We start from the raw sequence: 57,267 nt of genomic DNA on the forward strand, positions 1-57,267 counted from the left end.
GAACCGGCACAAGAATACGATCGCAGGCAGCCAGCGCATTGACCATCATCACCCCAAGCACAGGCGGGCAGTCGATCAGCACATAATCATATTGATCCTGAATGCGCAGCAGCGCCCGCTTCAGCACCAGCCCCATTCCCTCACGATTTCCCATTACCCGATCAAGAGTCGCCAGGGTAATAGATGCGGGTAGTAAATTGATATTCTCGAACTTGGTCTTGAGCGTCAGTTTATTGACAAGCTCGGCTGTCGGTTTGACAGCTTGAAACAACTCATAGAGGGTTCCATCCAGACGATCTGAATCAAAATCAAGATATGCAGTCAGCGAGGCGTGAGGGTCGGTGTCAATCAACAGCACTCGCTGACCACGCTGGGCCAGGATCCCGGCAAGCGAGACCACTGTGGTGGTTTTACCCACACCACCTTTCTGGTTGGCAACCGTCCAAACAATCACTGTATCAATCCTGCCTTGTTGTTATACGTATGCCGCCACCGGGCAAAGAGATAACCTTTATCTCTCCAGCATCCACCGCCTGCTGCACCGCAGGAACCGGCTCGGCAACCACCGGGGGCTTTACCGACACAGGAGCTGGCGGCACCCAGGCGAATTTGGAGATTGCGACCACGACCTTGCGATTTTGCAGCCGGCCTTGCTCGGTGCTGTTATCGGCAAAAGGGGAAAACTCGCCATATGCCTCAAATGCCAGACGCTGGGGTGCGATGCCATCAGCAATCAAGCCATTGAGCACCGCTTCGGCCCTCGCAGCAGAAAGCGCCCAATTAGAACGATAAATTTCATTATTTATCTGTTGGTTATCTGTATATCCCCGAACCCTTACATAGTTATCGACCGGTTTGAGAATACTTGAAAGAGTATTGATTACCGGTGCAGCATTCGGTCCCATAAAGGCGCTACCACTGCCAAACAGCAGACCTGAACTGAGTTCCACAGTCAGCCAGTTCTCGTCTTGCGTCATTTTGACTATCCCGGCATCCACCAGTGACCCCATGCTCTCTTGCAACTGCATATCAAGTTTGGCAAGTGTCGTGCCATCTTGCAGCACAGGGACACCAGAAATGGGGGCAAGTGAAGGAGAGGGGGACGTTGCGCTTTCCAGCAACGAGGGGGAGGCAGAAACAGCATTCTCCAACAGTGAATTGCCCTGCCCCTCCAGCAGACCATCACTGCGAGACTGCATGACACTGAACGCCTGACTCATGCCATCTATCACCGCACGATATTTGTCCTTGTTCACCAGCGCAACAGAGTAGAGCACCACAAACAGAGCAAATATCAGCGTCATGTAATCGGCATAGGAGACCAGCCAGCGGTCAAGGTGTTCACGCCCCTGCAAGTGCAAACGATAGCGCTTGCGCATGGCTACTCTCCTTTCAAATAGGCCCTGAGCCGACGTTCAACCTGTAAACCATTCTCACCATGGGCAATGGCTAACAGCCCTTCCAGGGTCATCTCCTGAAACAGTGCATAGTGATAGTGAAACGCTCGCAACCGGTTGGCTATCGGTAGATAGATCAGGTTGGCAAACCCGACACCATAGATGGTTGCCACAAATGCCACTGCGATGCCAGCCCCCAGAGCAGATGGCTCTTCAAGATGAAACATGGCCTGGATAAGGCCCAAGACAGCGCCGATAATCCCGATAGTCGGACTATATCCCCCCATGGCTTCGAACACCCGGGCCGCATGTTCATTACGCTCCTGCTCGATATCGATATCGGCTTCGAGCAACATGCGAATATCCTCCGTGGAGACACCATCGACAATCATGTTCAACCCTTGGCGGGTAAAATGGTCCTCCTCCTGCTCAGCCTGATTTTCGAGGGCCAGCAGCCCCTGCTGGCGTGCAAAGGCAGCCCAGGATTGTAGCCGTTCAGCCTGGGCAGAGAGATCCTGCCGTGGCGGATTGAAAATCCATAGACACTGGCGCAATGCCAGCAAAACAAACTTGGCAGGGGTCTGCAATGTAACGGCACCAACTGTACCGCCAAGAACAATGAGAAAAGCAGGCCCGTCCAACAACGTCAACAGGGAGCCACCATGCCACAGCTGGGCAATAGCAATAGCCCCCAGTGCGAGGAGCAGACCGAGCAAGCCCATGATTAGCGCCCCAACTCAACCAGAATACGCTGGGCCACCTTGTCCAGAGGAAGTGATTCACTGGCAATACCTGCCTTTGCAACCGCTTGAGGCATGCCATATACCACGCAGGAAGCCTCATCCTGAGCCCAGATTGTAGAGCCCTGCTCTTTCAGCAGTCTGGCACCATCACGGCCATCAGCCCCCATACCGGTTAGCACAATCGCCAATACCTTGTCGGCATAGGTCTTGGCCGCAGAGGCAAAGGTAATGTCCACGCAAGGCTTGTAATTTACCTTGTCGTTGCCATCAACGATGCGAATACGGGCGCCTGCACCACGACCCTCCAACAGCATCTGCTTGCCACCGGGAGCCAGGTAGGCATGGCCCGGTTTGAGGACGTCTCCATCCTCGGCCTCCTTGACACCTATCTGGCATAATCCGTTCAGACGGGCAGCAAAAGCTGCGGTGAAGGTGGCTGGCATATGCTGGATAAGCAAGATTGGGTGAGGAAAATCCCCCGGCAACTTGGTCAGCACATTTTGCAAGGCTACCGGGCCGCCGGTAGAAGTCCCGATCGCCACCAACTGATAACTCTTGCCACTTCGCTTGAATGAGGCACTTGGTACAGTGCGTTGCAGCTCAGACTGACGCTCAGGAGCTCTGGCGGCTGTGCTACCTAGCGGACGAACCGGTTCAGATGCTTTGGGGCGAGCAGCGGATGTCATCAGGAAGCGCTTGCGGGAAATCTCCTTCACCCGTTGTTGCAACAGTCTGACCGCCTCGTCCTTGTCTCTGGCAATGTCTTCAAATTTTTTGGGCAAGAAGTCAAGAGCACCGGCGTCCAGTGCATCCAGCGTTGCCTTGGCGCCTTCATGTGTCAGTGAGGAGAACATCAGAATGGGAGTTGGGCACTTGGCCATTATCTCCCGCACTGCACTGATACCATCCATCACGGGCATCTCGATGTCCATGGTGATCACATCAGGGCGCAGCGACATGGCCTTGTCCACCGCCTCACGTCCATTCTGGGCCGTATCAATCACCGTCAGCATGGGATCCTGATTGATGATCTCGCTCACCCGACGGCGAAAGAAGCTCGAATCGTCGACAACTAATACCTTGACTGCCATTGTTGTTTTTCTAACTCCTTGGGCCTGAGCGATTAATGTCTACGCGCATATGCTTTGAGCAGACTCGGCACATCCAGAATAAGGGCAATTCCACCATCACTGGTAATGGTCGCCCCGGCCATGCCAGGGGTGCCTTGCAGCAGATTATCGAGCGGCTTGATCACCACCTCTTCTTGACCAATCAAGCTGTCGACCACAAACCCGATTTGCTGAGTGCCAATCTGCACGATCACCACATGCCCGGTATCCTGACGTGAGCGCTTGTTGGTACCACGGATCAACCACTTGTGTAGATAAAAGAGGGGAATCGCCTTATCACGCACAATGATGGTGAGCTGACCATCGACCATATTGGCCTTCTTCAGATCCAGATGGAAAATCTCGTTCACACAACCAAGGGGAAGCGCGAAGGTCTGCTCACCCACTTCAACCATCAGGGTCGGCAGAATGGCTAGCGTCAACGGAACCTTGATTTCGAGACGGGTGCCTTTACCCCAGGTAGAATCGATGTGCACTGACCCATTGAGGCTGACAATACTGGTTTTGACCACATCCATTCCGACACCACGGCCAGAGATATCGGAGATCTCGGACTTGGTCGAAAATCCGGGGGCAAAGATCAGGTTATAGGCATCGTTATCACTCATGCGCGCGGCAGTATCTGCATCCAGCACACCGCGGCTGATCGCAATAGACTTGAGTTTTTCCGGGTCCATCCCGGCGCCATCATCCTCAATGCAAAGCAGGATATGATCGCCTTGCTGGGAGGCGCTAAGGGTGATCGTCCCTTGCCGCGGCTTGCCCGCTTTCTCTCGCACATCCGGCATTTCGACCCCGTGATCGCAGGAGTTGCGAACAAGGTGAACAAGAGGATCGGCGAGCGCCTCCACCAGGTTTTTGTCGAGGTCGGTCTCTTCCCCAACCATCACCAGCTCAATCTCTTTTTTGAGGGTTCTGGCCAGATCACGCACCACGCGCGGGAAACGACCAAATACCTTCTTGATTGGCTGCATGCGGGTTTTCATCACCGCACCTTGCAGGTCAGCCGTTACCACATCCAGATTGGCAACCGCCTTTGACATCTCTTCATCATTACTGGCAATACCCAGACTCACCAGCCGGTTACGAACCAGTACCAACTCACCTACCATGTTCATAATGACATCAAGGGTCTTGGTATCCACCCGCACCGTCGTATCGCTTTGCACTGCACTGTTTTCGGCAGGAGCTGGCGTAGCCTTGGCGGCAGGCGCTGATGCCTTGGCTGCTTCGGCAGGTTTTGCGGGGTCAGCCTGTACAGGTTTGGCTACAGGTGTTGTCGGTTTGGGCGCAGTCACCGCGGCAGGCGCGGCAGGTGCGGCAGGTGCGGCAGGTGCGGCAGGTGCGGCAGGTGCCATACTACTCTGAGGACCTTGGCCACGACCATGCAATTCATCAAGCAGGCGTTCAAACTCATCATCATCGATAAGCTCGTCCACCTCTTTTTGCACCGACTTCAGAGGATTCACCTCTGGCGCCCCCATGTGCTGTCCCTGACCATGGAGTTGATCCAGCAAGGCCTCAAACTCATCATCGGTTATATCGCCAGATTCGCCAGCAACAGTCGCTCCTGCCGCACTCTTGGTTGGTGTGCCCCCCACGCCATGCAGCTCATCCAGCAGACGCTCGAATTCATCAGCTGAAATCTCGTCTATGGATCCGCCCCCGTTAACAGGAGCAGGATCGCTGGCCTGGTTTATCGGTTCAACAACCTCGGGGTCGGAGACAACCTCAACAACAGGAGTGACAGCCTCCTGCTCCATGGCAATAGCGCCACTTGTCGCGGTTCGGAGTTGCTCTTCTCCTTCAGGCTTGCACAACTCGTGGAGGTCATGGAGCAGATCATCAGACGCAGGACTTGGCGCTTCACGGTTTTGTACTTGGGCGAACATGACGTTTATGGCGTCCAGCGCTTGCAGGATCACGTCCATCAGTTCGGCAGTCACGGTTCGCTTGCCATTACGCAAGATATCAAATACGTTTTCAGCGCCGTGGCATACGTCAACCAACTCCCCCAAAGACAGGAAACCGGCACCACCTTTTACTGTATGGAAACCGCGAAAGATGGCATTTAACAGATTCTTGTCATCAGGCCGCTTTTCCAAGTCGACCAGTTGCTCAGACAACTGTTCCAATATTTCGGATGCTTCGACCAGAAAGTCTTGCAGTATGTCTTCATCAACTTCGAAGGCCATGCGTCACTCCATTAGAATCCCAAGCTAGACAGCAGATCGTCCACATCATCCTGACCATTGACTACATCGGCACGCGCCTCTGGATTCATGATTGGGCCTTCGGCTTCAATCCCATTCACAGGGAGAGTACGAGTTGAATGCTCAGCTGCAGCCTCACCAAACATAGTCAGCATTTCTATTAATTTTGTTTCAACTTCCTGAACCAGTTTTATGACCTTGCGGATCATCTGGCCTGTCAAATCCTGAAAGTCTTGTGCCATCAGAATTTCTGTCAGCAGTTGTCGTAACTTATCGGCATCTGACTCAGAAGCCTTAATGAAATCATCAAGTTGATGGCATAAGGACTTAAACTGCCCCACGCTCATATCTCTGGACATCAGTGCATTCCAGTTGGGCATCACCAGCTGGATATTATCATTCAGGCGATCCGCTATTGGCAGACTGGCCTCTACCGCATCCATGGTGCGATTAGCAGCCTTGTCGGTCATATCTATGACGTAATTGAGGCGCTCCCTCGCATCGGGAATGTCATGGGTGGCCAAATCGGGAATTCGGGGGTCGAGACGAAATTCTTGAAGTGAGTTATGCAGTTGTCGGGTCAGCTGACCAACTTTTTCAAACAGATCGGCTGCGTTGGGGGCACATACATTGGCAAGCAGTTCATCGGCCAGCTCGAATTCACCTTGCTCCAGATGAGCAACAAGCATCCTTGCCTGGTCGAGCGAAATCATTGCTTTCGTTTTGGCCATCATCCCTGCTGCTCCTTAGCCAAGGCGTTCAAAAATTTTGTCGAGTTTTTCTTTGAGCGTTGCTGCAGTGAAAGGCTTGACGATATAACCGTTAACGCCGGCTTGCGCGGCTTCGATGATCTGCTCGCGTTTGGCTTCTGCCGTCACCATCAGTACCGGCAGATGCTTGAGCTTTTCATCGACACGAATGGCTTTCAGCAGGTCGATACCTTGCATGCCTGGCATGTTCCAGTCGGTAACCACAAACTGGAAATCACCATTTTTCAGCATCGGCAATGCTGTGTTGCCGTCATCCGCTTCATGGGTATTGTTGAACCCAAGGTCGCGAAGCAAGTTCTTGATAATCCGGCGCATCGTTGAAAAATCGTCAACAATGAGGATTTTCATGTTCTTGTCCAAAATTCCCTCCTCAATAGCCACCTCAGTGGCTCACTTACATGATGCTAAAAACGGGTTGTGTCATGCGGATTATGCCTTAGAGTTTCATCTCAGTGTAGCCAGTACAAACACTTATAGATGCCAATCTCTCAAACGAGCTCGTAGTCTGTGCATTGCCTGACTATGTATCTGACTCACGCGCGACTCACTCACATTCAAAACCTCGCCAATTTCACGTAAATTCAGCTCTTCATCGTAGTAAAGAGAGAGAACCAGGGCTTCTCTCTCCGGTAAGCGACCAATTTGCTCCGACAGTTGAATTTGAAATCGTTCTGTGGCCAGTTCATCAAACCCCGAGCCTGACGGAGCTTCATCAGGGTTACCGATCACATCCTCACTGACCCCCAGATCCTCGATACCGATGATCTTGCCACAGGAGACATCCTGCAGCATGACATGATAATCAGCGAGAGAGACCCCCATTTGCGCTGCGACTTCCGCGTCGCGAGCATCCCGTCCATTGGCTTGCTCCACATTTTCGATCGCTTCGGCAATCGCTCTGCTGTTTCGATGCACGGAACGGGGCACCCAATCACCACGCCGGATCTCATCCAGCATGGCACCACGGATACGGATCCCGGCATAGGTCTCGAAACTGGCTCCCTTGCTACCATCAAAGTTCCGTGACGCTTCGAGCAGCCCAATCATACCTGCCTGTATCAGGTCATCCAGCAAGACACTGCTTGGCAGGCGAGCCAGCAAATGCTGGGCTATCCGCTTGACCAGTGGAGCATGGCGCTCTACCAGCAGATAGGAATCCTGATGACGCAAGTACGCTTGGGCTTTATTCACGGGAACCTTCCTGTGTGGTGGCCTGAGTCTGCAACAGATTCTCCAGGAAAAACTCCAGATGACCGCCAGGCTGGTTTGGTACCGGCCAGCTAGCTGCTTTGTTGGCCAATGCGCGGAAAGCCAAAGCCGCCGGCGACTTGGGAAACGCCTCGACAATCAGTTTCTGCTTGCGCACGGCGGCACGCAGATTGGTGTCATAAGGCACGCAGGCAACCAGTTCCAGTGACGTATCGAGGAAACGATCGGTTACCCGGGTCAGCTTGGCAAAAAGCTCCTGCCCTTCACGCAGGCTGCGCACCATATTTGCCACTACCTTGAAGCGAAATACACCGTGCTCTTTGGAGAGGATCTTGATGAGGGCATAGGCATCGGTAATGGAAGTCGGCTCGTCACACACCACCACCATGATGTCCTGCGCAGCACGGGTGAAACTCAACACCATGTCCGAGATCCCCGCCGCCGTATCCACCATCAGAATATCGACCTGGGTCTTCATCTCGCTGAAGGCGCGGATCAGTCCGGCATGTTGTACCGGTGAAAGCTCGACCATGGACTGGGTCCCCGAGGTTGCAGGCACAATCATCATGCCATACGGTCCCTCAACGATAATGTCGTCGATAGTGCACTCACCTGCCAGCACGTGAGAGAGATTGCGATGAACCCGCAGCCCCAGCATGACGTCGACGTTGGCCAGACCAAGGTCAGCATCCAGCACCATTACCCGTTTGCCTTGGGCCGCCATGGCTCCGGCCACGTTCAGGGTCACGTTGGTCTTGCCCACGCCACCTTTACCACCGGAAACGGCGATCACTTTTACTCGATTGTTTTGACGCATTTTGCGCAGACCACTCGCCTGATCCATATACATGTTACTCATAAAACTCCGAATCTTCGGCCTCGCCAAAGCCTGTGCCCCAGAAATAGGGCTCTTCTGTTTCTCGCTCCAGCGAGCCCATGGCCGCGCCGACAAGCTGCGCCGCATTGGCAACCTGAATATCTTCCGGAACCCGCTGCCCATCCGTGATGTAACTGATAGGCAAGGCATTCTGGATACACACGTTAATTACTTCGCCCAGATTCAGACTCTCATCCAACTTTGTAAGTATGCAGCCGCTCAAGGGAATGCGCCGGAAATGGTCAACCGCTTCCTGCATTACCCGACGCTGGGAGGTTGCCGACATCACCAGATAGCTGCGGATCCTCACCTTGGCATTCTTGACCAGGGTATCGAGCTGCTCGGTCAGCCGGATATCCCGCTGCCCCACGCCTGCCGTATCGATCAATACCAGCCGACGGTGGCGGAACTGATAGAGGGCATTGGCCAGCTCTTCGGCATCACGCACCTGACGTACCGGACAGCCCATGATCCGGCCATAAGTCTGTAATTGCTCATGAGCACCGATCCGGTAGTTGTCAGTGGTGATAAGGGCCACCTGCTCGGCACCATACTTCATGGCAAAACGGGCGGCTAATTTGGCGATGGTGGTGGTCTTGCCCACCCCGGTCGGCCCCAGCAGGGCAACGGCGCCCCCCTGACGTAAAATCTCGTCCTCGCTGATCTTGAGCTGAGCCGTCAACACTTCCGCCAACTGGGCCATCGCCTGATGGATGGGCATGTCTTCAGGGATCAGCCCCGCCAGTTGATCGGCAAACGCATCGTCAAAGCCCATCTTTTTGAGCTCCTTGATCAGCAGAGCCCGCATCGGCTCACGTCGCTCAACTTCCTGCCACATCAGACCGGAGATCTGGTGCTCCAGCAATTTGCGGATACTGGCCATCTCCTTGCGCATCCCCTCCATCTCCTGATCCCGCTGAGCAGGTTGAGAAGAACGCTGGGCGGAGGCAACCCGGGCTTTGGGCTTGACAGGTTCCGGGGCGGCGCCCCATTGCCCCTGCTCGGCCAATGTTCTGGGCGCTGCATTGGCAGCGGCCAGACCGGCCGATTGGGTATTGCCCATTGGCGCCCCATTGCCCGGCTTGAGCTTCTGCTGGCGCGCCAGCAAGGCTGCCAGGGTATCGGCATAATGTTCGTTCTGTTCCTGAACCTTTGTGGGCTCGGGGCGGGTCATCTGCCGAGCAGCAGACGAAATATTGACACTCTCATCGTTCAGCTGACGGCGAACCGGCGCATCTTTGGGCCCCGGAACCTGGGATTGATAATCGACTGCGGCGACTATCTCTACCCCTCCGGTGACCTTCTTGTTGGACATGATGACAGCGTCAGGCCCGAGCGTCTCCTTGACCTCGGCCAGAGCCGTTCGCATGTCCTTGGCAAAAAACCGCTTAATCTTCACCCATCGTCTCCGCTAACTAGTTCTGCCCTACCGCACTGACGATGCGGATCTGCTTGTCGTCGGGCACTTCCTGATAAGACAGAACACGCAACCCAGGAATGGCATTCTTGACAAATTTTGCCAGGGTATTGCGCAAGATCCCCGATGTCAGAAGCACGGCCGGTTGGCCTTCCAATTCTTGTCGTTGAGTGGCTTCCACCAGCGAGCGCTGCATTCGCTCCGCCAGACCCGGCTCAATACCGGCACCATCACCTCCACCCGCCTGCAGGGATTGATGCAATATACGTTCCAATTCAGGTGCCAATGTTATCACCGGTAGCTCTGGGTCTGGGCCGGCAATCTCCTGCACAATCAGACGACGCAGGGCAATCCGGCAAGCCGCGGTTAGCACTTCCGGATCCGGACTGCGCGGCGCGTATTCAACCAGGGTCTGCAGGATAGTGCGCATATCGCGGATTGGCACCCCTTCATTGAGCAAATTCTGCAATACCTTCACAAGGTTACCCATGCTGATCACTTCCGGTACCAACCCTTCGACCAACTTGCTCTGGTGTTTGCCAATCATGTCGAGCAGTTGTTGTACCTCGTCATGGCCGAGCAACAGTGAGGCATGGTTGGTCAAGATCTGACTCAAATGGGTGGCAACTACGGTCGCAGTATCCACCACTGTATACCCCAGGGTCTGCGCCTGTGACACCTGCTCCTTGGCTACCCACACTGCTTCAAGTCCAAACGCGGGATCCCGGGTAGCAATCCCCTGAATTTGGCCGAATACCTGCCCCGGGTTGATGGCCATCTCTTTATCATGGTAGACGCTGGCCTCGCCGGTACTGACTCCCATCAAGGTAATGCGATATTGATTTGGTGCCAGATCCAAGTTGTCGCGGATGTGGACGGCAGGCACCAGAAAGCCCAGTTCTTGCGAGAGTTTCTTGCGCACCCCTTTGATCCGGTTGAGCAGTTCGCCCCCCTGATTGCGATCCACCAGCGGGATTAGCTGGTAACCCACTTCCAGCCCGATGATGTCTACCGGCATCACATCGTCCCAGCTCAACTCTTTCTGTTCATGCGATGGCTGGTCAGTACTGGTCGGCATCAACTCGCCGCTGGCTGCTTTGGCTACCGCCAGCTTCTCGCGGCGCAGCAGCCACCAGGCTCCAGCGGCAGCGATCGCCCCCAGACTCAGGAAGGCGAAGTGCGGCATCCCCGGCACCAGTCCCATCATCAGCAGGATACCGGCAGAGATGATCAAGGCCTTGGGATTGTCGAACAGTTGGCCCAATACCGCCGTGCCCATATCCTGATCGGTATTCTGACGGGTCACTATGATGGCGGCGGCGATAGAGAGCAACAGGGAGGGGATCTGCGCCACCAGACCGTCACCTATCGCCAGCAGGGTATAGATCTCGGCAGACTCCCTGAAGGTAAGATGATGCTGCATCATCCCGATGATAAAGCCGCCGATGATGTTGATGAAGAGGATCATGATGCCCGCAATGGCATCCCCTTTGACGAACTTGGAAGCACCATCCATAGAGCCATAGAAGTCCGCTTCCTGGGTCACATCCTGGCGACGCTTCTTCGCCTCTTCCTGGTTGATGAGGCCGGCATTCAAATCGGCATCGATGGCCATCTGTTTGCCCGGCATCGCATCCAGAGTAAAACGGGCGCTCACTTCCGCGATCCGCCCGGCCCCCTTGGTGATAACCACAAAGTTGATGATCATCAGGATAGTAAAGACGATGATGCCGACTGCATAGTTACCGCCGATCACCACATTACCGAATGCCTCGATCACATGGCCTGCCGCTGCACTGCCATTGTGACCTTCCAGCAACACCACCCGGGTCGAGGCTACGTTCAATGCCAGCCGCAGCAAGGTGGCCAGCAGCAATACGGTCGGGAATGCAGCAAATTCGAGGGGGCGCCGGGTATAGACGGATACCAGCAGCACCACGATAGAGAGCGCAATGTTGAAGGAGAAGAGCACATCCAGCATCAGTGGCGGGATGGGCAACACCACCATGCCGAGCGCGGCCAATACCAGCAGAGGGGTACCAAGGCCTTTGCTCAATACTCCCCGAGACTGTTTTAACTGGCCCAATACTGCCTTGAATTCCATCGCTCTTCTCAATGTCAACCTGCTGGTGCCAGATTAAAGCAAACATTAAGCCAACAATGCAACACATTGAAATGCAATGAATTTATTTTGACAACGTCAGAACTTTGTCATTTGCGATATTCAGTCGGAATGGGCAGATCTTTAGCCAGCGGCTGAGGACGGCGCCCCTGGCCACGGCGGAATTTCTTGAGCTGGAAGACATAGGCCAGAACCTGGGCAACCGCCGCAAACAACCCTTCCGGGATCTCGTGGCCCAACTCGGTAGAGTGGTAGATAGCCCGGGTCAAGGCCGGTGACGGCATGATGGGTATCTCGTATTCTCTAGCTATCTCCCTGATCTTCATTGCAATTTCATCAGTTCCCTTGGCCAAGACCTTGGGCGCAGCACCGGGTTTGCCCGCATCATACTTGAGCGCTACCGAGTAGTGAGTCGGGTTGGTGATCACCACATCAGCCTTGGGTACATCCCCCATCATCCGGCGCATCGCCATCTGCATCTGCAACTGGCGGATCTTGCCCTTTACCTCGGGTTTACCCTCGCTATCCTTGAACTCGTCCTTCACCTCCTGCTTGGTCATCTTGAGCTGACGCATATGGTTCCATTTTTGGAACGGCACATCGATGGCCACAATAGGCAACAGGGCACAGCAAAGAATGATCAGCATCCACAAAAAAAGGTCGAGGGCATCTATAATCCCACCGGGGAATCCCTCCATGGAGAGGTTGAGCAGATGATCAAACTGGCTGGAGAGCATCCACCAGGCAAACAGGGTGATGAACACCACCTTGGCGATGGACTTGACCAGCTCAATCAGCGACTGCACCCCAAACATCCGCTTGAACCCGCTGATGGGGCTCATCTTGCTGAATTTCGGCATCATTGCTTCAGTGGAGAAGTTCATCCCCCCCATCAGGATATTGCCGATAAAAGCTGCAATAGCGACCAGAGCGAATAGCAATCCGAGCGGAAACACCAGTTCCCCCAGCAGCGCCGGCACCATGGCAACCATGGCATTGGGATCGAAAGCCTGCTCTCTGTTCAGCGTGAAGCCCATGGTCACCACCTTGAGCATGGCGTTCGCCAGGTAACCCTTGATAAACAGCAGGCCAAATACGGCTGACAACAGCACACTGGCTGTTCCCAGCTCCTTTGAACGTGCAATCTGCCCTTTTTCACGGGCCTGTTGCAGTCGTTTGCCCGTGGGTTGTTCGGTACGTTCCTGGTCGGTATCAGCCATTGACACCTCCGAAACATTGGGTGTCAATCAGCTCGCAACTGACCTCCTGCACCCGCTCCCACAAGGTGTCGAAATGGCCGAGGAACCCGCCGATCGTAAGCCAGAGGATAAGCAAACCCGACATCATGCTGACGGCAAAACCGATACTGAAAATATTGAGCTGGGGGGCTGCCCGGGTCATCACGCCAAAAGCGAAGTTGATGAGCAACAGCGCCACGATGGCAGAGAGGGCCATCACCAGCGAGGCCTGATACATGACCCCCAGGAACGCGCTCAGGGTTTGCATAGAAGAGAGTGACAGACCGCTATCGGAGATGGGTAGCGTCTCAAAACTGAGGATAACCAGGCGTAGCATCACCAGATGACCATCAAGCGCCAGAAATACCAGAGTCGCCAGCATCAGATAAAACTGACCGACCACAGGGGCCGACTGGCCATTCATCGGATCCACCAGGGTGGCAAAACCCAGACTGGTTTGCATGGCTATCACCTGCCCCGCCATCACGAAGCTTTCCATCAGAAACTGGGTCATCAACCCCAGCGCAATACCGATCAACAGCTGCTGGCCCAAGACCAGAAAACTGCCGGCAGAGAAGAGCTCCACTGGGGGCATGGGAGGGAGCAGAGGAGCAACCAGAAACGTCACGGCTACCGCCAGCCCCAACCTGATCCGAGCGGCGACCAGCCGGCTGCCAAATACCGCCATCACCATGAAAAGGCTGCTTATTCTAGCCAGTGGCCAGAGAATGGACGACAACCACTCCATGATCAGAGCGGTGGTATAGGTCACCCCACCACCTCGGGAATTTGATTGACCATCAGGATGAAGAAGTCCATCAGACTCTGCATTCCCCAGTGAGCACCAATCCCTAGGGCCAAAAGGGTCACGATGAGACGGGGCAGAAAGCTCAAGGTCTGTTCGTTGATGGAGGTGGCGGCCTGAAAGATGGCTACCACCAACCCGATAGCAAGGCTGGGCAGGATCACGGCGCTGACCATGATATTGACCAGCCAGAGCGCCTCACGAAATACATCGACAAAGGTTTCTGGACTCATGTTCGGGCTCCTTGCATGGGACCGGTTAACCGGCACCCAGTCCGAAACTGTTGGCCAGCGAACCCAGGATCAGGTTCCAGCCATCCACCATCACAAACAGCATCAGTTTGAAGGGCAGCGAGACGATCATCGGCGAGAGCATCATCATCCCCATCGCCATCAAGATACTGGCGACCACCAGATCGATGACCAGAAACGGCAAGAACAGCATAAAGCCAATCTGGAAGGCTGTTTTCAGTTCGCTGGTGACAAAGGCCGGGATCAGCACCCGCAGCGGCACATCGGCAGGCTTCTCCACCTGCACGTTGGCGATCTCCATAAAAGTATTGAGATCCTTGATCCGGGTCTGGGCCAGCATGAACTGGTGGATGGGCAATTCAGCCCGTTCCAGCGCCTCCTTGGCCTCAATGGTTTCGGCCAGATAGGGCTGCAGTGCCTCGTCATTGATGCGATCCAGCACAGGCGACATGATGAAGAACGACATGAACAGGGCGATGCCGATCAACACCTGATTGGAGGGGCTCTGTTGCAGACCGATCGCCTGACGCAAGATACCCAACACTATGATGATACGGGTAAACGAGGTCATCATGATGACCATTGCCGGCAGGAATGAAAGTGCCGTCATCAACGCCAGCACCTGCAGGGTCAGGCTGTACTCCTGAGAGCCATCCCCCATGGTCTTGACGGTCACTGCCGACATGCCGTCCTGCGCCAACGCAGGCCAGGCGCAAAACAGCGAAATCAACAGGCTGGCCAGCAATCCGCTTTGCCACAACAAGCCGTTAGTTTTTTTCATGTTTGCCCATCAACTTACCCAGCTGCTGGGAAAATGCCTGCGGCGGCTGTTCGTCCAGCGGCTCCTCCAGCCGATAGAGAAAGTTGACCTGCTGCGGCGTTACGCCGACCAGCAGCTGCTGCTCACCCACCTTGACCACCAGCAACTTCTCCTTGTAGCCCACAGGCAGCGTAGCAATCACTCTCATCTGCCCGCCCCCCATGGCGGTGGCAATTTTGCTCTTCTTGAGCAAGAAACCCAGCACCAGAATAAGCCCGATCACCATCAGGCTGGAGAGCAGCCAGGAACTCAGGCTGGGAGGGTTGGCGGCCCCCCCCACCTCGGCAAACACCGGCAATGGCAGCCACAACAGCAGCAGACGCATCATTTGAGTTTCTTAATCCGTTCAATCTGGCTGATGACGTCGGTCAGGCGAATACCGAACTTGTCGTTCACCACCACCACCTCGCCGTGAGCGATCAGGGTACCGTTAACCAGCACGTCGAGGGGCTCGCCCGCCACCCTATCCAGCTCCACGACCGAGCCCTGGTTGAGCTGCAGCAGGTTACGAATGCTAATCTGGCTGCGACCTACCTCCATCGAGATGGTGACCGGAATATCCAGAATGGTGTCAAGCTTACGCCGCTCCTCGGCACTGATAGGGGCATCGTCCTTGAGCTCTTCCAGCGGGGCCGGTTTGGCTTCCGCCGTCACCTGCTCCTCCAGTGCTGCCGCCCAGGCATCAGCCATCAGATCCTCTTCCTCTGTTCCGCTCATCTTGTTTCCTTATACCACTTCGTGACGCTCAATAACTGCAAACCGTCGATTAACGCTGTTGTTCTTCGATGCTGCGCTCAAGCTCTTCAAGCTCGGCCTCACCATCGATACGTACACCACCCCGGGTCACCAGATGCATCTCGGTCTTGACCCCTTCCGGGCGCTTGAGCTTGTCGGTGATCTTGAGTGCCACATTCTCCTTGGTCCGCCCCATCTTGGCATGGAAGGTGGGCAAATCTTCCACGTAGACCAGCAAATGTTCGGGCATGTCGACCGGAATAATATCTCCCGGCTGCAGCTCCATCAGTTCACGCAGAGTGAGTTCGGTCTCCAGCAGTTTGGCCCTCAACTCGACCTTTACATCCATGATCTCGTCACGAAGTGCCTTGCTCCAGCGCACGTCTGTGTCACCCTTGTCACTCTGTACACCGGCATCGAGCAGTTCACGGATCGGCTCCAGCATGGAGTAGGGCATGGCCACGTGGAAATCGCCGCCGCCACCATCGAGTTCGATGTGAAACGAGCTCACCACAATCACTTCGGTCGGGCTGACGATGTTGGCCATCGCCGGGTTCACTTCAGAGTCGAGATACTCGAACCCTACGTCCATCACCGGCGCCCAGGCATCCTTGTAATCCTCAAACACCAGTTTGAGCAGCATCTGGATGATCCGTCGCTCGGTCGGCGTGAACTCGCGCCCCTCAATCTTGGCGTGGTAGCGCCCGTCACCACCGAAGAAGTTCTCCACCAGGATGAAAACCAGTCGTGCCTCCATGGTGATGAGTGCGGTTCCTTTCAATGGCCGGAAACGCACCATATTGAGGCTGGTCGGCACGAACAGGGTGTGAACATACTCACCAAACTTCAGCATCTGCACTCCGTTGATGGAGACCTCGGCGGTACGACGCATCATGTTGAACAGGCTGATCCGCATGTGGCGAGCAAAACGTTCGTTCACCAGCTCCAGGGTCGGCATCCGGCCACGGACGATGCGGTCCTGGGAGGAGAAGTCAAACTGGGCAACGCCGGGGTCTCCGGCGCCGCCTATCTCTTCCTCTTCGACATCATCGACACCGTGCAAGAGGGCATCAATTTCGTCCTGACTTAACAGATCGCTCACGCTTCACCTACTGCATTACAAAGCCGGTAAACAGCACTTGTTCGATAACGGGGGAAGAGACCAGGTCCTTAAGCACCCGACGGCACTCTTCCAGTGAATCCTTGCGCAGCTTCTCCTTGCCTTCAAAGGTCATCAGCTGTTCGGCACTGGCTGCACTGAACACCCGCAGCAAGGTGCCTTCAATCAGGGGTATATTCTGTTTGGCCAGCGTCTCGTCGGCGGTGCCGCGCACCATCAGCTGGATCTTGATCTGCACCAGTCGATCCCGCTGGGCTCCCGCGACGTTGAAGACAAAGGGACGCGGCATCCCGACATAAAGGGATGGCTGGGGTGCTTCCACCTTGGGTTTGGCCTCAGCACCCTCCGCCGCTTCGGCAGGGGGGGTATCCGAGCCGGACAGCATAAGCCAGGCGCCAGCTCCACCACCGCCCAGCAAAATGACCGCCAGGGCAATGATAATAATCAGCTTCTTTTTCTTGCCCGCAGCCGGGTCTTTTAGCGTCAATTCGTTATCGTCAGCCATCCCTTGTCCACCCTAGTCTCAAACTTGTTCAATATCATAAACTTACTCGGGATTGCATCAAGCATAGAAATCTATTCCTGAACCGTTTGTCGATTCCACCGACAAATTGGGGTTGGTCGTAGTGACCTCCCCGTCAAGATGGCTATGACCGGAGTGTCCCTCTCCTGATTGTCCCTGCCCGGCAAACGCCGACTGACCCTGCTGTTGTTGCTGCGGTGACTGTTGTGACTGCTGCTGCACCTGGGTCTGGCCAAGCTGGATCCCCTGCCCCGCCAGCATTTCACGCAGACGGGGCATCGCCTGCTCCAGCATCTCACGGGTCTGTCCGTGCTGGACTACAAAATGGACGCTCGCCTGGCTGGATGCGTCGATCTGGATCTTGATCTTCATCTTGCCAAGGCCGATGGGGTCTAGCTGAAGCTCGGCCTGCTGCAGCTTGTCGGCCAGCATCAGGTTGACCTTCTGGTGCAATTCGGCGGGTGCTTCCTGACTAGACAGTTTCAAATGGGGTAAATTCTGCGGTTCACGGCGCAACGTGCCCTCAGCGGCGGGCGCCCGGCTGTCGGCCACCTGGGGCTGAGGCTGGCTGTTCTGGCCATGCTGTACAGTCTGGCTCTGGCTGCTCTCGCTGCTCGATGTCGTAGCGACAAGACTCTTCTCAGACTCACCGGCCTTCGGTTTTACCTCAAGCGAAACCGCTTTGCGCACCTCGTCGGTGCCCGTCACTTCCATCTGCCTGATCCCGGCTGAAATGCTCGACAGCGGTGCTTGCGGCCCCTGAGATTCGGCCTGCGCCAACACCTGCTGCGGCGCCACCATCACGGGTGCGGCAGCGCTATCGGTCTGAGTCGTCACATTTGGCGTCACGCTGCTCTGGGCTGTGGCACTTTGCACTGTCGTCACTTGCGCCGCACCTGGATTGGAGGATGTGGTTGTCGCTGCCTGCTGTCCCCCCTCGGCGCTACTCTTATCAGCTCCCTTGCCAGACCCATTAGCGGTGCTCTCTACGGCAGTAGAAGTGGTTGAGCTACCCGCATCTGGTTGTTTGCCCCCCTCACCGAATGCCTTGAGCACCGCCCCCTGAGTCGTGGCTTGAGCAGCTTGTCCCTTGCCGGTCACGACGCTGCTGGCAGCGGGGTCGGATTTGCTGTCATCTCCCTCTTTCACTGCGGGTGACTCACCACTATTTGCCGCATTGGCGGACGCCTCAACCGGCAACACCCTGGCCAGTTGGGCCATCCGCTCAGCCCCCGTAAGGGGCTTGGTGAGCTTGCCATCTGCCCCGAGAGTTTCACCCTTGGCAGAGACTTTCTCCCCGGGCTGACCATCTTGGGTGGCGGCGGCATCCTTCCCCTCAGAAGTGTTGGGAGCGGAGGACAGTACGGCGGTCGAGGCGTCGCCCTGCTCAATCACTCCTCCTGCAGAGAGTGAAACCGGAGTTTCAAGGGAAGATTTACCAGTCGTAGCCAGAAGCGACTGCGCCCCGGACTGATCGGCAAGTTGGCGTACAGTCCTGACAGTTGCAGGGGACTGCTCGCTTTCATCAAGCGCAATCCCCTCCAGCGCACCCTCTTGCGGCAACGGATTGCCGTCTGCCGCAGTGGCGCTCTGTTGGGCCGCCACCGCCAGTTGGGGTGTCACTAGCGAGGTATCGAGCTTGAGGGAGTCTTGCAGACGGAGCAGAAAGTCGGTGGCAGGGAGCTCCTCCGCCTTGTTGTCGGCGCCAGGCTCCTGCTCCTTGCTGGCCTCCTCTTTGGGAGAGGCGCCCTCGGTCGCCAAAGATTTGGCTGATCGGACATTTTTATCGCCCTGAGTAGCCTCGGCGGCGCCCTGTTCGCTGTTCCGGGCCTTGGCAATCAGAGTGGCGAAATCACCCTTGCTGTCGCGCCCCCCCAGATCGATGCCATTGCTCTCGACTGAGCTGCTCAGAGGCGCTTTGTCCAATCCGTTGGCCGCAGCCGAAGGCGTTTGTGTCAACACTGTCTGCATCATGATGGCATCCCTGAATTCTGGCGGCCCCCTACGAGATGGCCGCCGACAATGTCCAGATCAAAGCAAGTTACAGGCCAGATTGATGAAAACGCCGCAACATGGCGTACTCATCCAGCATCTTCTGCTCCTGACGCAGAGCTTTCTGCTGCTCGCGGCTCGCCTGCTTCTCCAGCAACAGCTCTACCGCCTTGCGTCGCTGCTGGGCAGCCAGCCACTCTCCACGACGTTGCTCCAGCGCCTGACGCACCTGCAGCACCCCTTCGTATTGCTGGGTCGCCGCCTGCTCAAGCTTGTTGATAAAGGCGTGATACTGGCTGTTTTGCTGGGGCGAAATCCCTTGTAAACCGCGATCGGTCCACTGCTGGTGGTAGATCTGGCGGTACTGGTTGAGGGCATTTTGCTGATCCATAAACAGCTTGAGATCCTGCTGCGCCTTCACCAGCGCCAGCGCACACTGCTGCTCTGCCTCAGCCAGCCGCTCTGCCAACAATAGCAACCCTTTACTCATAGTCGCACCCTCTCTTCCCAACCGTCATCAACGCATCAAGGGCATCGCCACCATCTGCAAGGCTTGCAGGCCATCATCGTAGTGAATGACCTCGCGCATCCCCTGCTGCAAGAACTGATCCAGGTAGGGTTTTTGAATGATGGCGCGGTCGATGCGGGGGTCGGAACCCTGACTGTAGGCACCGATGGTGATGAGATCCCGGTTCTGCTGATAGAGGGAGTAAAACTGCTTGAGGGTGCGCGCCAACTCCATGTGCTCAGGTGAAGTGACCATGGGCATGACCCGGCTGATGGATTTCTCGATGTCAATGGCCGGATAGTGGCCTGCATCGGCCAGATCGCGCGACAGAACTATGTGGCCATCGAGGATCGCCCGCGCCGCATCGGCAATGGGATCTTGCAGGTCATCCCCCTCGGTCAGTACGGTGAAGAAGGCGGTGATGGAGCCCTGGCCGTCGCTCCCGTTACCAGCCCGCTCTACCAGCGCCGGTAATTTGGCAAATACCGACGGTGGATAGCCCTTGGTCGCTGGCGGCTCGCCCACCGCCAGTGCGATTTCCCGCTGAGCCTGGGCGTAACGGGTCAGCGAATCCATCAAGAGCAGCACATTGAGCCCCTGATCGCGAAAATACTCGGCAATGGCCAGCGCCGTTTCACACCCCTTGAGCCGCATCAGCGGCGAAGCATCGGCGGGAGCGGCCACCACCACGGAGCGGGCACGCCCCTCCTCCCCCAGAATGTCCTCGATAAACTCTTTCACCTCCCGGCCCCGTTCACCGATGAGGCCGACCACCACCACATCCGCCACCGAGCCGCGAGTCATCATGCCAAGCAGCACCGATTTACCGACACCGGAACCGGCAAACAGCCCCATCCGCTGGCCCTGACCGACCGTCAGCACGGCGTTGATGGCGCGCACCCCGACATCCATCGGTTGATGGATCGGGCGGCGAGAGAGCGGGTTGATGCGGTGCTGGGCAAACTGCACCGTCCGGGACGAGATAATGGGGCCGAGGCCATCAAGCGGCTGGCCGATGCCGTCGATGACCCGACCAAGCAGGTTCATGCCAACAGGAATACCGTGCTCTTCGGTGATGGGCACCACACGGGCACCAGGGATAACCCCCTTGAGCTGTTCACTCGGCATAAGATAGAGGCGATCGCCCGAGAACCCCACCACTTCGGCCTCCAGCATCCCATCCAGGGTATCGATGCGACACAAGGCTCCGATGGCGGCACGGCAGCCGATGGCTTCGAGGGTCAGCCCCACCACCCGGGTCAATTTGCCGGCAACCGGCGGTTTGGGGGCGCTGTCGCGTACCTTGTACCCTTGCAACCGGTTCAGTAGCGAGCCGCTCATCTGGCCTCCTGGAAGCTAAAAAGTGCAGCCGGACGGTAACGTCCGGCATCGGTTATGGGCGTGGATCCTGCGAGGCCGGTTTCTGCGACGCATTGTCCCGCAAGAAGTTGCGCAGCAGCTGATCGATGCGCCCGGAGAGGGTCAGATCGATGCTGGAGAGCTCGGTGACCAGTTGCAGATCGCCGGGGGAGAGGGTGGGATCGCTCTGCAGTCGCCAGTGCCGCTTGGCGCACTCGTCGGCGCCAAATGCCTGCTCGATTCGCGTGATGTCATCGGGATGCAGCATCAGAGTCACCCCCTGCTCGGCGGCAGGCAGCAACGCCAGCCCCTCCTTGAGCGCCTCCAGCAGGATGCGGGGCGAGGTCTCTGCTTCATGGCGAATGAGCGCGCGGGCCAGTTGCATCACCAGCGAGACCAGTTGCTGCTCTACCGCCAGATCCAGCGCGCTCAGGGGATTGGCAAGGCGTGCGGCGAGACCCTGCCAGTGGGAGATCTCCTGCTCCACCAGATCGCGCCCCATGGCCAGCCCCTCCTCGCGCCCCTGTTCGAGACCTGCAGCATGACCCTGTTGCAATCCTTCCAGCTTGCCCTCTTCGAGCCCCTTGGCAAAACCGGCCTCGCGCCCTTCGGTCAGTCCCTCTTCCCAGGCGGCCTGACGGATCGCTTCGAGCTCTTCGGCGGTGATGCTGGGGGTCGGCTCCTGCTCGGGTTCCGGCTCCACCACCTCCTCTTCCTGCTGATACCAGTCAGGTGCAAGACCGAGCGCATTGGTCTCGGCCTCAGCCACCACGTCCATTTCGGGCCAGCCCCAGGCCTCTACCCGGGTCTCTTCCCCTTCAGGCCGCACATAACCACGCAGCTTGTTGTTCATCTATTCGCGCCGCTCCTTGCCAAGACAACATACTGGGCGGCAGACAGGTTACATGAGTTGGCCATGGTTTAGAGGAACTCCTCGCCACCGCCGGAACCCAGCATGATCTCGCCGGCATCCGCCAGACGGCGGGCGATGGAGAGGATCTCCTTCTGGGCAGCCTCCACCTCGGAGACCCGGATCGGCCCCATGGCCTCCAGATCGTCTGCCAGCATTTCTGCCGCCCGTTTCGACATGTTCTTGAAGATCTTCTCGCGCATCTGATCGTCGGACCCCTTGAGGGCGCGCTGCAACAGATCCCCAGGCACTTCCCGCAGCAGAGTCTGGATACCGCGATCGTCCACATCGATGAGGTTTTCGAACACGAACATCAAATCCTGGATCTGCTGGCTCATCTCTTCGTCCGACTCGCGGATGGAGTCCATCAACTGGCCTTCGATATTGGTATCCAGATAGTTCATGATGTTGGCGGCTGCCTTCAGGCCGCCCATCTTGGCTGCCTGGGCACCGGCCGCACCGGCGAACTGTTTCTCCATGATGTCGTTCAACTCTTGCAGTGCCGCCGGTTGTACCTCTTCGAGGTTGGCGATACGCATCACCAGATCGAGGCGCACCTGCTCCGGGAACTGGCTCAGGATCTCGGCGGACTGCTCCGGCTCCAGATAGGAGAGCACTATGGTCTGGATCTGCGGGTGTTCGTTCTGGATGATGCTGGCCACCTGACGGGCATCCATCCACTTGAGCGAATCGAGGCCACGGGCGCCGGAACCGAGAATGATCTGGTCCACCAGATTGCTCGCCTTGTCCTCGCCAAGGGCCGCCACCAACGCCTTGCGCACAAAGTCTTCACTACCGATACCTATGTTGGTGTACTTCTGGATATCGTCGATGAATTGACGGTGCACCGCCGCCACCCGATCGTGACTGAAATCGGACATGGAGGCCATCGACATACCGAGCCGCTGCACCTGCTTGGGTTCGAGATGGCGGAAGATCTGGGCGGCATCCTCTTCGTTGAGGCTCAACATCAATACAGCCGCCATCTCCATACCGGACATCTGATCCAGCAACTGGCGCTGGCTGTCGGTAATGTCGTTGCCGGTCACCTGGCTTTTAGTTTCTTCAGGCATCTTTGGTTACCCACTCTTTAATGACCTGAGCGGCCAGATCCGGTTCGTTCGCCACCAGCGCACGCACCGCCTTGAGCAAATCTTCATCACGGTGCAGATCCGGCAGTTTCAGCTGACCATCGCGCACCCCGAATACCTGCTCTCCCTCAACCTGGGCTGCCAGCAAGCTGAGCTCGTCGTCACCCCCCAATACGGTGTGGTTGTCAAAGTCCACTTCCCCTTCCGGCTTGGCATCCGGATAGAGCAGCCGCTTGAGCATGGGGCGAACCACGGTGACGATCAAGACAATAATCACCAGTACCGAAGCGGCAATCCGTACCGCACGCCAGAACCAGGGCTGATCGTAGAGCGGCACCTCGGCCACGGTATCAAGCTCGGGACGATTGAACGGAATGGCGACCACCTCGAGGGTATCACCACGGGTCACATCAAAGCCAAGGCCACCGCTCAGCAAACGGCGCAGGGTATCGAGTTCCGCCTGACTGCGCGCTTCGCGGGTCACAGCCCCGTCGGCACCGGGCACCGCCTTGTAATCCACCGCGACCGAGACGGTCATGCGGCGAATGCCCCCCATCTGGCGCCGGGTATGGCTGACGGTGGTATCCAGTTCGAAGTTGCGGGTCGCCTCTTTGCGAGAACGCCCCGAGGCAGCAACGCTGGCCCCATCACCGCCAGTGGCCTGTTCAGGAATATTGGACGCGGCAGGGGGCTGGTTGCTGAGAGCCCCCGGCACACCGCCATTGCTGCCGCCGGAGCTGTTCTCTTCCAACGTCATCTCGGAGCGCACTGCAGGCAGATCCGGGTTGTAGGTTTTGCGGGTCTGCTCCTGCTGGGAGAAGTCGAGGGAGAGATCCACTTCCGCCGTATAATTGTCGGCGCCAAGCACCGGGATCAGAATGGCGTCAATTTTTTGCTTGTACTCCAGCTCCTGCTTCTGCTGCATCGCAAATTCCTTGCGCGTCTGGGCAGAGACGGGATCCTGGGAGCCGGAATTAAGCAGGCGGCCATTCTGGTCGGTGACGGTGACACGAGTCGGCTCCAGGCCATGTACCGCAGAGGCCACCATATCGACGATGGAGTCCACCTCCCCCTGCCCCAGTGCCGCCCCTTTCAGGTTGAGTACCACGGTAGCACTGGGCTTGCGCTCGTTGCGGGCAAAGACGTTATCTTTGGGGATGGCCAGCAGCACCTGGGCCTTGGCCACATTCTGGAACTGTTCAATGGCGCTCGCCAACTGGCGCTCGCGACTCAACTTGAGGCGCTCGGCCTCCATCCGCTGGCTGACACCGAAACTGGAGTCCTTGAGCAGAATATCCTCTCCACCATTGGCTACATCGGCCGCATTGGTGAGGCCGGCCCGGGTCAGTGCCAACCGGATACTGGCAAAGTTCTCGGCACTGACCAGCACGCTCTTGCCATCGACCTCATAGGGGATCTTCTGCTGATCGAGGAAGTCGAGAGTCTTCACCAGCTCCTGAGTGGTATAGGTGCCAAGAGGGCGCATATCCGGCTCCTTGCCCCACAGCAGGATGAAGACGGCGATGGCGAGGCAGATGGCAAGCCCCAGGATCAGAGTGATCTGGCGCAGTACATCGGTATTGGACAAGAATCCCAGTGCCGAGCTCTTCTGCTCGTTGGCATCGAGGGCGGCGGTGCCCTCATCGTTTATCAGCAGATCGCCATTTTGGTCAGTAGCCACGATTTATGTCCTTATTGCTGACATGTCATGATGCACGGTCATCGCTCAGACCGGCATATTCATGATGGTTTTGTAGGCATCAACCATCTTGTTGCGCACTTGCACCGTCGCCTCAAAGGCGATGGAGGATTTTTGGCCCGCGATCATCACCTCGGCCAGATCCACCGACTTGTCGCCCATATCGAAACGGGTGCGCAGATCATTGGCTGCGCCCTGCAACTCGTTGACGTTACCGAGTGCCTGCTGCAACAGCAGGCCAAAATCGGAGGTCACCTGACGGCCAGGCTGTGACAGCGGGGTTGCACCGGCCTCTACCTTGAGAGCCTGCATCTCTTGCATCAGGCTGCTTGCACTAATTTCCATTTTCTGTCCCCAGACAAATCATTGACGCTGACGGACCAAAGCAATAAAAGTGCCAATTAGGTAAAAACGATCTCAAGCCGCAGAAATGGAGGGGAGAAAGAGATGATGAGGGGGATCGGGGAATAGGCCGCTTCACGCACGGCACGGCTCCGTAACCGGCCACACCGTAGAACCGTGATGTTTGTCGAGCCACTTGACCAGTGGTTTGTTGTAAAGATTAACCACTCGACGGGCTATCAGTCCGGGGGGATGGCGCGTGCAGAGCCGGCTATCGGGCTCTGCACGCTTGTGGGTGCGGACTGATGCGCTCCACGGCCCCAGTCAAAGCTGGCATCGGACACTGCCGTTATGGCTCAGAAGTGTCCCCCCTGGCGGCCAGCGCCTCATCTACCTGCTGATCCCGCTGCCCGGTCATGCCGGCGTGACGGGCGATCAGGTGGTAGGTGGCGGGCACCACCAGCAGGGTAACCAGGGTCGCCAGGGAGAGACCGAAGAAGACCACGGTCCCCACCGCCATCCGGCTCTCGTAGCCAGCCCCCATGGAGAGCATCAGCGGCACAGCGCCGATGATGGCGGTGAGCGAGGTCATCAGGATCGGCCGCAGACGGCGCACCGAACCCGCGATGATCGCCTCTTCGAATCCTTCACCGCGCTGACGCAACTGGTTGATGAACTCGACGATGAGAATACCGTTCTTGGTCACCATGCCGATCAGCATGATCATCCCGATCTGGCTGTAGATGCTCATCTCCTGCCCCGTCAGCCAGAGGCCAAGCAGACCGCCGAAGATGCCGAGCGGCACCGTCATCATCACCACTGTCGGGGTGAGGGTGCTCTCGAACTGGGCCACCAGCACCAGATAGACCACCAGCAGGGCGAGGCCGAAGACTATCGCCATCTCCCCCTGATTGTCGCGGTAATCCTTGGAGTCACCGGCGTAATCGACCGTCATGCCGCTCGGCAGATGCTCGTTGGCCCAGCCGTCGAGGAAGTCGAGCGCCTCGCCCAGGGTGTGATCCGGTGCCACATCGGCGGTCAGGGTCACCGCCTTCTGGCGCTGATAGTGGTTGAGGCGATTGGCGGTCGCCACCTGCTTGACGGTCGCCAGGGTCGAGAGGCTCACCATCTCGCCATTGGCCGCTTTCAGGTAGATGCGGCCGAGATCCGAGATGCCGTTGAACTCCTTCTGGTTGGCGCGCAGATAGACGTCATACTCCTCGCCCCTGTCCACATAGGTGGTCTTGCTCACCCCGCCCAACATCGCCTGCAGGGTGCTGGCAACGGTGGAGACCGGTATGCCGAGCTGGCTGGCGCTGTCGCGCGAGACGGTCACCTGCAGCTCAGGAGTCTTCTCGGCGTAGTCGAGATCCGGGCTTATCATCAGGCCACTGGCCTGCGCTGCTTTTTGCAGCTCTAGCCCCTGCTGGTAGAGCTCGGCATAGTCGTTGCCCTGCAGCACGAACTGCACCGCAGCGGTAGAGCCGCCACGGAAGCCTGGCTGGAAGGTGCGGATCATCACATCGGGAATAACCGACAGCTTGGCCCCGAGCGAGCGGGAAAACTCGGTGGCGGTCACATCACGCTCGGCCCAGTCGGTGAGCTGGATGATCACCATGCCGGTCTGATCGCCGCCACGGCCAAAGGCGGGGGTACTGAAGCTCATCGCCTTGACCACCCCCTGGCCCAGCATCGGCATGATGGTCGATTCCACCTGCTGCATGTTGCGCTTCATCCGCTCGATGCTGGTCCCCTCCGCCCCCTTGACGAAGACGAAGACCACACCGCGATCCTCGGTCGGGGTGAGACTGCTAGGCAGCTGGGTAAAGAGGGCACCGATACCGGCCAGACAGAGCAGCAGCGCCAGCGGCATCCAGCGGGAGCGACGAAGCAGCCCCTGCAGCAGGTGACGATAGTGCCCCTCCATCCGGCCCAAAGCGCGATCGAGGGCCGCCGTCAGCCGGTTCGGCTTGTCGAGCGGGCGCATCAGCCAGGAGCCCATGGCTGGCGTGAGGGTCAGCGCCACCAGCGAGGAGCAGAGCACCGCCAACGAAAGCAACATCGCAAACTCGGTAAAGAGCCTGCCCACCATACCATCCATAAAAGCGATGGGAATAAAGACCATTACCAGCACGGCGGTGGTAGCGATGACCGCAAAGCCCACCTCGCGGGTGCCGTGCCAGGCCGCCAGCAGGGGGGGCTCACCCCGCTGCAGATGGTGGTGAATGTTCTCCACCACCACGATGGCATCATCCACCACCAGACCGATGGCGAGAATAAGCGCCAGCAGGGTGATGAGGTTGATGGAAAAACCGAGATACCAGGCGCCGATAAAGGCGGAGATGAGCGACACCGGGACCGTGATGGCCGGAATGAGTGTGGTGCGCCCCTGCCCGAGGAACAGATAGAGCACTGCCACCACCAGCACGGCACAGATGGCCAGTGTTTCATATACCTCGTCGATGGCCTGCTTGATAAAGATGGTGGAGTCGTAGTCAACCTCAAGGGTGGCCCCCTCCGGCAGGAAGCGCTGCATCTCCACCAGCTTCTTCTCCACCCCCTGTGCCACCGCCAGCGGGTTGGCGGTGGACTGGGCGACGATGCCGATACCCAGACTCTCCTTACCATTGCGCTGGTAGGCACTGTCTTCGTTCTTGGCTCCCACCTCCACATCGGCAATATCGGCCAGATAGACACTCTGACCGTTGGTCGCGGTACGGACCTGCAACTGCTGGAAATCTTCGGCGGTGTGGTAGAGCCGGGCAATCTGCACCGACATGGTCATGGAGTTGTTGCGGATCTCGCCACCCGGCAGCTCGATGTTCTCGCGCTTGAGGGCATCCTGCACATCCGCCACCGTCACGCCGCGGGCCGCCATATCGGCCGGCCTCAACCGCACATACATCACCTGCGTCAGATCGCCGGAGAGCGCCACTTCACTCACCCCGTCCACCAGGCTCAAGGGGTCGACCAGCACCCGGGTGGCGTAGTCGGTCATGGCGGTACGATCCATCTGGCTGCTGCTGAAGTTGAGCCAGACCGCCACATCACCGCTGCCGCTATCCTTGGTCACCAGCGGTTCGTCGGCATCCTCCGGCAGCTTGCTCTTGGCGCGAGTCAGGGCGTCGCGCACATCGGAGACCCCCTCCACCATGTTCCAGCCAAGCTTGAACTCCACCGTGATCATCGAGCGCCCCTTGCGGGTCACCGAGTTGATATTCTTGATACCGCTGATGCCGGAGAGCTGATCCTCGATGGGCTTGGTGACCTGACTCTCCATCACTGCGGGAGCCGCGCCCTCATAGGTGGTGGTGATGGAGACCGACGGGATCTGCACATCCGGCATCTCCCGCACCGTCAATTTGCTAAAAGCGACCAGACCGAACACGCTGAGCAGGGCACTGAGCACCACCGCCACCAGCGGTCGGCGTACTGAGATATCGGAGAGCCACATCAGCCATTTACCTCCGCCAGATCGTGCACCTTGGCACCATCACGCAAGTTGACCAGCCCCTCGACCACGATGCGATCGCCGACTTTCAGCCCCTCGGTAACCCAGACAGTCTCACCCTCGGTCTCGCCGAGCACCACTGGCACCCGCTTGACCCGGCCATCGGCCTCAAGGCGATAGACGAAACGCTGCTCGCCGGCGTACTCCACCGACTGGGCAGGGATCAGAGTGAGCTGGCGGGAAGGGAGCAAGAGCTCCACGTTGAGCAGCATGCCCGGGCGCAACTGGCCGTTATTATTGGGTAACTCGACCCTCGCCTTGATGTTCTGGGTCTCGTTGGAGATACGGCTATCGAGGGTGGTGAGGGTGCCGTTAAAGCGCTGATCCGGCCAGGCTGCGCTGGTCGCTGTCACCGCCATGCCGGGGCGCAGCAGGGAAAGGTAGCGCTCCGGCACTGCCAGATCGAGGCGCAGGGTGTCGATATCGTCGAGGTGCAACAGGGTATCGCCGCTATTGACCAGGGCCCCTTCGCTCAAATCAATCAGGCTCACGGTACCGGCAAAGGGAGCGGTGAGAGTGCGCTGGGAGAGTTCGTAACGGGCGGCATCGACCCGCGCCTGCACCTGATCAACGGTGGCCTCCTGCCCCTCCAACACCGACTGGGTGACGGCTCCACGGGCGACCAGCTTGCGCATCTCGGTCAGCTTGCGATTCTCGTCGCGCAGACTGGCACTCTGCTCGGCCAGCTCCGCCTGTTGCTTGCCCGCATCCAGCGCGACCAGCGTATCGCCCTTGTTGACCTGCTGACCCGACTGCACCGCAATCTTGACCAGGCGCCCGGTCACCTCGGGAGTGATCACCACCGAGTGGTTGGCCGCCAGTTTACCTACCAGCTTGAGAGTCGGCTCGGCCAGACTCTGCTTGACGGTCTGGGTACGAATATTTATCTCGCGGGAAGGGGCTTTGGCTGCTGGTTGCAAGTGGCCAACCGCCCACCAGATGGCCGCTACCAGAGAGAGCAGGCCGAGGCCAATCCAGATACGCATTTTCATCAAACAATCCATGAAGTGTTAAGAAGGGGAAATCTGAGTGGGGGCCATTTTAGCCCCAGACTATGCCGTGACTATGTATAAATGTGACAAAACGTAACAGGTGCATGGTGAACTCACCCGGTTTCAGGTAGTTCAGTTTGTTTTCACACCACATCGCATACACTAACGACAATTTCCTTCGCAACCCGACTGACTGCCTATGCCCAACATGTCTGGCCACCGTTTTCTCACACGCCTGACCTGGCTCCTGTTCGCCGTGGTCATCCTGCTGATTGGTTTGACTTTGTGGCAAAGCCTGAAACAGATTGAACGCCTCTATCAAAGCGATACCCTCAACAGTGCCATCTACCTGCGGGATCGGTTCAAACGGACCGAAGTATTTCTGGAGGCGATGCGCGGGCAGGCTGAGGAGCGACTGCGCAGCGACCCCCAGTCGGTGCTCACCCGCCAGCTCTATCGCCATATCGAGGCGCTGCCAGAGGGGCTGGCTCTCGACAAGCTCCCCGGTGATTTGCCTGCCGGACTGGCAGGCAACCTCACCGGTGATGGCCCGCTGCCGCCCCCCGGCAGCGAGCGTGAGGCACGCATTCATCTGGCCCTGAGCCTCTCCCCCTTGCTTGCCACCGCCAGCCAGCGCCTTGGCAACGAGATCGCCTGGGTCTACTTCACCGGTGTGGACAACTTTATCTATCTCTACCCTTGGCAACCCTCCAGCCGGTTTCGCTTTTATCCCACCATCTACCAGAAGAGCTTCTGGCAAGATGCGCTGCACAGCACCAATCCGGACAAGAAGACCGTTCTCTCGCGCCCCTATGAGGACTTTATCGGGCGCGGCCCCATGGTCACCATGTCCCAGCCCCTCTACAAAGAGGGAACTCTGGTGGGAATGATCAACATGGATGTGCTGCTCGCCCGCCTGCAGCAGCAGCTCGATCAGATGACCCCGGCGCTGGGGGAATATCTGCTGCTCAATCAGTACCACCAGGTGCTGGCCAGCAGCGCGCGCCAACCCGTGGCGCCGCAAAACACCGAACCGACCGGCGAATATCAATGGCGGCAAGGCACATTGCAGCTGACCATGGCGATACCTGATACCCCGTTGCGGCTGGTGCACAGCGTGACCCTGCTACCGCTGGTGTGGGCCATGCTCTGCCAGTCCGCGCCGACCCTGCTCGCCATCCTCTTTATGCTGCTGGCCGTCCTCTCCAACCTGAGATCCCATCGCCTCAACGAGCGGCTCAACTACCTCTCCTGCCACGATGCCCTTACCGGCGCTTTCAACCGCCACTATGTGGTGCTACTGGAGCAGGCGGGAGAGCTGGCCCGGCTGCAAGCGGGGATCCTGATGTTCGATGCAGACCACTTCAAACGAGTCAATGACAACTTTGGCCATGCCGTGGGGGATATGGTGCTAATCCGGCTGGTGCAGATCTGCCAGCAGCAGCTTGGGCCCACAGACCGCCTGATCCGCTGGGGGGGCGAGGAGTTTCTGCTGCTGATTGGCCGCAGTGATGCAACACAGCTCGGCGAGCTGGCGGAGCGACTGAGAAAGGCGGTGGCAGATCACGACTGGGCCGCCATCGAACCCGAGCTAGAGGTCACCATCAGCCTCGGCTATCTCCCCCACCAGGAGAACCTTCCCCTGCACGAAGCGGTACGCCGCGCCGATGTGGCGCTCTATCAGGCCAAGGCCAACGGTCGCAACCGCAGCGAAAGATGGCAGGATGACGCCTCCTGACTCTCGGAGTAAGCTGAGCCCTCAACCCCTTTTTTGGAGGACTGTCGTGCCACGTAAACCCCGCGTTGGGCTCGCTCTCGGGAGCGGCGCCGCCAGAGGATGGGCCCATATCGGCGTCATCCGCGCCCTTGAACGTCTCGGCATCAAACCGGATTTGATCGCTGGCTGCTCCATCGGCAGCTTTGTCGGTGCCGCCTATGCCGCCGGAGAACTGGATCGGCTGGAAACCTGGGTGCGCGGCTTTACCCGCCTGCAGGTGGTCAGCCTGCTCGACCCGGCCCTCTCCGGCGGTCTGTTTCGCGGCGAAAAGGTGTTTGGTCTTGCCGCCAGCCATCTGGGGGATCCCGATCTCGAGAGCCTGCCCATCCCCTTCGCCTGCATCGCCACCGAGCTCGATACCGGCCGCGAGATCTGGCTGCAACAGGGCCCGCTGCGCCAGTCGGTGCGCGCCTCCTGTGGTATGCCGGGGATCCTAACCCCGACCCGGATCAACGACCGCTGGCTGGTCGATGGCGCCGTGGTCAATCCGGTGCCCATCTCGCTGGCCCGCGCCATGGGGGCCGAGGTGGTGATTGCGGTCAACCTCAACACCGATATGCACCAACCCTGGACCGACGAGCCGGATCAACCCGGCAGCGGCGGTCTGCTCAGCCAGTGGCTCAATCGCGGAGAATCCGCGCCAGCCACCCCGGGTCTGTGGAGCGTGATGAGTGGCTCCATCAACATCATGCAGGAGCGGATCACCCGCGCCCGGATGGCCGGTGACCCACCGGAGATCCAGCTCTGCCCGCGCCTTGGCAGCTTCTCCATCATGGATTTTCATCGCGCCAGCGATGCCATCAACGAGGGGGAAGCCTGTGTCGAGCGCAACCTCGATCAGCTCAAGGATGAACTGGGCCGCCTCGGGTTGCTGGGCAATTAATTGTCGACATGCTGCGGTTTACAAATGAAAAAAAAGCGCCATTCGGCGCTTTTTTTTCAACTCACTTACCCGGTCACTCCTTACGGTAGAAGAGCAACCCGAGCAGAATCACCCCCACAGAGACCAGCAGATAGAGTCCCAGACTGGGATTGGTGATACCGCCATACAGAATGATGAGTGCCCCCAAAGTGGCGCAGGTCGGGATCACAAACCGCTTTATCCAGCCCAACTCGGTAAAGGTGCGCATGTACCAGACATAGAGGAACAGATAGAGGCCATAAATCAGCACGATCGGCATCTCGTCCAGAGCGATGTAACGACCGAATGTCTCGTTGATGCTGCAGTACCACAGCACTGAGTAGATCACCGACAACAACGCTGCCGCGAGGGCCGAGTTGATTGGCATGTGGTGATGCGGTTCGATACGGCTCATCCACTTGGGGGCTGGCCCCTGATTGCGGATCGCCAGCGAGTAGGGAATGCGCATGGTCGCCAACACCAGACCATTGAGGGTGCCGAGGCAGGAGATAATCACGAACACGGTCAAAATGGTCGAGGCAGTCCCGCCAAACAGGCTGGTTGTCGCGAGATTTACCGCGTTATCCCCTTGCACCACTATCTCGTCCGTCGGCAAGACGCTGGCGATCCCCAGAAAATAGGTGACATAGACCACAAAGACTATCAGGGTGCCAATCACCAGTGCTCTGGGCAGATTCTTCTTGGAATCGCGAATTTCGCTGTTGATGGTCACAGCGGCAATCCATCCCTCATAAGCGAAGGCGGTGGCAACCACGGCCGTGGCCAGCGTGCCTCCGGTGCTTCCAATCCCATCCATTGCCTGCACAAAGTTGGTCACGGTGACACCATTGAGCAACCCTGAAATGGTGCCCACAATGGCAACCAGGATCAGCGGGATCAACTTGATCAGGGTAGAACCCACTTGCAGCTTGCCCGCCAGAACCGGGGTATAGAAGTTAATCAGGTAGGTGACCGTCATATAGACAGCCGCCAGTATCCAGGTCGCACCAGAGTTGGTCGGATTATCACTGCCGAGCAAGATCATGGTGTACAGAGCGGCGACCCAGGCAAGAATGGCGGAAAGAGGGGCGTAATAGAGTACGCCTTTGAACCACCCCACCAGATAACCAAACATTTTGCCGTATGCCGCTTCGGCATAATCGACGATACCGTTGGACTTTTCGATCCGCTGGGCAAACTCGGCAAACACCAGCGCGCCGAAGATCATCGAAAATGCCCCCAGCGCCCATGCCAGCAGCGCAATGGCCAGATTACCGCCAGTCAGACGCAGTACATCATCGGCCTTGAAGAAGACACCGGAGCCGATCACCACGCCGACCACCATCGCAATGGCAGTCATCAGGCCATAGCGTTTATCCAACTCATTACTGCTCATACCCATACTCCATACGATTGCTCATATCATCCTGAATGTAATAGTGTTCCGGTGGCCAGATACCACCAGGGCCCACTTTTCGGGGCCGCTTATTCTCGTTGGCCTGCATGGACAATTCAAAGCGTGTTAGATCAAAATATCGATCGGCAACCCAAAAAAATACCGCCCGAAGGCGGCATTTCTATTCACATCGATGATCACGCCTTGGCGAGGTCATCCGGGCCAATCTGGCCGATTTCGGCGACTTTCTTGTCTGCCAGCAGCCAGAGGGTGAACTTGTGCAGATCCGGGTGGTGCGCCAGGGCAACCAGGAAGGCGCCCCCAACTTCACGGTAACCCAGCTCGTAGTTTTTCAGCGTGGTGGGAGGAACACCCAGCAAATCTGCAAACTTCGGACGGCTCAAACCGACCGCTTCACGGATCTGACGGATCTTCTTGCCAACAGTGACGATATTTGAATTCATAATGTTCCATACTCCGTTTGGCGGATTTACTCCGCCTTTTATTTTTCGCGACGACTCGTAGTCAAGTGTATCAGTTTTGTTCGGACTCGTTATGGTCGAGCCTCTATCTTTATGAGCGCCTTTCGGCGACAACCCTTATCTTCAACGGGGGATGGTAATCGCTCAGCTGTCTCAGGTAAACAGTCTCGAAAAGAAACCTTTATTGTTGCCACCAGAATAACTCGTATAATCCGCCAGCTACCCATTAAGAGGAATAAGTATGGCGTTTCCCGGCATTATCTCTCGCCTGCACCCGGTTTCTGACCCGGCCCAATTGCAACAACAGCTCAGTCAAGGTGCACAATATCGTGCCGAAGCATTCTGGCTTCCGGCCTTGATGTCCAGCCACGCCAGCGAGCTGCTGGCCGCCCTGCCGGAGAGCTGCAGCCTGTTTCTTGAACAGGCATGCCCGGACCTGGCCTTGCGCAGCCACGACGGCACCCTGCATAACAATGAGCAGCTCGTCACGGTAAATGGTCAGGCGATTGCGCTGGCAACCACCCAAGGTGATGGTGGTCTGGTGCCCGAATCGGGCATGTGCGAGATGGCCGACTGGCTGGAGGCGGGACACCGTCATTTCATCTGTTCAGCTGCAGTTCAGCCTGTGGCTCGCGCCATCCTCAACATCTGGCCCCTTGACCCCTATCTGGCCCGACATTTCTTGATGACATTTACCCCCTTGCTGCAGAGCGCAACCCAGGCAGATTACCTTGCGGTCTTTGCCGCCAGAGCGAATCCTGCCAACCCGCATAGCGACTGGGTTCAGGCCTATATGAAGCTGGAAAAGAAACTGCACAGGGCCTATCTGGATCACTAATTAATCTGGATAAACAGCCAGTTAAGGGCACGACACAATTTGCCACAAGGCTCATTTGTGAGCTTGATCATGTTTTAAAATCGGCATAGAGTGCGCCTCGTCATCGGAATGACATCAGTTGCCTGGCAGTGGTTTCTCACGCATTGCGTGCCATGCCAGCGCACTCGACACACCAGGAGAGTGTGCAACCCGGTTATACCGGGTCATCTGCCAGACTCGACGCCAGCCGTACGGCGGAGCCTGCAGCTTACATAAATTACAAAGTGTGAAGCACGTGAATAACGTGCGATCTCAACGAGGATTTTTTTATGATGAAAATGGCTCCTTCCATGATCGCCATCGCCATGGCTGCTCTGGGTGCTACCGCTGCTCACGCCGCTGACGACATCTACTTCGGTGCCGGTGTCGGTGCTACTCACTTCAACGGCCTGAACAAGCTGGAAAGCACCAATGTAGGCCAGGAAGACGCGGCTGCCGCCAACGCCTTCATGGGTTACAACTTCACCGAGAACTTCGGTACCGAACTGGGCTACCAGTACACCGGTCGTGGCAACACCGACGGCAACCGTTACGAGAGCCAGGGCGCCACCCTGTCCGGTATCGCCCGTATGCCGGTTGGCAACGACTTCTCCCTGTTCGCTGAAGGCGGCGCCTACTGGGGTCACACCGATGGTCTGGGTACCAGCGACACTAAAGTTTCCCCGCTGGCTGGCGCCGGTGTGACCTACAAGGTAAATGACGCGCTGGATCTGCAAGCTCGTTACCGCTACATGTGGGACGTGGCTGACCTGCACGCCAACGGTGAGCGTTACAAGGCCAACCAGAGCATCGCTACTCTGGAAGCGGTATACCACCCGTTCCGCACTTCCTACGTAGCTCCGGTAGCTGCCCCGGTTGTTGAAGAAGCACCGGCTCCTGCTCCGCAAGTTGTAGAGAAGAACTTCGCACTGAACTCAGACGTGCTGTTTGCCTTTGGCAAAGAGACTCTGAAGCCGGAAGGCGTTGCAGCCCTGAATGCGCTGTACCAGCAGATCGTTGAGTTCCAGCCGAAAGATGGCAACGCTGTTGTTGTTGGTTACACCGACCGTATCGGTTCCGACGCGTACAACCAGAAGCTGTCTGAAGCCCGTGCCCGTACCGTTGCCAACTTCCTGGTGAGCAAAGGTATGGCTGCCAGCAAGGTTGCCATCGAAGGTCGTGGCGAAGCCAACCCGGTTACCGGCACCAAGTGCAACGGCGTAACCGCTAAAGCTCAGCTGATCTCCTGCCTGGCTCCGGATCGTCGCGTAGAAGTTCGCGTATCTGGCGTACAAGAAGTTCAGCAATAATCTGACCTCGTTTAAATAATGCAAAAGAAAGGGATGCTGCGGCATCCCTTTTTGTTTGCCTCATTCTCGCTTGCATCATCCCTCACTCCCGCCTCCCTACCCTTGCCTGCCCCGCCCCGAAAGCATAAAGTAGTTGCGCCTGTAAGGTATTGGATAAGCACTAAAAAGCGCTTCTTGTCCGGTCTGTTGTCCATGACGCCACTGCCTCATGAGTGTCCATAAGCCTTCGCTATCCACTTTGCTGGCGGTTTTTTCGCAGCAATAAAAACAAGTGCATTGCCCGACATGGGCTAACACAACGAGGATAAACCGATGAAACTCAAAATGGCTCCTACCCTGATTGCACTGGCGCTCGCCGCCGCAGGAACCACGGCTCAGGCCGCCGATAACTGGTATACCGGTGTCGGTGCCGGTTGGGCTTATGCTCACAACCTGGATGACTTCGGGACAGACACTGACAAGGATGCCACCGCGCTCAATCTGTTCGGCGGCTACAACTTCAACGACTACTACTCGGCAGAACTGGGATACCTCTACGCAGGTAAAGCGGGCGTTGACGGTGCCGATTTCAAAACCCAGGGTGCAACCCTCTCCGGTATCGCCCGCCTGCCACTGGGTGACATCTTCTCGGTGTTTGCCGAAGGTGGTGCCTACTTCAACCACGTCAACGGCAATGGCAACAGCGACAACGGCACTGCGCCGCTGGCGGGTCTGGGCCTGACTGCCAAGCTCTCCGACCTTATCGATGTGCAAGCCCGCTACCGCTACATGTGGAGTCTGGGTGACGAGCAGAAGACCTGGGAGAGCGACATGAGCGTCGCAACCCTGGAGCTGGTGATGCACCCGAACCGCACCACTTACGTGGCCCCCGCTCCGGCACCAGCACCCGAGCCAACCCCAGAGCCTGTGGTGGTTGACAAGAACTTCGCCCTGAGCTCTGACGTGCTGTTTGCCTTTGGCAAATCCACCCTCAAGCCAGAAGGTGTCGCAGCGCTCAACACCCTGTATCAGCAGATCGTCGACGTACAGCCAAAAGATGGCAGTGCCGTGGTCGTCGGTTACACCGACCGTATCGGCACTGACGCCTACAACCAGAAACTCTCCGAAGCACGCGCCCGTACCGTAGCCGACTTCCTGGTTGGCAAGGGCCTGCCGGCTGGCAAAGTTGCCATCGAAGGCCGCGGTGAAGCCAATCCGGTCACAGGCACCCAGTGCAACAGCGTCAAGGGCAAGGCTCAGCTGATCTCCTGCCTGGCGCCGGATCGCCGCGTTGAAGTGCGCGTCACCGGTGTGCAACAAGTCACACAATAATCCTGATCACCTGGATAAGCAGGAGGCCATATGGCCTCCTTTTTATTGTCTTCCATGCCGCCCACCTCAGGCTATCTTTCCTCTTCCCGCATGGTTTCAGTGACATAGGTTCACTTATTGCCGCAATCCACACCTCTTGAGTGGTTAAAAACAACCCGTCACCTATACATAAGTGTGGGGTTTGACCAACAAGCAGCCCCACTAAACCACACATCGACGAGGATACGCGATGAACATAAGATTAAAACCTGTGTGGATTGCACTGGCATTGGCGAGCACAGGCGCACAAGCGGTACCGGTCCATGACTGGTATGCCGGGATAGGCGGTGGCTGGGCGATAGCCCACGATCTGAATGATTTCAGCCAGGATGTCAGCAAGGATGCGACTGCGCTCTCCCTGTTTGGCGGCTACAACTTCACGGAGAACCTGGGCGCCGAAATTGGTTACCTCTCCACAGGTGACTGGGATATCAGCGGCCATGACTTCAACAGCAAGGGAGCTACCCTGTCTGTGATTGGTCGTTTGCCGCTCAGCGAGATGTTCTCGGTGTTTGCCGAGGGTGGTGGCTATATCTATCACGTTGAATCGATCAATGGCGGGGACGACAACCTGGCACCGCTGGCAGGCCTGGGAGTGACGGCCCGGCTCCATGACTGGGTCGATCTCCAGGCCAGGTATCGTTATCTGGTAAGGGTCGGCGATGATCCTGACAATGACAAGGCAAACAGCGGCACCCAGCGCTGGGTCAGCGACATCAGCACAGCAACCCTGGAAGTAGTGATCCATCCCAATCGCAGCCAGCCGACAGAGCCGGCTCCCACGCCCGCACCGGTCGTGGTCCCCCCGCCACCGGCCGAACCGGAGGTGGTAGATCAGACCTTCAACCTCAGTTCCGATGTGTTGTTCGCCTTTGGCAAAGCGGACCTAAAACCGGAGGGGATGAGCGCGCTGGACGCTCTCTACCAGCAGATCGTCGATGTACAACCCAAGGATGGCAGTGCGGTTGTGATGGGATATACCGACCGTATCGGCTCGGATGCCAGCAATCAGAGGTTGTCAGAAGCTCGGGCCCAAACCGTTGCCGACTTTCTGATCAACAAAGGGCTGCCTGCCGACAAGGTAAGCATTCAGGGCAATGGCGAGAGCAATCCGGTCACCGGCAACCAGTGTGACGACATCAAGGCCAGAGCCGCCCTCATAGACTGCCTTGGGCCGGATCGCCGGGTCGAGGTGCGCGTCACCGGTGTACAGGGCGCCAGCGAGTAGTTGATCTTGAGGCGATAACCATGTCAGACGTGCAGTAAAAAGGGATGCTTTCGCATCCCTTTTGCTTTGCCGTGGCATTCCCTTCTCCCCAATCAGAAGGAGGTGCGGCGGTAGCGGCGATACTCCGGATGCCAGAAGTTGGCTTCGATGGCCTGATCGATCACCTCGTCCGGGGTCTGCACCGCCTTGCCCTGCAGCATGGCGGTCTTGGCCACCATCTTGGCGATGTAGCGGGAGACCTGATGGATATCCGCCAGGTCCGGCAGCAGGGAGCCCTCCTCCCCTTTCACCAGCGGCGAGCACTCCGCCAGCGCGCGGCTGGCCGACATCAACATGGCGTCAGTCACCCGGGTGGCGCCGGAGGCGATGACGCCAAGGCCGATCCCCGGGAAGATGAAGGAGTTGTTGCACTGGGCGATGACGTAGCGCTTGCCCTTGTACTCCACCGGTGCAAACGGACTGCCGGTTGCCACCAGCGCCTGACCGTCGGTCCAGCGGATGAGGTCTGCCGGCGTCGCCTCGACCCGGGAGGTGGGGTTGGAGAGCGGGAAGATGATGGGACGGGCACAGTGCTTGTGCATGGTCTTGACCACCTCTTCGGTAAACAGCCCAGGCTGGCCGGATACCCCGATCAGGATGTCCGGGCGACCGTGCTCCATCACCTCCAGCAGGGAGATATTGTCCCCCACTGGCCAGTCTTTGATCCGCTCCACCGGCTGGGAGAGACGGCGCTGGAAGTCGAGCTGGTTGGGGATCTTGTCGGTGATAAGACCAAAGCGGTCCACCATAAAGACCCGGCTGCGGGCCTGCGCATCGGTCAGCCCTTCGGCCTTCATCTGCGCCACGATCTGCTCGGCGATACCGCAACCGGCGCTGCCAGCCCCGAGGAAGGCAACACGCTTCTCGGAGAGCTTGGCGCCGGAGGCCTTGCAGGCGGCGATCAGGCTGCCCAGCGTCACAGCCGCGGTACCCTGAATATCGTCGTTGAAGCAGCAGAGCTCGTTCTTGTAGCGGTTGAGCAGCGGCATGGCGTTGTTCTGGGCGAAATCCTCGAACTGCAGCAGAATATCGGGCCAGCGGCGCTTGACCGCCTGAATGAAGGCATCGACAAACTCGGCGTACTCATCTCCAGAGATACGCGGATTGCGCCACCCCATATAGAAGGGGTCATTGAGCAGTTGCTGGTTGTTGGTGCCCACATCCAGCACCACCGGCAGGCAGTAGGCAGGCGAGATGCCGCCACAGGCGGTGTAAAGCGACAGCTTGCCGATGGGAATGCCCATGCCGCCAATCCCCTGATCACCCAGACCCAGGATCCGCTCGCCGTCGGTCACCACGATCACCTTGACGTTCTGCTTGGTGGCGTTTTGCAGCATGTCATCGATCCTGTCCTTGTCCGGATAGGAGATAAACAGGCCACGGGCGCGGCGATAAATGTTGGAAAACTCTTCGCACGCCTTGCCGACCGTCGGGGTGTAGATGATGGGCAGCATCTCGGTCAGGTGGTTGTGCAGCAGACGGTAGAAGAGCGTCTCGTTGGTATCCTGGATGTTGCGCAGATAGATGTGCTTGTCCATGTCGTTGCCAAACGCCATGAACTGGCGATAGGCGCGCTCGGCCTGCTCTTCGATGGTCTCGATATTCTGGGGCAACAGACCTTCGAGGTTGAAGTTGCTGCGCTCTTCGCTGGTGAAGGCGCTGCCCTTGTTGAGCAAGGGGGTCTCCAGCAGGGCGGGACCGGCGTAGGGAATGTAGAGAGGACGTTTCTGGTTATTATCTTCAAACATGGATCTTGGTACCTAAACGGTTAGCTAGACGCAGGGACCCGCCGATCCTAGGGGCTTGTGTCATTAATTTCAAAGAGTTTGCACATCCGTTGCAAAAGGTTTGCGACCCAGTCGACGAAAGGCGCCGGGGGTCTGACCAGTCAGACGGCGAAAGCAGTTGGCAAAGTTGGCCCCATCGCTGTAACCGACCCGGGCCGCCAGCTCGCCAAGTGGCCAGTTGGTATAGAGCAGCAGCTGGCGTGCCTTGTTCATTCTGAGCTCGGTCACCCTCGCCATCGGCCCCATACCGAACACTTGCTGACAAAGCCGGTGCAGATGGGGGACGGAGCAGGCCATCTGTCGGGCCAACAGGGCGACACTCCAGGGCTCGTCCAGGCGCGCCTCCACCCGGCGAAACAGCGCCTGCAATCTGAGTTCAGGGGTACCGCGCACCTCCCCTTGCAGGGTACGCTCCAGCAGCGCCAGCAACAGGCTGAGCAGTTGGGGTTGCAGCGAAGAGCGAACCCCCTCCCCCTGCATCAGGCTGAGCAGATGATAGAGCTGATCGCCGCCATCCCCTTGCCAGATACGGTGACCAAGGCGGTGCAGGTGCTGCCAGCGCGGCACGTCATCGAGCAGAATCCAGCTGATCTGCCAGCTTTCGCCAATCAGCTTGAGACCGCCGGGGACGGCGGCGGGCAGGAAAATCAGCGACCCGGCCGGAATGGCTTGCTCCCCCTCTTCGGTGAGCAGCGCGCCCCCTTCATCGTGACTCACCATCAGGATGTGAAACTCGGGGCGATTGCGGCGGATCAGGTAGTGATCCCGCACCCGGGAGAGGCCGGTCAGGAAGATCCCTGCCTCGCCGAGCAGGGGGAGCCCCTCTCGCCCCAGCATCCGTTCTTCACAGGCTGGCGCTATCTCCAGACACTCTCTGGCAAATGGCATAACACCTCAAAAGGATAGTTTTACACAAGAAAATCGAGATCTACTCACAGTGGTAACTGCTCTACACCCCCTTATCATAACCATGACAACCCTTGCTTTTCTCATACCCGGTTAACAACTATGAATTATTGGCAAGCGATTTTAAAACAAACCACCGATCGCGAGTTCATGACCCGATTGTGGCGACTGGCCCTGCCCGTCTCGCTGCAATCCATGATGTTCTCCCTGCTCGGCCTCATCGATATCATGATGGTGAGCCAGCTTGGTACCACAGCTGTGGCGGCGGTCGGCTTGGGTAACCGGGTCTTCTTCTTCAATCTGCTGGTGATAGCGGGCCTCGCGGGCGGGGTCTCGGTATTGGCAGCACAATACTTCGGGCGCGGGGAGATGGCCGGGGTACGCCGCTCCCTGGCGCTGGCCATAGTGGGCGCCCTGCTGGTCACCCTGCCCTTTGCCTTCATCTATGTGTTATCACCGGGCAGCGTGCTCGGCTTTGCCAGTCAGGATCCGGCGCTGCGGGCACTGGCGGATCAATTCTTGATGATCACCGGCGCCACCATCCTCTGTACCGCCATCGTGGTGCCGCTGGAATCAGCCCTGCGCTCGGTGGGCAATGCCGCCGCGCCGACCCGGATCGGCATTATCGCCATCATCGCCAACGTCATCCTCAACTACGCCCTCATCTTCGGTCACTTCGGCTTCGAGGCAATGGGGGTGGCCGGCTCGGCCTGGGGCACCACCATTTCCCGGCTGCTGCAGACAGCCCTGCTGCTGCTCTACGTAAAGCGTTATGAAGCGCGCCTGATCCCGCGCGCACCAGACTGGCTGGCCGCCTTCAAGCGCAAGGAGGTGGTGCGCTTTACTCTGATCGCCCTACCGCTGCTGTTCCACGACGGCCTATGGGCCTTCGGCATGCTGATTTACGGCTTTCTCTATGCCCATCTTGGCACCGATTCGCTGGCCATCATGACCACACTCGGCACCCTGGAGAGCATCCTTATCTCCCTCTTCTTCGGACTGGCGGTGGCCTGCTCCACCCTGCTCGGCCACCGGCTCGGGGCCGAGGAGTACGAGGTCGCCTGGCAGCACTCCCAGCTGTTCCTGCTGCTGGCACCGATTGGCGCGCTACTGGTGGGGATCATCGTCTGGCTGCTGCAAGCCAACCTGTTGCAGTGGGTCGGCAACCTGCCCCTTGGGCTGATGACGGAGGCGGGTCAGGTGCTCGGCATCATGTGTCTCGGGATGCTGCTCAAGGTGTTCAACATGGTGGGGATCATCGGGGTGCTGCGCTCTGGCGGCGATGTTAACTACAGCATCTTTATCGACATCGTCGGCATGTGGTGCATCGGCATCCCGCTCGCTTGGGTGGCGGTCACTTTGCTCGGCTGGCCCCTCTCCTGGGTGGTGGCGGTGGTCTTGCTGGAGGAGCTTAGCAAGGTGCTGCTGGTACAGCGCCGTATTCGCCAGCGTTGCTGGTTGAAGAATCTGGTGATCGGATAAACAGCCACAAATCGGGGTCATATCAATGACAGAAAAACCCTGTTTACAGTATGCTGGGCGCCTCTTCAATCAGAGGCAGGGATCACGGTTTCCCTGTCCAGTAGTCGTTTAAGGAGACGAGCATGCAACCACAGAAAGAGCTGATCACCGAGACGGCCCTGCTTGAGATGGCCAACAAGATCATTAAAGAGCATGAAGACTTCATCCACGGTATGCGCGCCGATTCGGTGGAGCAGAAGGGGGATATTCTGGTGTTCAAGGGGGAGTATTTCCTGGCCGAAGATGGCACCCCGACCGGCAAGACCATGGCGGTCTTCAACATGTTCAAGCTGCTGGCCCAGCAACTCTCCGGCAAGTACAAGCTGGCCTGATCTCGCCAGCACATTGCCAACAGGATGCCGCCCTCAGGCGGCATCTGTTTTTGCGCGGTTCTGCCCCTCGACCACCACGCAGTTGCGTCCCGCCATCTTGGCCTGATAGAGACACTCGTCGGCACGGTTGATCAGAATATCGATGGTGTCATCGGAACGAGCCATGGCAATCCCGATACTCACCGTCACCTCCAGCAATTCATCCGAAGTGGGACTCTTCACCAGCCGCGCCTCAACGGCAATGCGCAGCCGCTCGGCCATTTTGCTCGCCAGCGCCGGATCGGCACAGTTGTGCATCAGGATAGCAAACTCTTCGCCGCCATAACGCCCCAGCACCATGTCAGGCTCCAGCTGCTCGCCCAGGGTGGTCGCCACCTCCTTGAGCACCGCATCCCCCGCCAGATGGCCGTAGATATCGTTGATCCGCTTGAAGCGATCGAGATCCAGCAGCATCACCGCAAAGGGCTTCTTCTTGAGTTGCAGCCGGATTCTGGCCTGCTCCAGCTGCTTCATCAGCAGGCGGCGGTTCATCATGCCGGTCAGCTCATCAGTGGTCGATTCCCGATATAGCCGCAGCAGCATATTGAGCTGGCCACACTGCACCCAGCAGCTGGCCATGGTAAACATGCCGAGCACCCACACCTGATTCAGAGTGGCCTGACTCCAGATGCTCTGGCCCACCAGCAGCCAGTGGCCCAGCAGCATGGTCACCAGCACCACGCCTGCCAGCTGCAAGCCGAGGGAGAGGGGGATGGGGAAGATGGCAAACAGGGTGATCAGCAGATAGGGAAAGGCCGCATAGCCCGCCTGCAACTCCTGTCCGGCGCCAAAGCTGTTCAGGCAAAAGAGGGAGAAGAGCATCATCACGGCCATCAGGTAGCCAAGGGCCAGCTTCATTCGCTCTCGCTTGAAGTGGATGAGGTACGAGAGCGGAATAAGTGGCGAGAGCGCCAGGGTGCAGAAGATCCTGGCCTGAAACAGCTGCTCGAAATGAACGGCGGGCAAGGTCAACCAATCCACTACGGCCCAGGCGGGCAATCCGAGCATCAGCAAGCAGGTCAGCAGGCGCAAACGCACCGTCATAAACCCCATGCGAGTACGAGTAAAATCTTCGGAGTGAACCCTCGCACTCCAGAACTCTGACAACTTGAGCATCCAGAGTCTCCACGATGAATACTGAGGGCTCATTCTACACCTACAAAGTGGTAAAAATGTCATTAGCGGGGAGAATAAAAAGGAGAGGTCGGTCACACAAACCGACAGATGATAATCGCAGCGCGCAAACGTTTCAACACATCAAAAAATAAACCTTTTTTTGCATAATTAGCGCTGGTCAGCCTCATTTCAATCACTACAATAGCGCCCAATTTTCTCCCCCTCCCCACACTATTCGAGGTACTTATGGAACAGGCTGCTGTCACACGCGCCAATCGAGAGGCCCATCCCCCCAGGCGAGCCCATAGCGAACTGGTCTATGGCATAGAGGATGTCCCGCCTCTGCCCCAGACGCTGTTCGCCGCCCTGCAGCATATGCTCGCCATGTTTGTCGCCATCATTACCCCGCCCCTGATTATCGCCAATGCCCTCGGACTCCCTGCCGCCGACACTCGCTATATCGTCTCCATGTCGCTGGTCATGTCCGGCATCGCCTCCTTCATTCAAACCCGCCGCTTCGGCCCCATCGGTTCCGGCCTGCTCTCGGTACAAGGTACCAGCTTCAACTTCCTCGGCCCCATCATCGCCTCAGGTCTCGCCCTCAAGCAGGCCGCCATGCCCACCGAGGATCTGTTGGGCACATTGTTCGGCACCATGATGGTTGCCGCACTCACTATCGTGGTGATGAGCCGCTTCCTCCATCTGGTGAAACGGATCATCACCCCGCTGGTCACCGGCATAGTGGTGCTGCTGATCGGCCTGACCCTGATCAAAGTGGGCCTGATCAGCATGGGCGGCGGCTATGCAGCCCTCTCTGATGGCAGCTTCGCCAGTCACACCAACCTCTTCCTCTCCCTGCTGGTGCTCGGCCTTATCGTGTTGCTGCAACGCAGTCGCAACCCCTGGTTGCGCCTCTCCGCCATCATGATCGCCATGCTGGCGGGCTATGCCGTGGCCCTGCTGTTGGGCAAAGTGAGCGCCCCCACCTTCGACGGCCCGCTGGTGATGGTGCCCATTCCGCTCCACTACGGTCTCGGCTTTGACTGGCAGTTGTTCGTGCCGCTCGCCATCATCTTCGTGGTGACGGCGCTCGAAGCGATCGGCGACATGACCGCCACCTCGGATATCTCCGGCGAGCCACTGGAAGGGCCTGTCTATATGGAGCGGATCAAAGGCGGTGTGCTGGCTGATGGTGCCAACTCCATGCTGGCGGCAGTTTTCTCCACCTTCCCCATGTCCACCTTCGCCCAGAATAACGGCGTCATTCAGCTGACCGGCGTCGCCAGCCGTCACGTCGGGCTCTTTATCGCCGCCATGCTGGCCCTGCTCGGCCTGTTCCCGGCGGTCGCGAGTCTGGTGCAACAGATCCCCGAGCCCGTGCTGGGGGGCGCCACTATCGTGATGTTCGGCACCATCGCCGCCGCTGGCGTGCGCATCATTGCTCGCGAGGAGCTGGATCGCCGCGCTCTGATGATCCTGGCAGTGTCGCTGGCCATGGGGCTGGGAGTCGCGCAGGTGCCGGAAGTGCTGCAACACCTGCCGGAGCTGGCCAAGAGCGTGCTCTCCTACGGTGTCGCTACCGGTGGCATTACCGCCATCGTGCTCAACCTGTTGCTACCCAAGCGCGAAGCGCGTCACTCCTGAGACATCGTCCACCGATAGCCAACCCAAGCCCCGCACTTGCGGGGCTTTACCTTGCCTGTCGCCACGGGTAGTGTGCTGGGCAGCCTTTTTTGAGGATGCCGCCATGCCCTATCGCCTGCTCTCCCCCCTTCCCGATACCGCTTCACCCGCACAGATACTGGCGCAAGAGCAGCGCTGGCTGCGCGACTGTGCCCATGACGGCCAGCCCCGCGCTCACCTCTGGCAGGCGCCCCAATGCCTGATTGTCACTCGCAAAGATACCCGCCTCCCCCATTACGAAGCCGCCTGCCAGCAACTTGCAGCTGAAGGCTGGCCGGTACATGTGCGCGACAGCGGCGGTACCGCCGTGCCCCACGGGGCGGGGATCCTCAACCTATCCCTGCTGCTGCCCCGCACGACCACAGACCTCGCCCACTACTACCGGCTGCTGGGGACGCCGCTACTGACCCTGCTGGCAGAGTACGGCCTTGAGGGAAGCTATGACTTCGTGCCCGGCTCCTTTTGCGATGGTCAGTACAATCTGGTGATCGGGGGACGCAAGATCACCGGCACTGCCCAGCGCTGGCTGGCGCCGGGGCAGGATCACCAGGGCGCCGTGCTGGCGCAAGCCATGCTGCTGGTGGCGGGTGATGTGGATGAGGGAACCAGGATGGCGAGCCGCTTCTACGAGCTGGCGGGCGGGGAACTGCGTTTTATGGCGGGAACCTCCACCACGCTAGCAAGCTGCATCGATTGGCACGGTAGCGATCAGGCACTGGTAGAGAAAGTGCGAGCACGTCTGGATAGCCTGCTGAGCGAGGGGCTATCTCCCTCATCCTGACCTTATCCCGAAGGGAGAGGGATAGTCCCCATCCTTAGACACAACGCACAAAAAAGCCACGACCGGAGTCGTGGCTTGTTCTTTTCAATGGGAACGTGAAACGGGCCGAGGCGCTCAGGCCGTCTGCGGCTCCGGCTCAGCTTCGCTATCCAGATCCCGGCTAAAGTAGGCGCGGGTCTCGGCGATCACCACATGGCGCAGGCCAATCAGGCCGATGAGGTTGGGCACCGCCATCAGGCCGTTAACGATATCGGCCAGCAGCCAAATCATGTCCAGATGGAGGAAAGCACCGCTCGCCACCAGCGCCAGATAGACCAGACGATAGGGCTTGATCGCCTTCACCCCGAACAGGTACTCGGTGCAGCGCTCGCCGTAGTAGTTCCAGCCAAGGATGGTGGTAAAGGCGAAGAACAGCAGCCCAATGCTCACCAGATACTGGCCGACATGAGCATCGAGCCCCTGGGCAAAGGCCAGACTGGTCATGGCCGCGCCGCTTGCATCGCCGCTCCACACGCCGGTCACCACCAGGGTCAGGCCGGTCATGGTGCAGATGATGATGGTGTCGATGAAGGTACCTGTCATGGAGACCAGCCCCTGCTCCACGCACGAATCGGTCTTGGCCGCCGCCGCCGCGATGGGCGCAGAGCCCAGTCCCGATTCGTTGGAAAAGACCCCGCGCGCCACCCCGGACTGAATGGCCAGCATGATGCTGGCACCGACGAAGCCGCCGGTCGCCGCATGGCCGGTGAAGGCACTCTCGATAACCAGCATGACGGCATCGGGCAAGGCGCTGGCGTTGTTCACCAGCACACCCAGACAGGCGACGATGTAGAAGATGGCCATGAAGGGCACCACCTTGCTCGACACGCTGGAGATGGATTTGATCCCTCCCAGGGTCACCAGCGCCACGATCAGGGTCAGCACCACGGCGGTCGCTTCACGGGGCACCGAGAAGGAGAGGCTCATGGCATCGGAGATGGCATTGACCTGCGGGAAGGTACCGATGCCGAAGAAGGCCACGCCGATACCGAACAGGGCAAACAGCTTGGCCAGCGGCTTGGAGCCGAGCCCCTTCTCCAGATAGTACATGGGGCCGCCAGCCATCTGGCCGTTGGCATCCTGCTCGCGGTATTTGACCGCCAGCAGGCACTCGGCATACTTGGTAGCCATGCCGAACAGTGCCGCCATCCACATCCAGAACAGGGCACCGGGGCCGCCGAGCTTGATGGCGGTAGCCACCCCGACGATGTTACCGGTGCCAATGGTGGCAGAGAGGGCGGTACAGAGGGCGCCGAAGCTGGAGACATCCCCCTGCTTGCCCTGCCCCTGATCGCGGCCAAAGACCAGCCGCAGAGCGAGCGGCAAGCGCACGACCTGAAGCAGACCCAGACGCAGGGTGAGATAGATACCGGTCCCGACCAGCAGGATCAGCAGGGGCGGCCCCCAGATAAAACTATCGATGGCGGTTAACGCCGATTGAATTGATGACATGCATCCTCCTTAAGAAACATAAATTAAGGAGGAGAAGGATGATCTTCCCATAGGTGTCGCGATCGGCCAGAGGCGATCGGATGCGGGCCAAGCCCAGGTACAACCATCCCATCCCCTCTGTCCTTTTGCCTGAGAGTTTCCGGCGCCAGCCTGCCCTTGCGGGTAGTCATGGTGCCTTGCTCCTTCGGCGCCCGATTTAACGGGTCTCTCCAGAGTATCGTCCAGTAGCAGTCCACACCGGTTGCCCGGTACCTGAAAGATTCACTTCTTCGGTGGATGGTTGCCCATCGCTCTCCTGCTACCTTCATCCGAACTAGTTTGGATTAGGAAGTCGGCATGTTAATCCAAAAAATGTGAGCTGTCTCGCACTTGGCCGCCCCCATTTATATTTTTTTAGTGACCACCAGAATCGCAGCAAGAATGTTAAATGTTAGTTAACTATCAACAAGTTAGGCTTTCACGGATCAAATGTGGCCCAAACGGGAAAAATGGCGGATAGAGAACAGTGATCCCTCTCGTTTCGCCAAGAAAATCTTGCCGACATATCCAATCAAAATGCTTGCACACAGAATCAATAAGCCGATAATCCGCCGCATAACCAAGCACTTTGTTATCAATTTATGCACTGTGTTCGGTTGGTCCCACCGGACCGCTCGCCTGACCCGGCCGTCGCCGGTTCAATCGCATATGGCTTGGGCATATCACGCCCCCTAAGGATGACCAAAAGAGAATGAACGAGACCCTGGTTGCAAAAGATGTGGTCGCACAAGATTACCGTCAGCTGGTTGAACAATTCGGCTCCCCCCTGCTGCTGCTCGACAAGGCAGCCGTCCGCAAACAGTATCGGGCCCTGGCCGCCGCCCTGCCCGATGTACGATTGCACTATGCACTCAAACCCCTGCCCCATGAGGCGGTGGTCTCTGTCTTGAAGGAAGAGGGGGCCTGTTTCGATCTGGCCACCAATGGCGAAGTGGATCTGGTGCGCAGTCAGGGGGTTCGCCCGGGACGTTGCATTCATACCCATCCCATCAAGCGCGACAGCGATATCCGTTATGCGCTGGAGTTCGGCTGCACCGTGTTTGTCTACGACAACCCGCTGGAGCTGGAGAAGTTCATTCCCTACAAGGACGAAGTGAAACTGCTGCTGCGGGTCAGCTTCCCGAACCCCGAGACCAAGGTCGATCTCTCCAAGAAGTTCGGCTGCACTCCGGAGCAGGCGCTGCCGCTGCTGCAACTGGCCCACGCCAAGGGGATCAAGGTGATGGGGCTGTCGTTCCACGTCGGCTCGCAAGTGCCTCATGCCCGTCGCCATGTGCAGGCCATCGACGCCTGCCGCGAGATCATGGAGCAAGCCTGGGCGCTCGGGCTCAAGCCCTGGGTGCTGGATATCGGCGGCGGTTTCCCGGTCGATTATGAGGGGGGCGAGTTCGATATCGACGGCTTCTGCGCCCCGATCCGCGAAGCGCTGGCCAAGCTGCCCGCTACAGTGCAGAAGATTGCCGAACCGGGCCGCTTTATCAGTGCGCCGGCCATGACTTCGGTATCCAGCGTGATGGGCAAGGCCCACCGTGGCGACAAGATCTGGTACTACCTGGATGATGGCCTCTACGGCAGCTACAACGGCCAGCTCTATGACCACGTCACCTATCCGGTGAGCACGCCTTATGCCAGTGGCGAGCTGCATAACTCGGTACTCTCAGGCCCCACCTGCGACAGCGTGGACGTGATCCGCGATGGCATCATGCTGCCCGATCTGGCTATCGGCGAACTGGTGGTTGGCAAGGTGATGGGCGCCTATACATGGGCCTCCGCCTCCACCTTCAACTTCTTCCCCAAGGCGAGCATCCTCATTCTGGACAGCAGTCAGAAGGGGCAGAAACTGGTGGCCGTCGCTTAAGACCGACACCCGAATGCAAAGAGGGGAAGCCAGGCTTCCCCTCTTTCGTTTTATCTTGCCAGATCTGGCTAGACGAACTGACTGGTCAGCAGCCAGCCGGTGTAGGCGACGAAGCAGGTGAGCAGCACGCCCCCCTCCAACCGGTTGATACGGCCCTGCCCCTTGCGGCCCAGACACATCACCAGCAGCAGCAGGGTCAACCCCATCATGATGCTCCAGTCGCGGGAGAGCACTTCCGGCGCCACATCCAACGGATGAATACCCGCCGCGATTCCCACCACCGCCAGGGTGTTGAACAGGTTGGAGCCCAGCACGTTGCCAAGGGCCAGATCATGCTCGTTCTTGCGAATGGCGATGAGAGACGAGGCCAGCTCCGGCAGGGAGGTTCCTATCGCGACTATGGTGAGACCAATCACCAGATCGCTGATACCAAGCGCCTGAGCGATGGTCACCGCCCCCCAGACCAACAGGCGGGAAGCACCGATCAGCAGCACCAGCCCGGCCACCAGCCAGAAAACAGCGCTCTTGAGGGACATCCCCTCGCTCTCGATATCCTCGGCGGTCTCGGTATCCAGCGCATCTCCCTTGCCATTCATGCCAGCCCAGATCGACCAGCCCATCAGGGCAACGAAGACGGCCCCCAGAATGACCGCATCCATCCGGCCCAGATGACCATCAATCAGCAGGGCACCTGAGAGCAGGGTAATACCGAGCAGGATGGGGATCTCCTTGCGCACTACCTGAGAGGCCACCGCGATAGGGCTGATCAGTGCCGTCAGCCCCAGGATCAGCGCGATATTGGTGATGTTGGAGCCATAGGCATTACCAAGCGCCAACCCGGGATTGCCCTGGGAGGCCGCCAGCGCCGAGACCACCATCTCAGGGGCCGATGTACCAAAACCGATGATCACCATGCCGATCAGCAGCGGTGGCATCCCCGCATAACGGGCGGTCGCCGCAGCACCATCCACAAACTTGTCAGCACTCCAGACCAGCAGCGCCAGTCCGGCAATCAGGGCAACAACAGCCAGGGTCATAACATCTCCATCCCATCGCCAGTAAGCAACAGAGTCAGGACAAGCTCCTGACCCAATTCAAAAGTGGCGCCAGTGTAACGAGCCAGCCTCCCATTTCAAGGAAAAATCAAACTGCGATTAACATTTCACAGCACAGCCAGCAGACTCGCGGCATCGGAGACCTCAAACTTGCCAGGCGCCTCCACAAACAGCTGCTCGACCACGCCATCGTTGGCGATCAACGCAAAGCGCTGGGAGCGGATACCTCCAAAGGCGCCGGTATCCTTGGCCAGACCCAGCGCCCGGGTCCAGCTGCCGTCGCCATCCGCCAGCATGGTGATCGCCTCGGCATTCTGGGCCGTCTGCCAGGCCCGCATCACGAAAGCATCGTTGACCGACAGACAGCAGATGGCATCCACCCCTTTGGCCATAAACTGATCGGCCAGCACCACATAACCGGGCAGGTGGGCATTGGAGCAGGTGGGAGTAAAAGCACCGGGTACCGCAAACAGCACTACTTTTTTACCGGCGAACAGCGTCTGGCTATCCCGCAGCTGCTTGCCTTCGGCGGTGATAAAGGTAAATTCGCCCGAAGGCAGAGTCTGACCCATCGCAATCATTGTGCTCGTCCTTAAGTGGAGGGAGGAGGCCCCAGTCTACCCCACTGCCGAGCTGTGACACAGACCTCCCTTTGCTTGGATCATTTGAACTAACCTTGAGCAGGATCAGCCGACCAAGGAGGCCTCATGCAGCACTATTACGATGGACTGGAAATTCGCCCCCCCGCCTTGCGCGAACAACAGCAGCTGGAGCAGCTCAATCATCAGCTTACCCATGTCAGTCAATATTGCGCCGGTTACTCCAGCGTCTATCGCCAGTGCCGCCTCGAGGATCTGGCAGAGCTGGCCACCCTGCCACTGCTCGACAGCAAAGAGCTGTTTGCCGCCCAGCAGGCTCACCCTCCGTTCGCCGGACTCACCGGCCGCCCCGCCAGTCAGGCGTTGCGGGTCTTCTCCTGTCCGGGCCAGCTGGCCATCCCCGAGTATGCGGGAGCAGACTGGTGGGGGGCCGCTCGAGCACTGTTTGCCGCCGGCTTCAAGCCAGGTGAGGTAATACTCAATGGCCACGACTATCATGCCGGCCCCACCGCCTTTATTTTCGATAACGGCGCCCGCCAGCTGGGCGCCCCCGTGGTGCCCTGCGGGCCCCACGATACCCAGCGCCAGCTGGAGGCGCTGCTGCGCTATCAACCCACCGGCTACGTCGGTCCGCTGGTGACCCTGCTCGATCTGCTGGAAGCGGCCGAAGCGGCCGACATCCCGACCGACTCGCTGCGCCGCGCACTGCTGTGTGAAGCCACTCACCCGGAAACCACGCCGCTGCGCGCCATTCACGGCATTGCAGCCCTCAACTGTCTGGTGTGGCAGGATGTGGGGGTGGTGGCTTACGAGAGCCGACCAGGAGAGGGATTTATTGTGAGCGAGAGTTGCATCATCGAGATCATCGATCCCGCCAGCGGCGAGCCGGTGAGCGGCGACGAGACCGGCCAGCTGGTGCTGACTAGGCTTGACCTGGAGTATCCATTGCTGCGCCTCGTCACCGACTGGCAGGGGCACTGGCTCACGACGCCAAGCCCGTGCGGTCGCTCCAACCGGCGCCTAAAACTGGTGTAGCAGGCCAAGTAAATTCACAAATGCAGACGGGCAGCCATCAGGCTGCCCGTCTTCTCTCTGGCGAAGAAAATGTGCGGCGCTTGTCAGCGTCTCGCCTGCCAAGTGGCGATGGCGAGCAGGGAGTCGGGGGTAAATTCGCTGGCACGCTCCGCGATCTCGGCCAGGCTCATCCAGTGCACCGCGCTCACCTCTTCGGCCTGCAACTGCAGCGGCCCCTGATAACGGCAACTGAAGAGGCCACCCCAGACCCGGTAGCCCTCCCCTTCCGCATAAAAGCTGCCAAAGCCCTGCAGAGGAACATCCATAATCCCCAGCTCTTCGGCCAGCTCGCGGCGGGCGGAGCGCTCCATCTCCTCACCGGTGGTGACCACGCCACCGGCGCAGGCATCCAGCATGCCGGGGCAGAAATCTTTGCTGAGGGTGCGTCGCTGCACCAGGATCCGATCCGCGTCGTCGAGCACCAGAATATAGCTGGCGCGATGGCAGAGATTCTCCCGCCGCACCTTGGCTCGCTCGGCCACGCCAATCACCCGGTTATCCTCGTCCACCACATCAACCCATTCCACGCACAGGCCCTTTTATTTGTTCCATTCAAGCCCGCAGTATATCGGTGCGGTGGTTTGTCATGGCACAACTTTTTCGATGATGCCGTCAATTTGCCGAGCTCACTGGCAAAATAAGGATTCATGCAAATCTTTATAAACCGTCATATCAGTGTCATCGACCGACACCATAGTGTGCCCTGTCCAGGCAATCAGGGAACCGTGTGATGAAGGTATTCAAGCAGTTATCCCCACGGCAGATCGCTCGCTACATCAAGAGCTTTCATCGAGGCTATTTTGCCATCGAGTCGCTGGGGACATTTGAATTCAACGCGGGTAGGATCAGCCTCCATGGCCTGACCTGCCGCCAGCGGCTAAGACTGGCTCGCCAGATCAATCTGGCGGTCAGACAACTTGGTCACCGCGACCCCTTGCCGGACATGTGAGTCAAAGGGTCTTGCCCTACTGTCTGTTGTGCATCCATGCTTTGCCCGCCGGCTACTGGCCGCGCGGGCCGTTTTCGATATCGGTAATGATGCCGTTGCGCACCGTCACAAAGCGCATGAACTCGTTCTTGCCGAAGTTGTAGGTCCAGCGTTCACCATATTTGACCTGCACCATGTTGCCAAACTGGTTCTCCTCGTTGCGGTTGAGCTCTTCACGCAACATCGGCTCACCGCACTTGAGCAGCATCTCGGCGGTGGTGTCTCCCTCGGTGATCAGGGCGTTCTTGCAGCGCATGGCATCAGCACTGGCCGGAATGCTCAGCAGCAACAGAGCAAGCCCCGCTACTTTCTTCATCTTCTTGCTCATCGGGTTCTCCTTATCCTCTCTAATGAGTCGCAGTATGCCTGTTCCCGTTTCTGAAAAAACCAGTAAAAAGCGCAAAAGTGCCGCCCTTTTCTGCTCTCCAGCCCGCTGGTCGCGACAAATGCTGTCTATCACATAGCCCAAAAACAAACGGCGACCCGAGGGTCGCCGTTTGCATCAAGCCAGCAGGATCACAGGATGTCCAGCAGCTCGACTTCAAATACCAGTGCAGAGTAAGGCGGGATGGAGCCCGCGCCACGGGCACCGTAGGCCAGATCGTGGGGGATGTAGAGCTTCCATTTGGAACCAACCGGCATCAGCTGCAGCGCTTCAACCCAGCCAGCGATCACGCCGGTCACCGGGAATTCAGCCGGCTGGCCGCGAGCGACGGAGCTGTCGAATACGCCACCGTGGGTGAAGGTACCGTGGTAGTGCACACGCACGGACTGACCGGCTACCGGAACGGCACCGTTGCCTTCTACCAGCACTTCGTACTGCAGACCGGAGTCGGTCACCTTCACTTCAGCGCGCTTGGCGTTATCAGCCAGGAAGGCTTCGCCGTCAGCAGCGGCGGCCTTGGCGGCGGCTTCCTGCTCTTCTTGCATACGCGCAGTGATGACCTGGAAGGCATCATTGATATCGTCACGGCTGACCGCGAACTCCAGACCATTCAGGGCATCTGCCAGACCTTGTTGCAGGGCCGGGATATCCAGACCGGCGAAAGCTTGCTGCGCCAGCTGATCACCCATGTTGCGGCCGATGCCATAGCTGGCCTTCTGTTCGATAGAGTCGTATTGGGACATTGAGATGTTGCTCCAGATCCATGTAGTAAAGAGGCGGGATAATATCAGACTTTTGGCCTGGGTGCTGCCGGGGGCGCCCCTGATTTCCCCGTCAGTGGGAGGAACTTCACACAAGATGCGGATGAACGCCGCCCAACGGCGGCGATCTGCTTAACCGCGATCCAGCAAGGCTCTGACCGCAGCCACCTTGGCGCCATCGGTGATATTGACCCGACCATCATCCGAAGTGCCCATATTCACTCCGTGCGGCACCATGCCACCGCGCCAGCCCATGCCGGACATATGCACTTCGCTCACCCCGGTGAACTCGATGATGGTACGCACGTTGTCGGCATTGACCCCGGCGCCCGGCATCAGGCTGGCACGTCCCGCCAGCGCCTGCTGCATCTCCTGCAGGGTCTCGAGCCCAGCCAGCGCGGTTGCGGCGTGGCCCGAGCTCAGAATACGCTCGCAGCCGGCCGCGACTATGGTCTCCAGATCCAGACGCCAGTCGGAGGAGAGGTCGATGGCGCGATGGAAGGTGACCCCCAACGATCCTGCTGCATCCACCAGCTGTTTGAGCTTGGCGGCAGGCACCCGCCCCTCCTCATCCAGCAGACCGACCACCACCCCTTGCAGCCCCGCAGCGCTTGCCGCCGCGATATCTTGCAGCATCATCTCGAACTCACCGTCGTTAAAGCAAAAATCCCCGGCGCGCGGGCGGATCATGGCATAAACCGGCACGGTGGCATGGCGGGCCGCCTGCTGCATAAAACCGTAGGAGGGGGTCAGACCACCGAGACCCAGCGCAGAGCAGAGCTCGATGCGATCCGCCCCGGATTGCTGGGCGGTGAAGAGGGATTCCAGGTTGTCGATACAGATTTCAAGACGGGTCATGAGGACTCCTTTTTCGGGGAGATCAGACCCCACATCTGATCTCATAGATTGAGCAAGGCTGCGCCGCGCACACCACCGGCACCACCGAAGCGGGCCTGGCGGATCTCGGGCAGGGCGACCCCGGGCAGCAAGTGACCGGGCAGACGCAGCGGCAGCTGTTCATAGAGGGCGGGCAGGCCGCTCAGGCCGCCCCCCAACACCACCGCCTCGGGATCAATCACCGAAATGGCGGTGGCAAGCCCGGCGGCCACGATCTCCAGCCAGCAGTCGACCGTCTCGACCGCATGGGGTTCATGGGCCTCGAAGCGTCCCACAATCTGGTGACCCGTGGCGCGCTGGCCATGGAAATGGTGATAGAGACGCTCCAGACCGGTGCCGGAGGCATAGGTTTCAAAACAGACCAAACGGCCGCAGCCGCAACGGGGACGGGGCAACTCGGGGTACTTCATCAGCATGGTCGCGGGCAAGGGGTAGTGACCAATCTCGCCAGCCAGCCAGTTGCGCCCCTGAATAAGCTTGCCCGCCAGATAAACGGCGCCGCCGATGCCGGTGCCGATGGTGACACCAAGCGCACTGCCTGCGCCGTCGGCGGCACCCTGATGCACTTCGGACCAGAGGAAGCAGTTGGCGTCGTTATCCACCTTGACCGGCCGCTCCAGCAGCTCGGCCAGATCGGCGCCCAGATGGCGACCATTGATGGAGGGCAGATTGGCCGCCACTATGCTGTGATCCTGGCTGTTGATGACACCGGGGAAACCGATACCGACCGAGCCCCGAGCGCCGAAGCGGGCATCTGCCTGCTCGACCCGGGAGCGGATCAGCTGCTGCAACCCCTCGTAATCGTTGCCCGGGGTACTCATGCGCTCCTCGTGGCAGAGGTT

Annotated in this window: 54 protein-coding genes and 1 riboswitch (2 of these 55 running past the window's edge); of the genes, 13 read left to right on the top strand and 41 right to left on the bottom strand. The window is 58.5% G+C overall.

What is annotated here, in order from left to right:
• The 28 genes from G5168_RS15470 to G5168_RS15605 form a co-directional block, all read right to left on the bottom strand.
• Nucleotides 1-454: the 5' portion of a ParA family protein gene (locus tag G5168_RS15470; RefSeq protein ID WP_266134059.1), read on the bottom strand. Its footprint begins 341 nt before the window's first position; 454 of the gene's 795 nt are visible here — the first part of the coding sequence; its start codon is at nucleotides 452-454; its stop codon lies off the left edge, out of view.
• Nucleotides 455-458: 4 nt separating this feature from the next.
• Complete coding sequence (locus G5168_RS15475) at nucleotides 459-1,379, bottom strand: flagellar motor protein MotB (protein WP_421172546.1); 921 nt, start codon at nucleotides 1,377-1,379, stop codon at nucleotides 459-461.
• Nucleotides 1,380-1,381: 2 nt separating this feature from the next.
• Nucleotides 1,382-2,119: a flagellar motor protein gene (locus tag G5168_RS15480; RefSeq protein ID WP_227341082.1), complete on the bottom strand. Its 738-nt coding sequence runs from the start codon at nucleotides 2,117-2,119 to the stop codon at nucleotides 1,382-1,384.
• 2 nt (nucleotides 2,120-2,121) lie between these two features.
• Nucleotides 2,122-3,231: a protein-glutamate methylesterase/protein-glutamine glutaminase gene (locus G5168_RS15485; RefSeq protein ID WP_266134061.1), complete on the bottom strand. Its 1,110-nt coding sequence runs from the start codon at nucleotides 3,229-3,231 to the stop codon at nucleotides 2,122-2,124.
• Between the two features lie 32 nt (nucleotides 3,232-3,263).
• Complete coding sequence (locus G5168_RS15490; RefSeq protein WP_421252432.1) at nucleotides 3,264-5,465, bottom strand: chemotaxis protein CheA; 2,202 nt, start codon at nucleotides 5,463-5,465, stop codon at nucleotides 3,264-3,266.
• A gap of 11 nt (nucleotides 5,466-5,476) precedes the next feature.
• A complete protein-coding gene (locus G5168_RS15495; protein ID WP_216951803.1) occupies nucleotides 5,477-6,217 on the bottom strand; it encodes a protein phosphatase CheZ in 741 nt (246 codons plus the stop codon).
• 12 nt (nucleotides 6,218-6,229) lie between these two features.
• Nucleotides 6,230-6,613, bottom strand: a complete 384-nt coding sequence (gene cheY, locus G5168_RS15500; RefSeq protein ID WP_041234108.1) for a chemotaxis response regulator CheY — start codon at nucleotides 6,611-6,613, stop codon at nucleotides 6,230-6,232.
• Nucleotides 6,614-6,724: 111 nt separating this feature from the next.
• The gene (locus G5168_RS15505; protein WP_216951804.1) at nucleotides 6,725-7,444 is read right to left on the bottom strand and encodes an RNA polymerase sigma factor FliA; all 720 of its coding nucleotides are present in this window, start codon (nucleotides 7,442-7,444) and stop codon (nucleotides 6,725-6,727) included.
• A complete protein-coding gene (locus G5168_RS15510; RefSeq protein WP_408082997.1) occupies nucleotides 7,437-8,279 on the bottom strand; it encodes a MinD/ParA family protein in 843 nt (280 codons plus the stop codon). Before G5168_RS15510 ends, G5168_RS15505 begins: the two co-directional genes overlap by 8 nt.
• Nucleotides 8,280-8,313: 34 nt before the next feature.
• The gene (gene flhF, locus G5168_RS15515) at nucleotides 8,314-9,738 is read right to left on the bottom strand and encodes a flagellar biosynthesis protein FlhF (protein ID WP_227341085.1); all 1,425 of its coding nucleotides are present in this window, start codon (nucleotides 9,736-9,738) and stop codon (nucleotides 8,314-8,316) included.
• Between the two features lie 16 nt (nucleotides 9,739-9,754).
• Nucleotides 9,755-11,860 carry a flagellar biosynthesis protein FlhA gene (gene flhA, locus G5168_RS15520; protein WP_216951806.1) on the bottom strand — a complete coding sequence of 702 codons (2,106 nt, stop codon included), beginning with the start codon at nucleotides 11,858-11,860 and terminating at the stop codon, nucleotides 9,755-9,757.
• 107 nt (nucleotides 11,861-11,967) lie between these two features.
• On the bottom strand, nucleotides 11,968-13,098 hold the full coding sequence (gene flhB, locus G5168_RS15525; RefSeq protein ID WP_216951807.1) for a flagellar biosynthesis protein FlhB: 1,131 nt from the start codon (nucleotides 13,096-13,098) through the stop codon (nucleotides 11,968-11,970).
• Nucleotides 13,091-13,888 (bottom strand): flagellar biosynthetic protein FliR, encoded by a 798-nt coding sequence (gene fliR / locus G5168_RS15530; protein WP_216951808.1) that lies wholly within the window; start codon nucleotides 13,886-13,888, stop codon nucleotides 13,091-13,093. Before fliR ends, flhB begins: the two co-directional genes overlap by 8 nt.
• On the bottom strand, nucleotides 13,885-14,154 hold the full coding sequence (fliQ, locus tag G5168_RS15535; protein ID WP_005334727.1) for a flagellar biosynthesis protein FliQ: 270 nt from the start codon (nucleotides 14,152-14,154) through the stop codon (nucleotides 13,885-13,887). The genes fliR and fliQ overlap by 4 nt, the downstream gene beginning before the upstream one ends.
• A gap of 25 nt (nucleotides 14,155-14,179) precedes the next feature.
• Nucleotides 14,180-14,953: a flagellar type III secretion system pore protein FliP gene (gene fliP, locus G5168_RS15540; RefSeq protein WP_216951809.1), complete on the bottom strand. Its 774-nt coding sequence runs from the start codon at nucleotides 14,951-14,953 to the stop codon at nucleotides 14,180-14,182.
• Complete coding sequence (gene fliO, locus G5168_RS15545) at nucleotides 14,940-15,320, bottom strand: flagellar biosynthetic protein FliO (RefSeq protein ID WP_323912708.1); 381 nt, start codon at nucleotides 15,318-15,320, stop codon at nucleotides 14,940-14,942. The genes fliP and fliO overlap by 14 nt, the downstream gene beginning before the upstream one ends.
• Complete coding sequence (gene fliN, locus G5168_RS15550; protein ID WP_005343964.1) at nucleotides 15,317-15,709, bottom strand: flagellar motor switch protein FliN; 393 nt, start codon at nucleotides 15,707-15,709, stop codon at nucleotides 15,317-15,319. Before fliN ends, fliO begins: the two co-directional genes overlap by 4 nt.
• Nucleotides 15,710-15,758: 49 nt before the next feature.
• Nucleotides 15,759-16,829 (bottom strand): flagellar motor switch protein FliM, encoded by a 1,071-nt coding sequence (gene fliM / locus G5168_RS15555; protein ID WP_005343961.1) that lies wholly within the window; start codon nucleotides 16,827-16,829, stop codon nucleotides 15,759-15,761.
• A 7-nt stretch (nucleotides 16,830-16,836) separates the two neighbouring features.
• Entirely contained in the window at nucleotides 16,837-17,352 is a 516-nt protein-coding gene (gene fliL, locus G5168_RS15560) for a flagellar basal body-associated protein FliL (protein WP_227341088.1), read from the bottom strand.
• 57 nt (nucleotides 17,353-17,409) lie between these two features.
• Nucleotides 17,410-19,344, bottom strand: a complete 1,935-nt coding sequence (locus tag G5168_RS15565) for a flagellar hook-length control protein FliK (RefSeq protein WP_421252433.1) — start codon at nucleotides 19,342-19,344, stop codon at nucleotides 17,410-17,412.
• A gap of 67 nt (nucleotides 19,345-19,411) precedes the next feature.
• The gene (fliJ, locus tag G5168_RS15570; RefSeq protein ID WP_216951813.1) at nucleotides 19,412-19,852 is read right to left on the bottom strand and encodes a flagellar export protein FliJ; all 441 of its coding nucleotides are present in this window, start codon (nucleotides 19,850-19,852) and stop codon (nucleotides 19,412-19,414) included.
• Nucleotides 19,853-19,879: 27 nt separating this feature from the next.
• A complete protein-coding gene (gene fliI / locus G5168_RS15575) occupies nucleotides 19,880-21,211 on the bottom strand; it encodes a flagellar protein export ATPase FliI (RefSeq protein ID WP_421252434.1) in 1,332 nt (443 codons plus the stop codon).
• 52 nt (nucleotides 21,212-21,263) lie between these two features.
• Nucleotides 21,264-22,082: a flagellar assembly protein FliH gene (gene fliH / locus G5168_RS15580; protein ID WP_421252435.1), complete on the bottom strand. Its 819-nt coding sequence runs from the start codon at nucleotides 22,080-22,082 to the stop codon at nucleotides 21,264-21,266.
• A gap of 68 nt (nucleotides 22,083-22,150) precedes the next feature.
• The gene (fliG, locus tag G5168_RS15585; protein WP_216951816.1) at nucleotides 22,151-23,212 is read right to left on the bottom strand and encodes a flagellar motor switch protein FliG; all 1,062 of its coding nucleotides are present in this window, start codon (nucleotides 23,210-23,212) and stop codon (nucleotides 22,151-22,153) included.
• The gene (fliF, locus tag G5168_RS15590) at nucleotides 23,205-24,911 is read right to left on the bottom strand and encodes a flagellar basal-body MS-ring/collar protein FliF (protein ID WP_216979265.1); all 1,707 of its coding nucleotides are present in this window, start codon (nucleotides 24,909-24,911) and stop codon (nucleotides 23,205-23,207) included. The genes fliG and fliF overlap by 8 nt, the downstream gene beginning before the upstream one ends.
• A gap of 45 nt (nucleotides 24,912-24,956) precedes the next feature.
• Nucleotides 24,957-25,274 carry a flagellar hook-basal body complex protein FliE gene (gene fliE, locus G5168_RS15595; RefSeq protein WP_042011636.1) on the bottom strand — a complete coding sequence of 106 codons (318 nt, stop codon included), beginning with the start codon at nucleotides 25,272-25,274 and terminating at the stop codon, nucleotides 24,957-24,959.
• A gap of 346 nt (nucleotides 25,275-25,620) precedes the next feature.
• On the bottom strand, nucleotides 25,621-28,725 hold the full coding sequence (locus tag G5168_RS15600; protein ID WP_421252436.1) for an efflux RND transporter permease subunit: 3,105 nt from the start codon (nucleotides 28,723-28,725) through the stop codon (nucleotides 25,621-25,623).
• Nucleotides 28,725-29,774, bottom strand: coding sequence for an efflux RND transporter periplasmic adaptor subunit (locus G5168_RS15605; protein ID WP_216951819.1), 1,050 nt, complete (start codon nucleotides 29,772-29,774; stop codon nucleotides 28,725-28,727). The genes G5168_RS15600 and G5168_RS15605 overlap by 1 nt, the downstream gene beginning before the upstream one ends.
• 199 nt (nucleotides 29,775-29,973) lie before the next feature.
• Here G5168_RS15605 and G5168_RS15610 point away from each other — a divergent pair, with 199 nt between their 5' ends.
• Together G5168_RS15610 and G5168_RS15615 are read left to right on the top strand one after the other, a co-directional pair.
• Nucleotides 29,974-31,512, top strand: a complete 1,539-nt coding sequence (locus G5168_RS15610; RefSeq protein WP_245097045.1) for a sensor domain-containing diguanylate cyclase — start codon at nucleotides 29,974-29,976, stop codon at nucleotides 31,510-31,512.
• A gap of 46 nt (nucleotides 31,513-31,558) precedes the next feature.
• Nucleotides 31,559-32,434 (top strand): patatin-like phospholipase family protein, encoded by an 876-nt coding sequence (locus G5168_RS15615; protein WP_139459998.1) that lies wholly within the window; start codon nucleotides 31,559-31,561, stop codon nucleotides 32,432-32,434.
• Nucleotides 32,435-32,507: 73 nt separating this feature from the next.
• Here G5168_RS15615 and G5168_RS15620 read toward each other — a convergent pair whose 3' ends face one another.
• Nucleotides 32,508-33,848 carry an APC family permease gene (locus G5168_RS15620; protein WP_266134071.1) on the bottom strand — a complete coding sequence of 447 codons (1,341 nt, stop codon included), beginning with the start codon at nucleotides 33,846-33,848 and terminating at the stop codon, nucleotides 32,508-32,510.
• A gap of 197 nt (nucleotides 33,849-34,045) precedes the next feature.
• Nucleotides 34,046-34,312: a helix-turn-helix domain-containing protein gene (locus G5168_RS15625; protein ID WP_005338367.1), complete on the bottom strand. Its 267-nt coding sequence runs from the start codon at nucleotides 34,310-34,312 to the stop codon at nucleotides 34,046-34,048.
• Between the two features lie 259 nt (nucleotides 34,313-34,571).
• Here G5168_RS15625 and G5168_RS15630 point away from each other — a divergent pair, with 259 nt between their 5' ends.
• From G5168_RS15630 to G5168_RS15645, 4 genes are all read left to right on the top strand, one after another.
• Nucleotides 34,572-35,168 carry a hypothetical protein gene (locus tag G5168_RS15630; RefSeq protein ID WP_266134072.1) on the top strand — a complete coding sequence of 199 codons (597 nt, stop codon included), beginning with the start codon at nucleotides 34,572-34,574 and terminating at the stop codon, nucleotides 35,166-35,168.
• Nucleotides 35,169-35,476: 308 nt separating this feature from the next.
• Nucleotides 35,477-36,496, top strand: coding sequence for a porin OmpA (ompA, locus tag G5168_RS15635; protein WP_266134073.1), 1,020 nt, complete (start codon nucleotides 35,477-35,479; stop codon nucleotides 36,494-36,496).
• A gap of 312 nt (nucleotides 36,497-36,808) precedes the next feature.
• On the top strand, nucleotides 36,809-37,807 hold the full coding sequence (ompA, locus tag G5168_RS15640) for a porin OmpA (protein ID WP_266134074.1): 999 nt from the start codon (nucleotides 36,809-36,811) through the stop codon (nucleotides 37,805-37,807).
• Nucleotides 37,808-38,036: 229 nt separating this feature from the next.
• A complete protein-coding gene (locus tag G5168_RS15645) occupies nucleotides 38,037-39,074 on the top strand; it encodes an OmpA family protein (protein WP_421252437.1) in 1,038 nt (345 codons plus the stop codon).
• A gap of 92 nt (nucleotides 39,075-39,166) precedes the next feature.
• Here the strand turns inward: G5168_RS15645 and G5168_RS15650 are convergent, their stop codons facing one another.
• On the bottom strand, nucleotides 39,167-40,861 hold the full coding sequence (locus G5168_RS15650; protein ID WP_216951826.1) for an NAD-dependent malic enzyme: 1,695 nt from the start codon (nucleotides 40,859-40,861) through the stop codon (nucleotides 39,167-39,169).
• Between the two features lie 69 nt (nucleotides 40,862-40,930).
• Nucleotides 40,931-41,788: a helix-turn-helix transcriptional regulator gene (locus tag G5168_RS15655; RefSeq protein ID WP_421252438.1), complete on the bottom strand. Its 858-nt coding sequence runs from the start codon at nucleotides 41,786-41,788 to the stop codon at nucleotides 40,931-40,933.
• 120 nt (nucleotides 41,789-41,908) lie between these two features.
• Between G5168_RS15655 and G5168_RS15660 the strand changes: the two genes are divergently transcribed.
• Both G5168_RS15660 and G5168_RS15665 read left to right on the top strand, forming a co-directional pair.
• Nucleotides 41,909-43,288 (top strand): MATE family efflux transporter, encoded by a 1,380-nt coding sequence (locus G5168_RS15660; protein ID WP_407956428.1) that lies wholly within the window; start codon nucleotides 41,909-41,911, stop codon nucleotides 43,286-43,288.
• A gap of 122 nt (nucleotides 43,289-43,410) precedes the next feature.
• Nucleotides 43,411-43,659: a YciN family protein gene (locus tag G5168_RS15665; protein ID WP_005338382.1), complete on the top strand. Its 249-nt coding sequence runs from the start codon at nucleotides 43,411-43,413 to the stop codon at nucleotides 43,657-43,659.
• Between the two features lie 33 nt (nucleotides 43,660-43,692).
• On the opposite strand, the gene G5168_RS15670 is transcribed toward G5168_RS15665, so the two are convergent.
• Nucleotides 43,693-44,814, bottom strand: a complete 1,122-nt coding sequence (locus G5168_RS15670; RefSeq protein WP_005349944.1) for a GGDEF domain-containing protein — start codon at nucleotides 44,812-44,814, stop codon at nucleotides 43,693-43,695.
• 246 nt (nucleotides 44,815-45,060) lie between these two features.
• Between G5168_RS15670 and G5168_RS15675 the strand changes: the two genes are divergently transcribed.
• Both G5168_RS15675 and G5168_RS15680 read left to right on the top strand, forming a co-directional pair.
• Complete coding sequence (locus G5168_RS15675; protein WP_040066712.1) at nucleotides 45,061-46,458, top strand: nucleobase:cation symporter-2 family protein; 1,398 nt, start codon at nucleotides 45,061-45,063, stop codon at nucleotides 46,456-46,458.
• A gap of 103 nt (nucleotides 46,459-46,561) precedes the next feature.
• The gene (locus G5168_RS15680; protein ID WP_181269070.1) at nucleotides 46,562-47,278 is read left to right on the top strand and encodes a lipoyl protein ligase domain-containing protein; all 717 of its coding nucleotides are present in this window, start codon (nucleotides 46,562-46,564) and stop codon (nucleotides 47,276-47,278) included.
• A gap of 114 nt (nucleotides 47,279-47,392) precedes the next feature.
• On the opposite strand, the gene G5168_RS15685 is transcribed toward G5168_RS15680, so the two are convergent.
• The gene (locus G5168_RS15685) at nucleotides 47,393-48,769 is read right to left on the bottom strand and encodes an alanine/glycine:cation symporter family protein (protein ID WP_005338391.1); all 1,377 of its coding nucleotides are present in this window, start codon (nucleotides 48,767-48,769) and stop codon (nucleotides 47,393-47,395) included.
• A 107-nt stretch (nucleotides 48,770-48,876) separates the two neighbouring features.
• Nucleotides 48,877-48,992: riboswitch (glycine riboswitch) on the bottom strand.
• Nucleotides 48,993-49,499: 507 nt separating this feature from the next.
• On the opposite strand from G5168_RS15685, the gene G5168_RS15690 reads away from it, so the two are divergent.
• A complete protein-coding gene (locus tag G5168_RS15690; RefSeq protein ID WP_058059164.1) occupies nucleotides 49,500-50,666 on the top strand; it encodes a type III PLP-dependent enzyme in 1,167 nt (388 codons plus the stop codon).
• Between the two features lie 68 nt (nucleotides 50,667-50,734).
• Here the strand turns inward: G5168_RS15690 and G5168_RS15695 are convergent, their stop codons facing one another.
• Both G5168_RS15695 and G5168_RS15700 read right to left on the bottom strand, forming a co-directional pair.
• Nucleotides 50,735-51,703, bottom strand: coding sequence for a calcium/sodium antiporter (locus G5168_RS15695; RefSeq protein ID WP_421252439.1), 969 nt, complete (start codon nucleotides 51,701-51,703; stop codon nucleotides 50,735-50,737).
• Nucleotides 51,704-51,828: 125 nt separating this feature from the next.
• A complete protein-coding gene (locus G5168_RS15700) occupies nucleotides 51,829-52,302 on the bottom strand; it encodes a peroxiredoxin (protein WP_421209557.1) in 474 nt (157 codons plus the stop codon).
• Nucleotides 52,303-52,428: 126 nt separating this feature from the next.
• Between G5168_RS15700 and G5168_RS15705 the strand changes: the two genes are divergently transcribed.
• Nucleotides 52,429-53,355 (top strand): phenylacetate--CoA ligase family protein, encoded by a 927-nt coding sequence (locus tag G5168_RS15705; protein ID WP_167557840.1) that lies wholly within the window; start codon nucleotides 52,429-52,431, stop codon nucleotides 53,353-53,355.
• An 83-nt stretch (nucleotides 53,356-53,438) separates the two neighbouring features.
• Here the strand turns inward: G5168_RS15705 and yfcD are convergent, their stop codons facing one another.
• Entirely contained in the window at nucleotides 53,439-53,921 is a 483-nt protein-coding gene (yfcD, locus tag G5168_RS15710; RefSeq protein ID WP_047435956.1) for an NUDIX hydrolase YfcD, read from the bottom strand.
• Between the two features lie 203 nt (nucleotides 53,922-54,124).
• Here yfcD and G5168_RS15715 point away from each other — a divergent pair, with 203 nt between their 5' ends.
• A complete protein-coding gene (locus tag G5168_RS15715) occupies nucleotides 54,125-54,343 on the top strand; it encodes a DUF1107 family protein (protein WP_005338403.1) in 219 nt (72 codons plus the stop codon).
• Between the two features lie 52 nt (nucleotides 54,344-54,395).
• Here G5168_RS15715 and G5168_RS15720 read toward each other — a convergent pair whose 3' ends face one another.
• The 4 genes from G5168_RS15720 to G5168_RS15735 form a co-directional block, all read right to left on the bottom strand.
• On the bottom strand, nucleotides 54,396-54,710 hold the full coding sequence (locus G5168_RS15720; RefSeq protein WP_005338404.1) for a DUF2845 domain-containing protein: 315 nt from the start codon (nucleotides 54,708-54,710) through the stop codon (nucleotides 54,396-54,398).
• Nucleotides 54,711-54,898: 188 nt separating this feature from the next.
• On the bottom strand, nucleotides 54,899-55,510 hold the full coding sequence (locus G5168_RS15725) for an FKBP-type peptidyl-prolyl cis-trans isomerase (protein ID WP_005338405.1): 612 nt from the start codon (nucleotides 55,508-55,510) through the stop codon (nucleotides 54,899-54,901).
• Between the two features lie 150 nt (nucleotides 55,511-55,660).
• The gene (locus tag G5168_RS15730) at nucleotides 55,661-56,386 is read right to left on the bottom strand and encodes a copper homeostasis protein CutC (RefSeq protein ID WP_421209561.1); all 726 of its coding nucleotides are present in this window, start codon (nucleotides 56,384-56,386) and stop codon (nucleotides 55,661-55,663) included.
• Nucleotides 56,387-56,427: 41 nt separating this feature from the next.
• On the bottom strand, nucleotides 56,428-57,267 hold the 3' portion of the coding sequence (locus tag G5168_RS15735) for an ROK family protein (protein WP_421252440.1). The gene runs 63 nt beyond the window's last position; the window shows 840 of its 903 coding nt (coding positions 64-903); its start codon lies off the right edge, out of view; it ends in the stop codon at nucleotides 56,428-56,430.

Origin of the sequence: Aeromonas sp. 600724 (assembly GCF_049175135.1) — a bacterium.
Lineage (GTDB): Bacteria > Pseudomonadota > Gammaproteobacteria > Enterobacterales > Aeromonadaceae > Aeromonas > Aeromonas veronii_A.

What these genes read in the sequence shown, in the direction of transcription:
- G5168_RS15475 (WP_421172546.1), bottom strand. Translation starts at nt 1,379, where the DNA reads ATGCGCAAGCGCTATCGTTTGCACTTGCAGGGGCGTGAACACCTTGAC.
- G5168_RS15480 (WP_227341082.1), bottom strand. Translation starts at nt 2,119, where the DNA reads ATGGGCTTGCTCGGTCTGCTCCTCGCACTGGGGGCTATTGCTATTGCC.
- G5168_RS15485 (WP_266134061.1), bottom strand. Translation starts at nt 3,231, where the DNA reads ATGGCAGTCAAGGTATTAGTTGTCGACGATTCGAGCTTCTTTCGCCGT.
- G5168_RS15490 (WP_421252432.1), bottom strand. Translation starts at nt 5,465, where the DNA reads ATGGCCTTCGAAGTTGATGAAGACATACTGCAAGACTTTCTGGTCGAA.
- G5168_RS15495 (WP_216951803.1), bottom strand. Translation starts at nt 6,217, where the DNA reads ATGATGGCCAAAACGAAAGCAATGATTTCGCTCGACCAGGCAAGGATG.
- G5168_RS15510 (WP_408082997.1), bottom strand. Translation starts at nt 8,279, where the DNA reads ATGCGTCAAAACAATCGAGTAAAAGTGATCGCCGTTTCCGGTGGTAAA.
- flhA (WP_216951806.1), bottom strand. Translation starts at nt 11,860, where the DNA reads ATGGAATTCAAGGCAGTATTGGGCCAGTTAAAACAGTCTCGGGGAGTA.
- flhB (WP_216951807.1), bottom strand. Translation starts at nt 13,098, where the DNA reads ATGGCTGATACCGACCAGGAACGTACCGAACAACCCACGGGCAAACGA.
- fliQ (WP_005334727.1), bottom strand. Translation starts at nt 14,154, where the DNA reads ATGAGTCCAGAAACCTTTGTCGATGTATTTCGTGAGGCGCTCTGGCTG.
- fliP (WP_216951809.1), bottom strand. Translation starts at nt 14,953, where the DNA reads ATGAAAAAAACTAACGGCTTGTTGTGGCAAAGCGGATTGCTGGCCAGC.
- fliO (WP_323912708.1), bottom strand. Translation starts at nt 15,320, where the DNA reads ATGATGCGTCTGCTGCTGTTGTGGCTGCCATTGCCGGTGTTTGCCGAG.
- fliN (WP_005343964.1), bottom strand. Translation starts at nt 15,709, where the DNA reads ATGAGCGGAACAGAGGAAGAGGATCTGATGGCTGATGCCTGGGCGGCA.
- fliL (WP_227341088.1), bottom strand. Translation starts at nt 17,352, where the DNA reads ATGGCTGACGATAACGAATTGACGCTAAAAGACCCGGCTGCGGGCAAG.
- G5168_RS15565 (WP_421252433.1), bottom strand. Translation starts at nt 19,344, where the DNA reads ATGATGCAGACAGTGTTGACACAAACGCCTTCGGCTGCGGCCAACGGA.
- fliJ (WP_216951813.1), bottom strand. Translation starts at nt 19,852, where the DNA reads ATGAGTAAAGGGTTGCTATTGTTGGCAGAGCGGCTGGCTGAGGCAGAG.
- fliI (WP_421252434.1), bottom strand. Translation starts at nt 21,211, where the DNA reads ATGAGCGGCTCGCTACTGAACCGGTTGCAAGGGTACAAGGTACGCGAC.
- fliH (WP_421252435.1), bottom strand. Translation starts at nt 22,082, where the DNA reads ATGAACAACAAGCTGCGTGGTTATGTGCGGCCTGAAGGGGAAGAGACC.
- fliG (WP_216951816.1), bottom strand. Translation starts at nt 23,212, where the DNA reads ATGCCTGAAGAAACTAAAAGCCAGGTGACCGGCAACGACATTACCGAC.
- fliE (WP_042011636.1), bottom strand. Translation starts at nt 25,274, where the DNA reads ATGGAAATTAGTGCAAGCAGCCTGATGCAAGAGATGCAGGCTCTCAAG.
- G5168_RS15600 (WP_421252436.1), bottom strand. Translation starts at nt 28,725, where the DNA reads ATGTGGCTCTCCGATATCTCAGTACGCCGACCGCTGGTGGCGGTGGTG.
- G5168_RS15605 (WP_216951819.1), bottom strand. Translation starts at nt 29,774, where the DNA reads ATGAAAATGCGTATCTGGATTGGCCTCGGCCTGCTCTCTCTGGTAGCG.
- G5168_RS15610 (WP_245097045.1), top strand. Translation starts at nt 29,974, where the DNA reads ATGCCCAACATGTCTGGCCACCGTTTTCTCACACGCCTGACCTGGCTC.
- G5168_RS15620 (WP_266134071.1), bottom strand. Translation starts at nt 33,848, where the DNA reads ATGAGCAGTAATGAGTTGGATAAACGCTATGGCCTGATGACTGCCATT.
- G5168_RS15625 (WP_005338367.1), bottom strand. Translation starts at nt 34,312, where the DNA reads ATGAATTCAAATATCGTCACTGTTGGCAAGAAGATCCGTCAGATCCGT.
- G5168_RS15630 (WP_266134072.1), top strand. Translation starts at nt 34,572, where the DNA reads ATGGCGTTTCCCGGCATTATCTCTCGCCTGCACCCGGTTTCTGACCCG.
- ompA (WP_266134073.1), top strand. Translation starts at nt 35,477, where the DNA reads ATGATGAAAATGGCTCCTTCCATGATCGCCATCGCCATGGCTGCTCTG.
- ompA (WP_266134074.1), top strand. Translation starts at nt 36,809, where the DNA reads ATGAAACTCAAAATGGCTCCTACCCTGATTGCACTGGCGCTCGCCGCC.
- G5168_RS15645 (WP_421252437.1), top strand. Translation starts at nt 38,037, where the DNA reads ATGAACATAAGATTAAAACCTGTGTGGATTGCACTGGCATTGGCGAGC.
- G5168_RS15650 (WP_216951826.1), bottom strand. Translation starts at nt 40,861, where the DNA reads ATGTTTGAAGATAATAACCAGAAACGTCCTCTCTACATTCCCTACGCC.
- G5168_RS15655 (WP_421252438.1), bottom strand. Translation starts at nt 41,788, where the DNA reads ATGCCATTTGCCAGAGAGTGTCTGGAGATAGCGCCAGCCTGTGAAGAA.
- G5168_RS15660 (WP_407956428.1), top strand. Translation starts at nt 41,909, where the DNA reads ATGAATTATTGGCAAGCGATTTTAAAACAAACCACCGATCGCGAGTTC.
- G5168_RS15665 (WP_005338382.1), top strand. Translation starts at nt 43,411, where the DNA reads ATGCAACCACAGAAAGAGCTGATCACCGAGACGGCCCTGCTTGAGATG.
- G5168_RS15670 (WP_005349944.1), bottom strand. Translation starts at nt 44,814, where the DNA reads ATGCTCAAGTTGTCAGAGTTCTGGAGTGCGAGGGTTCACTCCGAAGAT.
- G5168_RS15675 (WP_040066712.1), top strand. Translation starts at nt 45,061, where the DNA reads ATGGAACAGGCTGCTGTCACACGCGCCAATCGAGAGGCCCATCCCCCC.
- G5168_RS15680 (WP_181269070.1), top strand. Translation starts at nt 46,562, where the DNA reads ATGCCCTATCGCCTGCTCTCCCCCCTTCCCGATACCGCTTCACCCGCA.
- G5168_RS15685 (WP_005338391.1), bottom strand. Translation starts at nt 48,769, where the DNA reads ATGTCATCAATTCAATCGGCGTTAACCGCCATCGATAGTTTTATCTGG.
- G5168_RS15690 (WP_058059164.1), top strand. Translation starts at nt 49,500, where the DNA reads ATGAACGAGACCCTGGTTGCAAAAGATGTGGTCGCACAAGATTACCGT.
- G5168_RS15695 (WP_421252439.1), bottom strand. Translation starts at nt 51,703, where the DNA reads ATGACCCTGGCTGTTGTTGCCCTGATTGCCGGACTGGCGCTGCTGGTC.
- G5168_RS15700 (WP_421209557.1), bottom strand. Translation starts at nt 52,302, where the DNA reads ATGATTGCGATGGGTCAGACTCTGCCTTCGGGCGAATTTACCTTTATC.
- G5168_RS15705 (WP_167557840.1), top strand. Translation starts at nt 52,429, where the DNA reads ATGCAGCACTATTACGATGGACTGGAAATTCGCCCCCCCGCCTTGCGC.
- G5168_RS15715 (WP_005338403.1), top strand. Translation starts at nt 54,125, where the DNA reads ATGAAGGTATTCAAGCAGTTATCCCCACGGCAGATCGCTCGCTACATC.
- G5168_RS15720 (WP_005338404.1), bottom strand. Translation starts at nt 54,710, where the DNA reads ATGAGCAAGAAGATGAAGAAAGTAGCGGGGCTTGCTCTGTTGCTGCTG.
- G5168_RS15725 (WP_005338405.1), bottom strand. Translation starts at nt 55,510, where the DNA reads ATGTCCCAATACGACTCTATCGAACAGAAGGCCAGCTATGGCATCGGC.
- G5168_RS15730 (WP_421209561.1), bottom strand. Translation starts at nt 56,386, where the DNA reads ATGACCCGTCTTGAAATCTGTATCGACAACCTGGAATCCCTCTTCACC.